Source organism: Lysobacter sp. ISL-50 (assembly GCF_018612875.1).
Classification (GTDB): domain Bacteria; phylum Pseudomonadota; class Gammaproteobacteria; order Xanthomonadales; family Xanthomonadaceae; genus Lysobacter.
The window spans coordinates 113,779-154,814 of record NZ_JAGGRI010000001.1 but is presented as its reverse complement, the minus strand read 5'-3'; the positions used below and the strand labels follow the sequence as shown (position 1 = coordinate 154,814).

The 41,036-nt window shown below is 66.3% G+C and carries 36 protein-coding genes and 1 tRNA gene (1 of these 37 running past the window's edge); 28 read left to right on the top strand and 9 right to left on the bottom strand.

The window, feature by feature from the left end; genetic code table 11:
* Positions 1-267 precede the first annotated feature (267 nt).
* The 4 genes from J7J50_RS00620 to J7J50_RS00605 all read right to left on the bottom strand — a co-directional run bounded on the left by J7J50_RS00620 (position 268) and on the right by J7J50_RS00605 (position 4,330).
* Positions 268-747, bottom strand: coding sequence for a hypothetical protein (locus tag J7J50_RS00620; protein ID WP_215058750.1), 480 nt, complete (start codon positions 745-747; stop codon positions 268-270).
* 22 nt (positions 748-769) lie between these two features.
* On the bottom strand, positions 770-1,966 hold the full coding sequence (locus J7J50_RS00615; RefSeq protein WP_215058752.1) for a LamG domain-containing protein: 1,197 nt from the start codon (positions 1,964-1,966) through the stop codon (positions 770-772).
* A gap of 202 nt (positions 1,967-2,168) precedes the next feature.
* Positions 2,169-2,495, bottom strand: coding sequence for a hypothetical protein (locus J7J50_RS00610; protein ID WP_215058754.1), 327 nt, complete (start codon positions 2,493-2,495; stop codon positions 2,169-2,171).
* Positions 2,496-2,845: 350 nt separating this feature from the next.
* Entirely contained in the window at positions 2,846-4,330 is a 1,485-nt protein-coding gene (locus tag J7J50_RS00605; RefSeq protein ID WP_215058756.1) for a DUF4832 domain-containing protein, read from the bottom strand.
* A gap of 473 nt (positions 4,331-4,803) precedes the next feature.
* On the opposite strand from J7J50_RS00605, the gene J7J50_RS00600 reads away from it, so the two are divergent.
* From J7J50_RS00600 to J7J50_RS00495, 22 genes are all read left to right on the top strand, one after another.
* Positions 4,804-5,430 (top strand): alpha/beta hydrolase, encoded by a 627-nt coding sequence (locus tag J7J50_RS00600; RefSeq protein ID WP_215058758.1) that lies wholly within the window; start codon positions 4,804-4,806, stop codon positions 5,428-5,430.
* 105 nt (positions 5,431-5,535) lie between these two features.
* Positions 5,536-6,267 (top strand): YebC/PmpR family DNA-binding transcriptional regulator, encoded by a 732-nt coding sequence (locus J7J50_RS00595; RefSeq protein WP_215058759.1) that lies wholly within the window; start codon positions 5,536-5,538, stop codon positions 6,265-6,267.
* Positions 6,268-6,363: 96 nt separating this feature from the next.
* Positions 6,364-6,945, top strand: coding sequence for a crossover junction endodeoxyribonuclease RuvC (gene ruvC, locus J7J50_RS00590; RefSeq protein WP_215058762.1), 582 nt, complete (start codon positions 6,364-6,366; stop codon positions 6,943-6,945).
* A gap of 165 nt (positions 6,946-7,110) precedes the next feature.
* Positions 7,111-7,704: a Holliday junction branch migration protein RuvA gene (ruvA, locus tag J7J50_RS00585; RefSeq protein WP_057944052.1), complete on the top strand. Its 594-nt coding sequence runs from the start codon at positions 7,111-7,113 to the stop codon at positions 7,702-7,704.
* A 34-nt stretch (positions 7,705-7,738) separates the two neighbouring features.
* A complete protein-coding gene (locus tag J7J50_RS00580; protein WP_215058764.1) occupies positions 7,739-9,688 on the top strand; it encodes a potassium transporter Kup in 1,950 nt (649 codons plus the stop codon).
* A 200-nt stretch (positions 9,689-9,888) separates the two neighbouring features.
* Positions 9,889-11,742, top strand: coding sequence for a potassium transporter Kup (locus tag J7J50_RS00575; protein ID WP_251044315.1), 1,854 nt, complete (start codon positions 9,889-9,891; stop codon positions 11,740-11,742).
* Between the two features lie 246 nt (positions 11,743-11,988).
* A complete protein-coding gene (ruvB, locus tag J7J50_RS00570) occupies positions 11,989-13,029 on the top strand; it encodes a Holliday junction branch migration DNA helicase RuvB (protein WP_215058768.1) in 1,041 nt (346 codons plus the stop codon).
* An 87-nt stretch (positions 13,030-13,116) separates the two neighbouring features.
* Positions 13,117-13,572: a tol-pal system-associated acyl-CoA thioesterase gene (ybgC, locus tag J7J50_RS00565; protein WP_215058770.1), complete on the top strand. Its 456-nt coding sequence runs from the start codon at positions 13,117-13,119 to the stop codon at positions 13,570-13,572.
* 168 nt (positions 13,573-13,740) lie between these two features.
* Positions 13,741-14,523 carry a protein TolQ gene (gene tolQ / locus J7J50_RS00560; RefSeq protein WP_215058773.1) on the top strand — a complete coding sequence of 261 codons (783 nt, stop codon included), beginning with the start codon at positions 13,741-13,743 and terminating at the stop codon, positions 14,521-14,523.
* A 93-nt stretch (positions 14,524-14,616) separates the two neighbouring features.
* The gene (gene tolR / locus J7J50_RS00555; protein WP_057944045.1) at positions 14,617-15,069 is read left to right on the top strand and encodes a protein TolR; all 453 of its coding nucleotides are present in this window, start codon (positions 14,617-14,619) and stop codon (positions 15,067-15,069) included.
* On the top strand, positions 15,066-16,019 hold the full coding sequence (locus J7J50_RS00550) for a TonB C-terminal domain-containing protein (protein ID WP_215058776.1): 954 nt from the start codon (positions 15,066-15,068) through the stop codon (positions 16,017-16,019). The genes tolR and J7J50_RS00550 overlap by 4 nt, the downstream gene beginning before the upstream one ends.
* On the top strand, positions 16,019-16,504 hold the full coding sequence (locus J7J50_RS00545) for a TonB C-terminal domain-containing protein (RefSeq protein ID WP_215058778.1): 486 nt from the start codon (positions 16,019-16,021) through the stop codon (positions 16,502-16,504). The genes J7J50_RS00550 and J7J50_RS00545 overlap by 1 nt, the downstream gene beginning before the upstream one ends.
* Before the next feature lie 214 nt (positions 16,505-16,718).
* Complete coding sequence (tolB, locus tag J7J50_RS00540; protein WP_215058780.1) at positions 16,719-18,038, top strand: Tol-Pal system beta propeller repeat protein TolB; 1,320 nt, start codon at positions 16,719-16,721, stop codon at positions 18,036-18,038.
* A 94-nt stretch (positions 18,039-18,132) separates the two neighbouring features.
* Positions 18,133-18,651 (top strand): peptidoglycan-associated lipoprotein Pal, encoded by a 519-nt coding sequence (gene pal / locus J7J50_RS00535; RefSeq protein WP_215058782.1) that lies wholly within the window; start codon positions 18,133-18,135, stop codon positions 18,649-18,651.
* A gap of 46 nt (positions 18,652-18,697) precedes the next feature.
* A complete protein-coding gene (gene ybgF / locus J7J50_RS00530; RefSeq protein ID WP_215058784.1) occupies positions 18,698-19,501 on the top strand; it encodes a tol-pal system protein YbgF in 804 nt (267 codons plus the stop codon).
* A gap of 8 nt (positions 19,502-19,509) precedes the next feature.
* Complete coding sequence (queE, locus tag J7J50_RS00525) at positions 19,510-20,187, top strand: 7-carboxy-7-deazaguanine synthase QueE (RefSeq protein ID WP_215058786.1); 678 nt, start codon at positions 19,510-19,512, stop codon at positions 20,185-20,187.
* Between the two features lie 340 nt (positions 20,188-20,527).
* The gene (queC, locus tag J7J50_RS00520; RefSeq protein WP_215058788.1) at positions 20,528-21,226 is read left to right on the top strand and encodes a 7-cyano-7-deazaguanine synthase QueC; all 699 of its coding nucleotides are present in this window, start codon (positions 20,528-20,530) and stop codon (positions 21,224-21,226) included.
* 113 nt (positions 21,227-21,339) lie between these two features.
* Positions 21,340-21,415 (top strand) — tRNA-Lys (locus J7J50_RS00515).
* A gap of 2,525 nt (positions 21,416-23,940) precedes the next feature.
* A complete protein-coding gene (locus J7J50_RS00510) occupies positions 23,941-24,657 on the top strand; it encodes a hypothetical protein (protein ID WP_215058790.1) in 717 nt (238 codons plus the stop codon).
* 481 nt (positions 24,658-25,138) lie between these two features.
* Positions 25,139-26,362 (top strand): chromate efflux transporter, encoded by a 1,224-nt coding sequence (gene chrA, locus J7J50_RS00505; RefSeq protein WP_215058792.1) that lies wholly within the window; start codon positions 25,139-25,141, stop codon positions 26,360-26,362.
* A 118-nt stretch (positions 26,363-26,480) separates the two neighbouring features.
* The gene (locus J7J50_RS00500) at positions 26,481-26,915 is read left to right on the top strand and encodes a GNAT family N-acetyltransferase (RefSeq protein ID WP_215058794.1); all 435 of its coding nucleotides are present in this window, start codon (positions 26,481-26,483) and stop codon (positions 26,913-26,915) included.
* A 214-nt stretch (positions 26,916-27,129) separates the two neighbouring features.
* Positions 27,130-27,552, top strand: a complete 423-nt coding sequence (locus J7J50_RS00495) for a hypothetical protein (protein ID WP_215058796.1) — start codon at positions 27,130-27,132, stop codon at positions 27,550-27,552.
* Between the two features lie 8 nt (positions 27,553-27,560).
* Here the strand turns inward: J7J50_RS00495 and J7J50_RS00490 are convergent, their stop codons facing one another.
* From J7J50_RS00490 to J7J50_RS00480, 3 genes are read right to left on the bottom strand one after another with little or no spacing between them, the layout of a single operon-like run.
* Positions 27,561-28,691 (bottom strand): ABC transporter substrate-binding protein, encoded by a 1,131-nt coding sequence (locus tag J7J50_RS00490; protein ID WP_215058798.1) that lies wholly within the window; start codon positions 28,689-28,691, stop codon positions 27,561-27,563.
* The gene (locus J7J50_RS00485) at positions 28,688-30,076 is read right to left on the bottom strand and encodes a sensor histidine kinase (protein WP_215058800.1); all 1,389 of its coding nucleotides are present in this window, start codon (positions 30,074-30,076) and stop codon (positions 28,688-28,690) included. The genes J7J50_RS00490 and J7J50_RS00485 overlap by 4 nt, the downstream gene beginning before the upstream one ends.
* A 6-nt stretch (positions 30,077-30,082) precedes the next feature.
* Positions 30,083-30,793, bottom strand: a complete 711-nt coding sequence (locus tag J7J50_RS00480) for a response regulator transcription factor (RefSeq protein WP_215058803.1) — start codon at positions 30,791-30,793, stop codon at positions 30,083-30,085.
* Between the two features lie 483 nt (positions 30,794-31,276).
* Between J7J50_RS00480 and J7J50_RS00475 the strand changes: the two genes are divergently transcribed.
* The 6 genes from J7J50_RS00475 (at position 31,277) to J7J50_RS00450 (ending at position 38,352) form a co-directional block, all read left to right on the top strand.
* On the top strand, positions 31,277-32,272 hold the full coding sequence (locus tag J7J50_RS00475) for a glycoside hydrolase family 6 protein (protein WP_215058805.1): 996 nt from the start codon (positions 31,277-31,279) through the stop codon (positions 32,270-32,272).
* Between the two features lie 213 nt (positions 32,273-32,485).
* Complete coding sequence (locus tag J7J50_RS00470; RefSeq protein WP_215058807.1) at positions 32,486-32,725, top strand: hypothetical protein; 240 nt, start codon at positions 32,486-32,488, stop codon at positions 32,723-32,725.
* A gap of 243 nt (positions 32,726-32,968) precedes the next feature.
* Complete coding sequence (locus tag J7J50_RS00465) at positions 32,969-33,487, top strand: M23 family metallopeptidase (RefSeq protein WP_215058809.1); 519 nt, start codon at positions 32,969-32,971, stop codon at positions 33,485-33,487.
* Positions 33,488-33,585: 98 nt separating this feature from the next.
* Entirely contained in the window at positions 33,586-34,452 is an 867-nt protein-coding gene (locus tag J7J50_RS00460; protein ID WP_215058811.1) for a PhzF family phenazine biosynthesis protein, read from the top strand.
* A 573-nt stretch (positions 34,453-35,025) separates the two neighbouring features.
* On the top strand, positions 35,026-36,474 hold the full coding sequence (locus J7J50_RS00455; protein WP_215058814.1) for a collagen-like triple helix repeat-containing protein: 1,449 nt from the start codon (positions 35,026-35,028) through the stop codon (positions 36,472-36,474).
* 156 nt (positions 36,475-36,630) lie between these two features.
* Entirely contained in the window at positions 36,631-38,352 is a 1,722-nt protein-coding gene (locus J7J50_RS00450) for a POTRA domain-containing protein (RefSeq protein ID WP_215058816.1), read from the top strand.
* A gap of 244 nt (positions 38,353-38,596) precedes the next feature.
* On the opposite strand, the gene recQ is transcribed toward J7J50_RS00450, so the two are convergent.
* Both recQ and J7J50_RS00440 read right to left on the bottom strand, forming a co-directional pair.
* Positions 38,597-40,414 carry a DNA helicase RecQ gene (gene recQ, locus J7J50_RS00445; RefSeq protein WP_215058818.1) on the bottom strand — a complete coding sequence of 606 codons (1,818 nt, stop codon included), beginning with the start codon at positions 40,412-40,414 and terminating at the stop codon, positions 38,597-38,599.
* A gap of 201 nt (positions 40,415-40,615) precedes the next feature.
* Positions 40,616-41,036, bottom strand: the 3' portion of a protein-coding gene (locus J7J50_RS00440; RefSeq protein WP_215058820.1) for a nuclear transport factor 2 family protein. Its footprint extends 20 nt past the window's final position; 421 of the gene's 441 nt are visible here — the last part of the coding sequence; its start codon lies beyond the right edge, outside the window; it ends in the stop codon at positions 40,616-40,618.

Here is a 41,036-nt window from a genome sequence, read left to right as displayed (position 1 = left end):
CCCTGGTCTCGCGAGTTACTAGCCGCGCCCAGCAACGGCAAAAGCGAAGCCAAAGCTAGAGCTGGAACGTAAGCAAGAAACAGAGCAAGTCAGAAGCAGAGCAAGGGCCAGAGCAAGTCAGAAACAGAGCCGGAGCCAGAGCCAAAGCCAAAGCAAATTCCCTCGCCGGCAACACTCACACCGCGCACTCGACCCCAAAACAAAACGGCTCCGCCTCGCCATCGCGAAGCAGGGCCGTTCGTCTGACGACGTCAGCCAATCAGATCATCAACGCCCGTCGAGTAACACGTTCAACGTCGTGGCATCCAACGCCCCGCGCTTCTGCCCAAGCTTGAGCAACATCGCCTCCAGATCCCCCGCCGCCGCCGACGTGCGCGTGGTCGCCGTCGCCGACTTGAGATCGCTGGCCGGCGCCGTGTCGATCCGCACCTGCCGTCCCTTGATCACCAGCGGTTGCGGCCTGCTCTTCGCCGACGAACCGCCGACATGCTCGATCAGGATGCCGTTGTAGCCCAGGATCGGCTCGGCCGCGGCGCCGGATTTGGCCGGAGCGGCCAGCGCATCGGTCAGACGGGTTTCGATCGCGCGCATCGACGCGGCATCGGTGACGGTGACCACCGGGTTCGGACGGCCCGAATACACCAGGTAGGTGATCTGCAATCCCGGCGCTTCGGCGGCCAGGGCCAGGGCCGGCGCGGCCAGCAACGCCAACGTGGCGATCAGAGTCTTGAGCGAACGCTTGTGCATGGTTCCTCCGTGAGCCGCTGGCTTAGTTGACTTGTTCATGACCGCTGCCCTCGATGCTGTCGGACCACACGCGGTAGAAACCGCAGAAGTCCGTGTACGCGCCGCGATTGGCGGTGCGCGGATCGGTGATTTCGTTGCCGGAGTTGTCGCGGTTGGTGGCCGCGGTGCGGCCGGGTTTGTGCGTCCATTTGCCGTTGGCGTCGCGACGGTACCAGTGGTAGTCGTAGTTGGGCCCGACCACCAGCGCGGAAATGTTCTTGTAGCTGCTGGCGTTGATCAGGGTGTCGGCGACCGGTTCCAGGCCGTCGCGTTCGGCCGCCGCGCGCACCGCCGCGCAGGTCAACGAGGTGTACATGCCGCCGGCCGCGCGCCCAGGCTGGGCGAAGGTGTTGGTGCTCTTGTTGTTGGCGTAGTTGTAGCAGTTGTTGTTGCGCTGGCGGGTGCTGCCGTCGTTCCAGTAGGTCGGCTGGAAGTTGGTGCGGCCGGCGAACATGATGTCGCCCAGGCCGCCGGTGGCGTCGGCCGGCAGCGCGCGGTTGTAGACCAGCACTTCGTCGACGCGATCGCTGAAGCGATACGACGGGATGCTCATGTGTCCGCCGATCTGGAACGGCAGGACGGTGTTGTCGATGTTGGCCAGCATCGGCGAGGGCTGCGCGGTGGTGCGGCGGCCGTCGATGTAGAACGAGATGGTGTACGGCGCGCTGCTGCGGTTGACCACCGCGGCGATGTGATGCCAGCGGTTGGGCGCCATGCTCAGGCTGCCGTCGGAGACGTAGTTGGCCCAGGTGGTGCCGTCGTTGAGTTGCAGCAGCACGTTGCGGCCTTGATCGACGCCGAACGCGTAGCCGCGGCCGCTGCCGCCGCCGCGATTCTCGATCAGGGTCTTCACCCCGGACGAGCCCGGCGCGGCCATGCGGATCCACGCGGCGAGGGTGAAGCTGCCGGTGCCGAAGTTGAGGTTCGAGGAATTGGGAACCTCGACGTACTTGCCGCCGCTCAGGTCGGCCGAAGTGTTCAGCCAGCCCCACGACGAGGCCGATCCGCCCAGCACGGTGCCGTTGCGGCCGTAGCCGCTGGTGTCGTAAGCGGTGGTGCCCGACAGATCCAGATGCCATTCGCCGACCAGGCCATTGGTGACCCGCGGCGGCGCTGCGTGTGCGGCGAGGCAGGGCGCGAGCGCGAGGCCCAACGCCAGAAACCACGACGATCGATTCATACCGACTCCCTGGTGATCGCCCTCGTTGGGCGTGGCCGGAATCTAGAAGCCGGCCGCGGCCGCAAACGTGACTGCGCACGCGGATCGCACCGGCGTCATCGCACGGTCTTATGGCGTTTTCGGCTTATGTGAGCGGCGGCGTCTTCGAAGCGGAACCCGGGCGTGAACGCCTGCGCGGCGGCAGGGGCGACGGTGGTTGGCCTCAGCCGAAACCGCGCATGAAACTGCGTAGTTGTTTGCGCATTTGCGACACACCGTGGGTCAGGCCCGGGTCGCTGGGAATCTGATCGCAGCGGCAATCGATGCGGCCCTGGCTGATCAGCTTGTCCGGCGCCCAGCGCAGCAGCAGCGGGTAGTCGTGTTGGAGCTGGGCTTCGACCCTGTCGAAATACAGATGGATCGGATTGATCAACGACACGTGCCGTCGCGGATGGCAGGAGGACGGGGCCGCGGAGTACATCGCCACCGCCGCCAGCAGGGCCGAGGCGAGGACGTTGACGATGGGCAGGGCAGGGTGGCTGTGGGCCATTACGCGTTGCCGTCGGCGGGGAGTGGCGCGCATCCTGAAGCGGGCGCAGCCCTCTAATATTTGCTCGCCGTCACACTAGCAAGGGTTTGCTGTTTCTGGCTTGTGCTTAGTTGACGGGCATCACTCTTTTGTTTGTCCGGTTTTTTCCAAAGGGCTTGACTGGTTTTATTTTCTACAGCGCTTCGTGACGGTGGTCATCCGCCGTCTCCCCGGGGTCGCTGCGTGCTGCCATCGAACTGTGATCGAACTTCGGCTTGGCTGACCGTTTGTAACCCGGCTCGCCTCGAATCCGCCGCGCGTCCGGGACGAAACCGCGCGCCGGCGCCCGCGCGAGGCGCCGGCGCGCAGTGTCAGCGGGCCGCCGCGACAGTCACCGTCCCCAGGGTCAGGCGGCCGCTGCTGTCGCGGCCGCTGTTCTGCGCGGCGATGCCGGGCCGGCCGGCGGCGGTGTCGGCGATCGCCAGACGCAGCGAGTAACTGCCCGGCGCGAGCGTGGCCGGCACCGTCGCGGTGCGATCGAGCAGGCTCGGCGCCACGCCCGGCAACAAGGTGTTCAAGGGATAGTCGAAAGCGGCCTTGGCGCGGGTGGCGCCGCCGGCATCGACCCAGTGCAGCTCGGTCTGATACAGGTGATACAGCGGCGCCGAGCCGGTGTTCTCCACGCTCAGCTTGAGCGGGATCGAGGCGCCGGCGCGCATGCTGTCGGGCCAGTTGACCTGGCGCACGGTGAACTCGTAGCCCAGCGCGCGCTTGATCGTGCGCATCTGGCTGGCGTAACCGGCGGTCTCGTGCTGACCGGCCGGGCCGAGCCAGGTGAAGTGGTAATCCTTGAGCATCTTGACGATGTTGGCGGTGCGCGAAGTCCAGGTCTTCTTCTGGTCGGCGTAGGGGCTTTCGCCGCCGATCGGGTTGGATTTCCAGTTATTGCGCGCGGCCGGGACTTCGTTGCGGAAACCCCATTCCAGATTCCACCAGCCGGTGTCGTCGCAACGCGGCATCTTCGGGCTGTAGGCGCTGCACATGGCGGTGAAGGACGGGAAGAAATCCTCGCTGATGCCGAAGGTCGTGCCGCCCAGGTCGCTGGCGCGCGCGTAGCGCGTGTGCACCGGCGTCTGCACGAACGCGGCCGCGTAAGCGTCGCGCACGATCTGGCGGGTGGTCGCGTCCGGTTCCCAGGCTTCGCAGCCGGAGGTGTGCCATTCGCCCCAGAAACCGAGCAGGCCGACATGGATCGCGGTGATGCGCGGATCGCCGTCGTAGCGTTGGCCGAAGGCGGTCACGAACTGGCGCAACTGCTCGCGCATCTGCGGCGTGTTGTATTCCGGCGCGCGGCCCGGGCCGTCGCCGCCGCAACTGGTGTAGTCGTGGCCGACGACGTTGAGCGGCGACAGTTCGAGGAACTTCGGATAGTCGCGTTCGAGCTGGCCTTCGGTCTTGTTGAAATAGAAGCTGATGTTGTTGCTCACGCCGTCGGGATAGTCCGCGACCGGGCGCAGGATGAAAGTCGCGTTCGGGTTCTCGGCCAGGATCGGCGCGAGGTGGCGCTGTTCGAAGCCGGCCCAGTCGAACTGCTGGTCGGCGCTCTCGATCTCGCGCCACGGCACGTAGATCTGGTACATCGACGCGCCGTAGAGATTGTCCGGCAGGCCGCCGTCGGCGCCGACGGTGGTTCCCCACAGCAGGAAGCCGCGATGCGGGTTGGGCAGGTCGTCGCTGCTCTGCGCCGGGCGCAGTTCGCCGGCGTGGGCGAGCGGCGCGGACACTATCGCGAGCGCGGCCACGGCGGCCGAAGCCAGAACGGTCAGGACGGGTGAGGCGGGGTGTCGGAGGCTCATGCGCAGGACTCAGGCCAGGGGTGGCGCGAATCCTGGCGCTTGTATGCGCGGGCAAACGGACCTGAGTCACGCTATGCAGGGTTTATCGTTCTTTATCTTTCGTTTTGCAGGTATTCGTCACTATTTCAATCGAAATGTGCCGAACTTGCCTCAATATTTGTTTCGTTTTATAGCGAGGTCGGCCGGCCGAGTGCGCCGGCCGGGGTGAAGTCTAGGGGCGATCTGGCGCTTCGAGTGCGGTGAAACTGTGCGATTTCTGACGGCCGCAGTCACGCCGGCGGCCGGGCCGGGCCGCGCGCCGCCGTGTCCGCGCTCGACCCATGCATCGATCTCGCCGCACCGAGCGGCCGCGGCGATTCGCGAACCCAGCCCGGCGTTCGACCCTGCGCGGCTCCCGCCCGCCCCGGCGCCGCTTGGATACCAAGCCCGGCGGCCCGATATTGCTCGGACCGCAGCCGCAGCGAGGAACGCATATGGCGAAACCCCCCAGCCTTCGCAGGGTCGTGATGCTGCACGGCATCTGGATGCCGGGCGTGTCGATGGCCTGGCTCGGCGCGCGGCTGTCGGCGGCCGGGTTCGAGCCGGAGGTGTTCGCCTACGCCGGCGCCGGCGGCGGCCCGCAGGCGACGCTTCCGCGTCTGATCGACAGCCTGCGGCGCGCCCCCGGCCATGTGCTGGCGCACAGCCTGGGCGGACTGATGACCCTGAGCGCCTTGAGCGATCACCCCGACTTGCCGGTGCGGCGCGTGGTCTGCCTGGGTTCGCCACTGCTCGGCAGCGCCGCCGCCCACGGCCTGGCGAGCCATGCCTGGAGCGCGCCGGCGCTGGGCCGCGCCGCGGATCTGCTCAAGACCGGCTGCCCGCCGTGGCGGGGCGAGGCCCAGGTCGGGTTGATCGCCGGCAGCAGCCCGCACGGCCTGGGCCGCTATTTCGGCCGCTTCGACGGCGACAGCGACGGCACCGTGGCGGTTTCCGAGACGCGCCTGCCCGGTTTGGCCGCGCACGCGGTGATCCCGGCCAGCCACAGCGGCCTGCTGTTTTCGGCGCAGGCCGCGCGCATGGCCGAGGCGTTCTTCCGTCGCGGCCGTTTCGGCGACTGAGGCCGGGCCGGCGGCGCGGGCGGCATTAATCCTCGTTTTCGAGTCCGCGCCTTGACCCGATCGGGTAAAATCGCCGGCTTGTTCATACAACACGCCGGTAACGCCATGGGTAGAGGTCCGTCGATCGAAGCACGCAAGAACGCCGAGGATTCGCGGCGCGGCAAGATCTTCACCAAGATCATCCGCGAAATCAGCGTGGCCGCCCGTCGCGGCGGCGGCGATCCCAACGGCAATCCGAGCCTGCGCACCGCGGTCGATAAAGGCCTGTCGGCGAACATGTCCAAGGACGTGATCGAGCGCGCCATCAAGAAAGCCACCGGCGCGCTGGAAGGCGTGGAATACGAGGAAATGCGCTACGAGGGCTACGCCCCGGGCGGCGTGGCGGTGATCGTGGACTGCCTGACCGACAACAAGGTCCGCACCGTCGCCGACGTGCGCCATGCCTTCGGCAAGTTCGGCGGCAACCTGGGCACCGACGGCTCGGTGTCCTTCATGTTCGCCAAGCGCGGCGTGCTGTGGTTCGAGGCCGGCGCGGACGAGGAAAAGATCACCGAGGTGGCGATCGACGCCGGCGCGGACGATGTCGTGGTCTACGCCGAGGACGGCTCGATCGACGTGCTGACCTCGCCGGACGCCTTCGCCGCGGTCAAGGCGGCGATGGACGCCGCCGGCCTGGTCGCCGGGCAGGCGGAAGTCACCTATCGCGCCGACAACAACATCGCCGTCGGCGGCGAGACTGCGCAGCAAGTGGTCAAGCTGCTGAACTGGCTGGAAGACATGGACGACGTGCAGAGCGTCTACTCCAACGCGGATTTGGGTGAAGACGCATATGCGTAGTTCCCGGGACTTGGGACCCGGAACCCGGGACTCGGTCGAAGCGGTGCTTCGCTCGATCGGCGCACGTGCGCGGGTTCGGGCGTAACCTCGCCCCTCATGTCCATCACTCCACGCATTTCGAGTCCCGAGTCCCGAGTCCCGAGTCCCGCTTCGGTCCGAATCCTAGGGATCGACCCAGGCTCGCAGCGCACCGGCCTGGGCGTCATCGACGTCGCCGGCGACGGGCGTTGCACGTTCGTCCACGCCTGCGCGCTGAAGTTGCTGGACGCGGAGGATTTCCCTTCGCGCCTGGGCCTGCTGTGCGAAGGGCTGGAAGCGATCCTGGACGAGTTCCAGCCGGCCCAGGTCGCCATCGAAACCGTCTTCATGGACAAGTCCGCGACCTCCGCGCTCAAGCTCGGCCACGCCCGCGGCGCGGCGCTGGCCACGGTGGTGCGGCGGCGGATCAAGATCGCCGAATACCCGCCGCGGGTGATCAAGCAGTCGCTGGTGGGGCGCGGCGCGGCCGACAAGCAGCAGGTCCAGCACATGGTGCGGCTGTTGCTGAATATTCCCGAAGTGAAGCTGCAGGCCGACGCCGCCGACGCGCTTGCGGTCGCGCTGACCCATGCCCACATGAGTGCTACGGCCCAGCGCACCGGTATTTCCACCCAGCAGTTGCGCAGGCGCGGGGCCTGAAATGATCGCCGACACGGGGATCGCCGCGAAGTACGCGGCGTGCGGGGTAGGGCCCCGCGCGCGCGGCCGCGTTGTCGTAATCGCCCACCGGCGGCATTGTCCGAATCCTGAATCCTCGCGGCGCGCCGATCCCGGCGTGCCGCATACCGCGTTTGGAGTCTCACCGTGATCGGTCGTCTCAAAGGCATCCTGGTGCACAAGCAGCCGCCATGGCTGGTCATCGACGTGCACGGCGTGGGCTACGAGCTCGAAGCGCCGATGAGCACGTTCTACGACCTGCCCGATATCGGCCGCGAAGTCGCCCTGTTCACCCACTACGCGCAAAAGGAAGACAGCGTGTCGCTGTACGGTTTCCTGCGCGAGGGCGAGCGTCGCCTGTTCCGCGACGTGCAGAAAGTCAGCGGCATCGGCGCCAAGATTGCGCTGGCGGTGCTGTCGGGCGTGCCGGTGGAAGAATTCGCGCGCCTGGTGCAGGTCGGCGACGTCACCGCGCTGACGCGCATTCCCGGGATCGGCAAGAAAACCGCCGAACGCATGGTGGTCGAACTGCGCGACCGCGCGGCCGATCTGGCCGGCATCGGCGCGACGCTCGGCGGCAACGGCGGCGTGCCCGCCGACGCGCAGAGCGAGGCGACGATCGCGCTGCAGCAACTGGGTTACAAGCCGGCCGAAGCCGCGCGCATGGCGCGCGACGCCGTCGCCGCCGGCGACGATGCCGCCGCCATCATCCGCAAAGCGCTAAAGTCCGCGCTTCGTTGAGCCAAGGCGGGCTTCCGCCACGGAACTACGCGAAATGTCTTCCACTGTTCCTTCTACTCCGAAGAAAGCTGCTCACGGCCAAAAGGTCGCGAATGGACACGACTCCGGCCATCACGGGTCCAGGCGCGGGCTTCCGGGGTTGGTTGTCGGCGCGATCGGCGTGGTCTTCGGCGACATCGGCACCAGCCCGCTGTACACGCTGAAAGAAGCGTTCTCGCCGCATTTCGGCCTGACCGGCAACCACGACACCGTGCTCGGCATCCTGTCGCTGGTGTTCTGGGCGCTGATGATCGTGGTCACGATGAAGTACGTGACCATCATCATGCGCGCCGACAACGACGGCGAAGGCGGGATCATGGCGCTGATGACCCTGGCCCAGCGCACGCTGGCCAAGGGCGGGCGCTCGGCCTACGTGGTCGGCATTCTCGGCATTTTCGGCGCGTCGCTGTTCTTCGGCGACAGCGTCATCACCCCGGCGATCTCGGTGCTCGGCGCGGTCGAGGGCCTGGAAGTCGCCGCGCCCGGGCTGCACCGTTTCATCGTGCCGATCACCGTGTTGATCCTGGTGATGGTGTTCATGGCGCAGCGCTTCGGCACGGAGAAAGTCGGCAAGGTGTTCGGGCCGATCACCATGCTGTGGTTCATCGCGCTGGCCGCGATCGGCATCCACAACATCATCCAGGGCCCGGAAGTATTCAAGGCGCTGAACCCGATGTGGGCCGTGCGCTTCTTCATGGAACACGGCTCGCACTCGGTGCTGATCCTCGGCGCGGTGGTGCTGGCGGTGACCGGCGGCGAAGCGCTGTACGCCGACATGGGCCACTTCGGCGCCAAGCCGATCCGCTACGCCTGGTACACGATGGTGCTGCCGTGCCTGATGCTCAACTACCTGGGCCAGGGCGCGTTCGTGCTGCACCATCCCGAAGCGGTCAAGAATCCGTTCTTCGAAGCGGTGCCGTCGTGGGCCCTGTACCCGATGATCGTGCTGGCGACGATGGCGGCGGTGATCGCCTCGCAGGCGGTGATCACCGGCGCGTATTCGGTCGCGCGCCAGGCCATGCAGCTGGGCTATATCCCGCGCATGCAGATCAAGCACACCTCCAGCGACACCATCGGCCAGATCTACGTGCCGTACATCAACTGGGTGCTGGCGATCACGGTGATCGGCGTGGTGCTGGCGTTCCGCAGCTCGACCGCGCTGGCGACCGCGTACGGCATTTCGGTCGCGACCACGATGCTGATCGACACCCTGCTGCTGGCCCTGGTCGCGCGCGCGCTGTGGCCGCGCTGGCGCAAGTGGGTGCTGCCGCTGTGCGTGGTGTTCTTCATCGTCGATGTCGGCTTCGTCGTCGCCAACGGCGCCAAGTTCTTCCAGGGCGCATGGTTCCCGGTGGTGCTCGGCCTGGTCGTGTTCACCCTGCTGCGCACCTGGCGCCGCGGCCGCGAGCTGCTGCACGAGGAAGTGCGCAAGGAAGGCATCCAGCTCGATAGCTTCCTGCCCGGCCTGATGCTGGCGCCGCCGGCGCGCGTGCCGGGCACGGCGATCTTCATGACCGCCGACAAGGGCGTGGTGCCGCACGCGCTGCTGCACAACCTCAAGCACAACAAGGTGCTGCACGAGCGCAATGTGTTCCTGACCGTGGAAACCCTCGGCATTCCGTATGCGCCGAAGGAAAAGCGGCTCAAGATCGAGGCGATCGGCAACGACTTCTACCGCGTGCTGATCCGCTTCGGCTTCATGGAAGTGCCCGACGTGCCGCTGGCGCTGATGCGCTCGTGCGATGCCGGCGGCATCTATTTCGATCCGATGGACACCACCTACTTCGCCAGCCGCGAAACCGTGGTAGCCAGCCGCCATCGCGGCATGCCGATCTGGCGCGACCGCCTGTTCGCCTTCATGCATCGCAACGCCGCGCCGGCCACGGGCTTCTTCCGCATTCCGGGCAACCGGCTGGTCGAGCTGGGCGCCCAGGTCGAAATCTGAGCGCCGGTCCAGGCCGGGGCTGTGACGCGGTTCGCGCCGCGCCGGCCCGGCTTGCCGCATCGGCGTCATCCATAAAGCGCTAGAGTTCGCGCAGCGCAGCGCCCGTTCGCCGGGCCGCGTCCATCCCGGGAAACCCCATGTCCGTCAGCAAGCCATCCCATGCTCACGCCGACGGCGCCGGCGGCCACGCCAAGACCGGCATGGCCGGCCTGGTGGCCGGCGCGATCGGCGTCGTCTTCGGCGACATCGGCACCAGCCCGCTGTACACCTTGAAGGAAGCGTTCTCGCCGCATTACGGGCTGGTGCCGAACGAGCACACCGTGCTCGGCATCCTGTCGCTGGTGTTCTGGTCGCTGATGATCGTGGTGACCTTGAAGTACGTGGCGGTGATCATGCGCGCCGACAACGACGGCGAGGGCGGCATCATGGCCTTGACCGCGCTGACCCAGCGCACGGTCAGGCACAACCCCCGCGCGGTCTACATCATCGGCATTCTCGGCATCTTCGGCGCCTCGCTGTTCTTCGGCGACGGCGTGATCACCCCGGCGATCTCGGTGCTGTCGGCGGTGGAAGGCCTGGAAGTGGCGGCGCCGCACCTGGATCGCTTCGTCGTGCCGATCACCGTGGTGGTGCTGGTGATCTTGTTCATCGCGCAACGCTTCGGCACCGAAGTCGTCGGCAAGGCCTTCGGCCCGGTGATGATCGTGTGGTTCTTCGCGCTCGGCGCGATCGGCGTGTACAACATCGTCGAGGCGCCGCAGGTGATCAAGGCGCTGAACCCGGTGTGGGGCATGCGCTTTTTCGCCGAACACAATTGGCATGCGGTGTTCGTGCTCGGCGCGGTGGTGCTGGCGGTGACCGGCGGCGAAGCGCTGTACGCCGACATGGGTCACTTCGGCAAATGGCCGATCCGCCTGGCCTGGACCTATTTCGCCTTGCCGGCGCTGACCTTGAACTACCTCGGCCAGGGCGCGCTGATGCTCAACAGGCCCGCGGCGGTCGCCAATCCCTTCTTCGAGGCGGTGCCGCAATGGGCGCTGTTCCCGATGATCGGCCTGGCCACCGCGGCCACGGTGATCGCCTCGCAGGCGGTCATCACCGGCGCCTATTCGGTCGCGCGCCAGGCCATGCAGCTGGGCTACATCCCGCGCATGGCGATCAAGCACACCTCGCGCGACACCATCGGCCAGATCTACATTCCGACGGTCAACTGGATGCTGCTGGCGCTGGTGATCGTGTCGGTGGTCGGCTTCGGCAGTTCCACCGCGCTGGCGACCGCCTACGGCGTGTCGGTGACCGGCACCATGCTGATCACCAGCGTGCTGATGATCATCTACCTGCGCGCCAACAGCCGCGTGCCGGCGCCGTTGTTCTGGCTGCTCGCGGCGGTGTTCGTGCTGGTGGACGTGGCGTTCTTCTACGCCAACATCATCAAGTTCATGGACGGCGCCTGGTTCCCGCTGCTGCTCGGCCTGATCCTGTTCACGATGATGCGCACCTGGCGCCGCGGCCGCGAATTGCTGCACGAGGAAGTGCGCAAGGAAGGCATCCAGCTCGACAGCTTCCTGCCCGGGCTGATGCTGGCGCCGCCGGTGCGCGTGCCGGGCACGGCGATCTTCATGACCGCCGACAAGGACGTGGTCCCGCACGGGCTGATGCACAACCTCAAGCACAACAAGGTGCTGCACCAGCGCAACGTGTTCCTGACCGTGGAAACCCTCGGCATGCCGCACGCGCCGCTGGAGAAGCGGCTCAAGATCGAATCGATCGGCAACGATTTCTATCGCGTGCTGATCCGCTTCGGTTTCATGGAAGTGCCCGACGTGCCGTTGGCGCTGATGCGCTCTTGCGACGCCGGCGGCATCTATTTCGATCCGATGGAGACCACGTACTTCGCCAGCCGCGAAACCGTGGTCGCCAGCCGCCACCGCGGCATGCCGATCTGGCGCGACCGCCTGTTCGCCTTCATGCATCGCAATGCCGCGCCGGCCACGGGGTTCTTCCGGATTCCGGGCAATCGGCTGGTGGAGTTGGGCGCCCAGGTCGAGATCTGACCCCGCCCACCCGCATCCCCGAAGCCGATTCCCCCCTTTGAAAAAGGGGGGCAGGGGGATTCGCTTTTCACGAAGCGCCGCAACAGCAAATCCTCCGGCGCCCCAAAGGCATCGCATCGCCGCAAGCACGACGGGCGCCCGCCCCCTTTTTCAAAAGGGGGCTTATTTACGCGGCTTCGTCGATCGGCAGCGCCGAACCTTCATCCAGTCCTGCCCGCGCCCCCCGTCCCATGCGAACATATCCGCATGAACGATCCACGCATCCTCGCTCCCGGCGCCACCCGCGAAGACGACGCCATCGAGGCCTCGATCCGGCCCAAGCGCCTGGACGAGTACCTGGGCCAGCAGCCGGTGCGCGAGCAGCTCAAGATCTACATCGAGGCCGCCAAGCAACGCGGCGAGGCGCTCGATCACGTGCTGATCTTCGGGCCGCCCGGGCTGGGCAAGACCACGCTGAGCCACGTCATCGCCAACGAACTGGGCGTCAATCTGCGCCAGACCTCCGGCCCGGTGATCGAGAAAGCCGGCGACCTGGCCGCGCTGCTGACCAATCTGCAGCCGCACGATGTGCTGTTCGTGGACGAAATCCATCGCCTCTCGCCCGTGGTCGAGGAAGTGCTGTATCCGGCGATGGAGGACTATCAGATCGACATCATGATCGGCGAAGGCCCCGCGGCCCGTTCGATCAAGCTCGACCTGCCGCCGTTCACGCTGATCGGCGCGACCACCCGCGCCGGCCTGCTGACCGCGCCGCTGCGCGACCGCTTCGGCATCACCCAGCGCCTGGAGTTCTACAACGCCGAGGAACTGACCCGGATCGTGCGCCGCTCGGCGCAGATCCTCGGGATTTCCTGCGTGCCCGAGGGCGCGGCCGAGATCGCCCGGCGCTCGCGCGGCACCCCGCGCATCGCCAACCGCCTGCTGCGGCGCGTGCGCGACTACGCCCAGGTCCGCGCCGGCGGGGTCATCGACCATGCCACCGCCGATGCGGCCATGCTCATGCTCAAGATCGATCCGGAAGGCTTCGACGATCTCGACCGGCGCCTGCTGCGCACCATCATCGAGTCCTTCGACGGCGGCCCGGTCGGGGTGGAATCGCTGGCCGCGGCGCTGAGCGAGGAGCGCGGCACGCTCGAAGACGTGATCGAGCCGTTCCTGATCCAGCAGGGCTACCTGATCCGCACCGCGCGCGGCCGCATGGCCACGCCCAAGGCCTACCGCCTGATGGGCCTGAAGCCGCCACGGGAATCGGGAATCGAGAATGGGGAATCGGGAGAACTGTTCTGATGCCCTTGCCGATGGCCCAGGAGCCTGACTCTTGATCCGCGATCCCTCATCCCCGATTTCCGACTCCCGCCTCAACAGGAGCGGCTCTTGACTTCCGATTCCCCATTGCCGATTCCCAATTCCCGGCTATTCAGTTGGCCGACACGCGTGTATTGGGAAGATACCGATGCTGGCGGCGTGGTGTATCACGCCCAATATCTGGCGTTTCTGGAGCGCGCGCGCAGCGAATGGGTGCGTGCGCTGGGTTACGGCCAGGACGGTTTGCGCCGCGACCACGGGCTGTTGTTCGTGGTCGCCGGCATGCAGATCGGCTTCCTCAAGCCGGCGCGGCTGGACGATGCGCTGGAGGTCACGGTGGAACTGCGGCGCTGCCGCCGCGCCAGCCTGATCTTCGCGCAGACCGTGCGGCGCGGCGCGGAGATGCTGATCAGCGCCGAGGTACGGGTCGCCGCGGTGGACGCCGAGCATTGGCGTCCGTGCGCGATCCCGCCCGCGTTGCTGGCGCAACTGCAGGCGCAGGAAGCGCCCGGCGACGGCGGCTGAGCGCATCCGCGGCCCGCCCGGCGCCTTGCACCGCGCTTCACGAACTTCGCTGTAAAAACTTCCGCACCAAATTACCGTTCGACCCCTCCACACCCCGCGGCTCGTTGACTCCCCACGGACCGCGCTGCCCCATCACAGGCCCGCGTATCGGGCTACGGAGAACCAAGCATGACGTCATCGCTGATCGCGCTTCTGGCCACGACTGTGCAAGCCCTGCCGGAGGAAGCCGCCCAGGCCGTGACGCAAGGCGCCGCGGCGGCCGCCACGGCCACCGCCGGCTTCAATCTGTGGGATCTGGTGATCAAGGCCAGCCTGCCGGTCCAGCTCATCATGGCCCTGCTGGTGGTCGCCTCGATCACTTCGTGGTTCATCATCTTCCGCAAGTGGAAGGTGATCCGCCGCGCCAGGTCCGAGGCCGACCATTTCGAAGAACGCTTCTGGTCGGGCGCGGAGCTGTCCAAGCTGTATGCCGGCACCACCGAGCGCGCGCGCTCGATCGGCGGCCTGGAGGCCATCTTCGAAGCCGGCTTCCGCGAGTTCAACCGCATCCGCCAGCGTCGCGGCGTCGATGCCCGCGCCCAGCTCGAAGGCGCCCAGCGGGCGATGCGCGCGACCGGTTCGCGCGAGCTCGACGGGCTCGAACACAACCTGGAACTGCTGGCCAACATCGGCTCGACCTCGCCCTACATCGGCCTGGTCGGCACCGTGTTCGGCATCATGGTGACGATGCATTCGCTGGTGTCCACCACCAAGCAGGTCGGCATCGCCGACGTCGCCCCGGGCATCTCCGAGGCGCTGCTGGCCACCGCGATGGGCCTGTTCGTGGCGATCCCGGCGGTGTGGGCCTACAACCGTTTCGCCACCGGCGTGGAGCGTCTGGCGGTGCGGTACGACGCGTTCTCGGAAGAGTTCTCCTCGATCCTGCAGCGGCAGTCGCACCTGGACGAGTGATGCGGCCCGCGCCGATCGCCACTCCGCCCAGCCCGCGCTCAGCGCGACCGCTGCGCTCGCCGTAAATCGAGCGCAACCGACGAGGAATCCGCCATGTCCGGCACCGCTATCCGCCGCCCGCGCAAACGCAAGCTCAAGGCCGAGATCAACGTCGTGCCTTACATCGACGTGATGTTGGTGCTGCTGATCATCTTCATGGTCACCGCGCCCTTGCTCAGCCTGGGCGTAGACGTCGAGCTGCCCAAGTCCAACGTCAAGTCCATCGACGCCAAGAACGATCCGATCGTGGTCAGCGTCGATAAGGACGGCCACTACTTCCTGGCGCTGAAGGCCGGCAACAACGAAGCCGTCAGCCGCGACACCCTGGCGACCAAGATCGGCGCCCTGGTCAAGCAGAACGGCAAGGACAAGCTGCAGGTGTTCATCGCCGCCGAAGGCACGGCCAATTACCAGAAAGTCTTCGACGCGATGAAGGTGCTGCAGGACGCCGGCGTGGAAAAAGTCGGCCTGATGAGCCAGCCCGAGCAGCGGAGCCGGGCGCAATGAGGGAAACCCGCGCCGACACCGCGCAAGCCGCGATCGTGGCCGTGCTGCTGCACGGCCTGCTGATCGTGGCCATTTTCCTGAGCATGCTCTGGAATTGGCAAAGCGAGCAGGTGGCCGCCGCGGGCTCGCCGATTTCCTCCGAACTCACCGACATCAGCGACCTGTCGGCGGCGATGCAGCGCACCTTGCGCAATCGTCCCAAGCCGGTGGAAACGCTGCCCACGCCCGAGCCGGAAGACGCGGCGCCCTTGCCGCAACCGATCCCGGAGCCCAAGCCGCAGGACGCGCCCGCGCCGCAGCAGCAGGCGCCGCAGGATTTCATCCCGGTGCCCGACGACACCAGCCAGGAGCAGGTGGTGGACACGCCCACGCCCAACCGCGCCGAAGAGCAGAAGGTGCAGGAAGCCAAGGCGCGCCAGGAACAGGTCGATCTGACCGAGCAAAAACGCCAGGAAGAAGCGCAGCAACAGCAGCGCCTGGCCGCCGAGCAGCAGGAAAAACTCAAGGAACTCGAAAAGATCCGCGCCGAACGCGCCAAGCTGCAGAAGCAGACCAGTCTGGCCGAGCAGAAGCTGCAGCAGCTCGCCGACGCGCGCGCCGCGAACGCCAGCCAGAACGCGGCGACGCCGTCGCCGTCGCAGCCGGCCGGCAACGAAGGCGTGGACGCCGGCCTGGCCGCGCGCTACGCCGCCGCGCTGCAATCGGCGATCGTGCAGAAGTGGACGCGTCCGGACACCGTGCCGATCGGCGCCGGCTGCCGGCTCAACATCCGCCAATTGCCCGGCGGCAACGTGATCTCGGTGGAAGTGGTCGAGCCTTGCGGCTACGACGAACAAGGCCGGCGTTCGATCGAGGCCGCCGTGCTCAAGGCCCAGCCGCTGCCGTACGCCGGCTTCGAGAAAGTGTTCTCGCGCAACCTCAACCTCAACTTCAAGGCCGAGGACCGCTGATGGCCGCCTTCGCCGCCGCGCGGAATTCGCGCCTGGCCTGGCTCGCCGCCGTGGCGGCGATGGCCGTCGCCGCGTTCGCGCCGCCGGCCGCCGCGCGCCGTCCCGAGCCGATGGGCGCGGACTGCTCGCAGCCCGAGCGCTGCCTGCCGCAAAACCAGCTGCGCTATTACGAGCTGCTGCGCGAAAACATCCTGCAGCACTGGCATCCGCCGTCCAGCGTCGCCGCCGACAGCACCTGCACCCTCGACCTGCGCCAGTTGCCGGGCGGGCAGGTGGTGGCGGTGAAGGCGGTCGATCCCTGCGATCTCGACGAGGCCGGCCGCAGCTCGCTGCTGGCGGCGGTGCGGGCGGCCCAGCCGCTGCCGTACGAGGGCTACGAACAGGTGTTCCAGCGCCAGCTGCGGCTGAATCTGCGCGCGCAGGAGCCCGACGAGGCGGAAGACAGCCGGGTCAAACGCTGGTGGAGGCGTCTGCGGGAGCGCTGAGACGCTCTGGCCGCCGAACGGCGTTGTGCCGAAGCGGTCCGGATGATCGCGAATTTTCGCCTCCAATCCGCGCCGATCCGTGCCGTTGACGACCGTTGGGGCGACCGAGCCTGCCGGAAATGCAAATTGACCCCAGGTTTTGAGCCCACGTTCACTCAACAGCGTTAACAATGCCGAACCTGAACAAACCCCCGTTGAACCCCACGGAGTGCCGATGAAACGATCCCTGCGCTGGCTGGCCTCACTGCTGGCTCTCCTGCTTCCCCTCGCCGCCGCGGCCCAGCAGCAAGGGTTGGAGATCGACATCGTCGGCGGCAACGCCTCGGCCACGCCGATCGCGGTCGTGCCGATGCCCTACCAGGGCGGCGGCGCCGCGCCGCCGACCGACATCGCCGAAGTGGTGCGCAACGACCTCAACCGTTCCGGCCAGTTCCGCGGCCTGCCGGTCGAGCAGATGACCGCCAAGCCGACCAAGGGCAGCGAAATCAGCTATCCGGATTGGCGCGCGCTCAACCAGGACTACATCGTCGTCGGCCGCGTCGCCGACGCCGGCGCCGGCAGCTACCGGGTCGAGTACGAGCTGTTCGACGTGGCCAAGCAGCAGCGCCTGCTGGGCTTCGCCCTGACCGCGCGCTCCAACGCGATGCGCGATGTCGCCCACCAGATCGCCGACGCGGTGTACGAGAAGATCACCGGCGTGCGCGGCGCGTTCTTCACCCGCATCGCCTACGTGACCGCCACCGGCCTGGGCCGCGGCAGCAACTTCGCGCTGATGGTCGCCGACTCCGACGGCTACAACCCGCAGACCGTGGTGCGCTCGCCCGAGCCGCTGGTGTCCCCGTCGTGGAGCCCGGACGGCAACAAGCTGGCCTATGTGAGCTTCGAGGGCGGCAATTCCTCGATCTACATCCAGAACATCGGCACCGGCAGCCGCGAGCTGATCGCCAAGTTCCGCGGCATCAACGGCGCCCCGGCGTTCTCGCCCGACGGCCGCCGCCTGGCCCTGACCCTGTCGCGCAGCGGCAACCCGGAGATCTACGTGATGGACCTGGGCAGCAAGGCGCTGACCCAGCTGACCAACCACTTCGCCATCGACACCGAGCCGACCTGGTCGGCCGACGGCGGCAAGATCTATTTCACCTCCGACCGGGGCGGCAAGCCGCAGATCTACGTGGTCGCCGCCAGCGGCGGCGGCGCCACCCGGGTGACCTTCCAGGGCAGCTACAACGCCAGCGCCGACGTGTCCTACGACGGCAAGAAGATCGTCACCGCGCAGGGCGCCGGCAGCACCTACCGCATCGCGATGATGGATTCCAGCCTCGGCTCGCCGCGCTGGAGCACGTTGTCGCCCGGCTCGCTCGACGAGTCGCCGAGCTTTGCCCCGAATGCCTCCATGATCATTTATGCTGCGCGCGAAGGACGCCGTGGCGTGCTGTATGCCGTTTCCGCCGATGCCCGGGTGCGCCAGCGCCTGGTGCTCGCGGACGGCGACGTGCGCGAACCGGCCTGGGGACCTTACCGGCTGCCGCGCTGAAGCGCCGGCCGACCCCATGCGCAGATCGCGCCAGCTCGCCCGCTGACCCCCGAACGACTCCTGCCCCACGCTATAAACTGACGAGGAATACCCCATGAACAACGCTGCCCGCATTTTGCTCGCCGCCGTGCTCTGCACCGCGGCCGTCGCCTGCTCGAAGAAGGTCAAGGAAGTTCCGCCGACCGAAACCACCGGCCCGTCCACCAGCCAGCCCTCCGATAACGGTCCGGTCGCCTCCGGCGCTTACGGCCCGAACGACCTCGACACCGACGCCTGCCTGCGTCAGCGCGTGGTCTACTTCGACCTCGACCAGGATTCGCTGAAGCCGGAATTCCAGGCCATCGTCGGCTGCCACGCCAAGTACCTGCGCGACCGTCCGTCCTCGCGCATGACCCTGGAAGGCAACGCCGACGAGCGCGGCAGCCGCGAGTACAACTTCGGCCTCGGCGAGCGCCGCGGCAAGGCGGTGTCCTCGGCGATCCAGGCCAACAACGCCTCGGGCAGCCAGATCACCGTGACCTCCTACGGCGAAGAGCGCCCGGTGTGCACCGAGTCCAACGAAGACTGCTGGGCCAAGAACCGTCGCGTCGAGATCGTCTACACCGCCAAGTAAGCCGCGGTCGTAAACATCCACGCTATACAACGAAGGCTTATCAGCGATGCGTAAATTCGCACTAGCCTTGGCGATCGTGGCGGCCTCGACGGCCGCCACGCCCGCTTTTGCCCAGCGCGCCAGCCTGGCCGACCGCGTCGCGGTGCTCGAGCAGCGCGCTTCGGACAATCAGGCCAATCTCGACCTGCTCAACCAGGTCACCCAACTGCGGACCGAAATGCAGGCCTTGCGCTCGCAGATCGAAGAACTGCAGCAGCAAAACAAGCAGTTGCAGGACAGCAGCAAAGCCCAGTACCTGGACACCGACAACCGCCTCAACCGTCTCGAAGGCGGTGCCGGCGCGCCCGCGGCGCCCGCCGCCGGTCCGCCGCAGGCGTCCGCTCCGACACCGCCGCCCGCGGCGGTGAGGGACACCCCGCCGAGCGTGCACGGCGATCCGGGCCTGATCGCCCAGAGCGGCGACGAACGCGCCGCCTACGACACCGCCTTCGGCGCGCTCAAGGCCGGGCAGTACGTCGAATCGGCGCGGCTGTTCCAGGAATTCCTGGCCGCGCACCCGGGCGGCACGTATGCGCCGAACGCGTTGTACTGGCTCGGCGAAAGCTATTACGTCACGCAGAATTACCAGCTCGCGCAGGAGCAGTTTCAGGCTCTGCTCGATCGCTATCCGACCCACGACAAGGCCGCCGGCGCCCTGCTCAAGGTCGGTCTGGCCCAGTTCGGCCTGAAACAGGTCGATGCCGCCGAGCGCACGCTCGCCGACGTCGCGACCCGCTATCCCGGCACCGACGCGGCCCGCACAGCCTCCGATCGCCTCAACGCGATCCAGCTGAGCCGGCTGCGCAACTAAGGTTTCCCATGAACGCCGTTGTCACCCAGACGGCCGAGGCGCCGTCCGAGCGCCTGCGGCTGACCGAAATCTTCCTGTCGCTGCAGGGCGAATCCAACAGCATCGGCTGGCCGACCGTATTCGTGCGCCTGACCGGCTGCCCGCTGCGCTGCCAGTACTGCGACACCGCCTACGCCTTCCACGGCGGCGAATGGTGGGATTTCGAAGCCATCCTGGCCGAGGTCGCCCAACACGGCGCCCGCCACGTCTGCGTGACCGGCGGCGAGCCGCTGGCGCAGAAGCGCTGCATCCAGTTGCTGCAGAAGCTGTGCGACGCCGGCTACGAGGTCTCGCTGGAGACTTCCGGCGCGATCGACATCGGCCCGGTCGATGCGCGCGTCTCGCGGGTGCTGGACATCAAGACCCCCGATTCCAAGGAAGCCCACCGCAACCTGTGGAGCAACCTGCCGCTGCTGACCGCGCACGACCAGATCAAGTTCGTGATCTGCAGCCGCGAAGACTACGAGTGGTCGAAGGCTATCGTCGCCGAGCACGGCCTGACCGCGATCTGCGACGTCCTGTTCTCGCCGAGCTTCACCCAGATCAAGCCCAGCGACCTGGCCGACTGGATCGTCGCCGATCGCCTGCCGGTGCGCTTCCAGCTGCAGTTGCACAAGATTCTTTGGAACGACGAGCCGGGAAGGTAGGTTTTAGCCGGGATTGGAGATTCGGGATTCGGGATTCGGGATGCGTTGAAGCGAGGCCGTCCCGTTCCGAAGCGCTGCATTGCAACGCGCTGCTACGTTCCAGATCGCCGGCTTTTTTCGCTCGTCATTCCCGCGAAAGCGGGAATCCAGTGACTTCAGCGCCATGTCGCGACGCAGCCCTGGATGCTCGGCTCCGCCGAAGTAAAGCGAAGCCGCGTTCGCAGAAATAACGAGCAAACCACCAACAAGCCGGTTTAGCCTTTCCCGATTCCCGATTCCCGATTCCCGATTCCCGATTCCCGATTCCCGATTCCCGATTCCCGCCCCAGAGCCCGCCCCCATGAAAAACGCCGTCGTTCTAGTCTCCGGAGGCATGGACTCCGCCGTCGTCATCGCCATCGCGCGCGAACAGGGCTTCGCCGTGCACGCCTTGAGCGTGCGCTACGGCCAGCGCCACACCTCCGAACTCGACGCCGCCGCGCGCGTCGCCGTGTCCCTGGGCGCGGTCGCGCACAAGACCGTCAGCGTGGACCTGCGCAGCATCGGCGGCTCGGCGCTGACCGACGAGACCATCTCGGTCCCGCTGGACAACGACGGCCACGCCATCGGCATCGCCGCGGCCAAGGACGACATCCCCGTCACCTACGTCCCGGCGCGCAACACCATCATGCTGTCGATCGCCCTGGGCTGGGCCGAAGTGCTCGGCGCCAACGACATCTTCTGCGGCGTCAACGCCGTGGACTACTCCGGCTACCCCGACTGCCGCCCCGAGTTCGTGGAAGCCTTCGAGCGCCTGGCCAACCTGGCGACCAAGGCCGGCGTGGAAGGCGCCGGACTGCGCGTCCAGGCCCCGCTGCAGTTCATGAGCAAGGCCGACATCGTCCGCGAAGGCCTGCGCCTGGGCGTGGATTTCAGCCAGACCGTCTCGTGCTACCAGGCCGACGACGCCGGCCGCGCCTGCGGCCACTGCGACGCCTGCCGCCTGCGCGCCGAAGGCTTCAACGCCGCCGGCGTGCCCGATCCCACGCACTACGTCTGACCCCGCCCGCGCCGCGCCACTGAACGCGAATCGCCGGGGGGCCTGACCGGCGGCGCAAGCTTTGTTAGAATGCCCGGCCCGGCGCAGCGCCAGGGACCGAATCGCACCACTTCGGGTCGTTAGCTCAGTCGGTAGAGCAGAAGACTTTTAATCTTTTGGTCGAAGGTTCGAATCCTTCACGACCCACCAAATAAAAGAGGCACTTAGGGCGAACCCTAAGTGCCTTTTTTCTTGTCCCGGGAAAATTCGCGCTCGGCAGCAGGTTTCACGATAGTTACTTCATATCGCTGTTGCATCTGCGCGTCGCGACGCACGGAGCCGTAAGCCGTTGGCGCTGAAACACGCGCTCGGGAAATTCGTTCGGCGCGGCCTGGGCGATGGCAAATACTTCTTCATCCGGAGCTGAGCGAATGAACATGGGTACGCGACCGACAGCGTTTTCCACGTCATGGAACCGGACATCAATCAAGAGCACGGGGTGCCGTGGTGCGCGAGCGTGCTGCAATCGGCTCTGCTCAACGAATCGGCGACGTTGTTCCGGCGCAAGTATTACCTCAATGGCAGTCACGCCGGTTTCATCATGTACGTCAACGATGCTGCGCAGGATCAGGCCGATATCGACGCGCTGCTAAGGGTGTCGATAACTTCCGCAATTTGCTCCTGTACTTGCCCAACGGCAAGAAAGACGGCGCGCAGGTCTGGCTCATGGAGTACACCTATCAAGGTCGCAAGCTCATACACGCTCGCGTCACGAACTGTGACGGGGAAGTGCACGAGATCGATCTATAAGTTTTCCGGACAATGGGTTGAAGGACCCTTGTCCACCTCAGCGACACGTTTCGTTCGATGAAAATCAACCTGGAACCATTTCTAGTCTATTAAAAGGGAAAAGGTAAGGGCGATTCATCGCCCTTACCATCTTCTTTGTCCATCAGCGGACGACTCTGACTGAAATGATCCGGGGCTTTCCGGAGGGGCAATCCCCTGGCACCCCGCTGATCAGTAACTCAACCCTACGCCCATAAACCCAAGCTTCTCTCAGGATATCGTGGTAGAGCCCACGTCCTGGGTCTTGGACGTCCGAGACATAGCCGGAAAGCCAGATAGGGCATCCAGCCGGATTGATGATGGGAGAGGTAAGTTCGATCGACACCGAGTCGGCACCCCACCCAGCCTCCATAACGTTGATGTAACCCGGTGCAGTACGAGCTGGGTCGTTAGCAGCCCAAGCAGGCAGGCCGATCAAGGCCGAAGCGGCCAATAGCACGACGGCGAACGACTTCCGAAACTGATTATGCTTTGCGAGCATGAGATATCTCCTTGTGATCGAACTAAAGAATGGTGGCGTTGGGCGGTTTCCCGCAGCCCTAATAGCTAGAGCCGGACGCCGACGTCGAATCGTTCTGACAGGAGTGAAGGCGGTTGCTGATTCTGTTTGGAGAACGCCCTCAGCTTCACGCTAGTAGCAGAGCAAGTGCCGCACCATCGCATCACGATGCGATGGTGCGGCATCGCAGTGGGATTTGCTTTCGCTGCGTACACCTGATTCGGCCGGTGAGCATTAGCCGATGTACACCAACCCCGATCTGAGCGAATGACCCGCAAAGAGTTGATCTGTCGTCTGAGGGGCGGTGTGCTGGGTCTATCGATCCATACAACGAGCCCATCGTGCGATGGCGGTGGAGTATTTTCTCAACAGCCTGTTAGAACAGGTGGAAGAGGGGAATGCGTGGTTTATCGTTTCGTGCGAGTGGCTGTGACAATGATCTGCGTGCGGACTTTGTAGCCAATCAAACGCGACGCCAGCGGGTATCGGAAACCCGAAGGCCCATTCCTAACGGTGTGCGGGCCCGATCAGGGCTTGCGTTAGGGTCGGGAAAATTAGGCTGTCTGATAACGCCTTATCTGCGGGTCTTCGGTAAAAATGAAGGGTCTAAGCTATTGATTCAAAAGCTAAGTCAATCAGACTTTTAATCTTTTGGTCGAAGGTTCGAATCCTTCACGACCCACCAATTAAAACAGGCGCTTAGGGCTAACCCTAAGCGCCTTTTTTCTTGTCCCGGAAAAATTCCTGGGAAAATTCGCGCTCTGCGGCAGGTTCCACGATAGGTACTTCATGGCCGTACCGCTATCGCATCTGCGGCGACTTGTGTCCGCCCGAACGCCTTGTCGTTTCGCGATAGGCGCTTTCCTGTAAATGAATCATCGACGGATCGGATTCGGTGAGCGCGGCGAACTCGGAGAACAGTTCGCGAAACTCGCGATGCGCTTGGCCAGGATGGGACTCGAAGTCGAGCGATCTACCAGCGCGGGCGCCGGCAGGCACTACAGATAGATGGTGTAAAGGCGGGCGCGGCGGGCCTGTTGGAAGCTCGAACCAAGTTTGCGCGCACGTGTCGGACGGCTTGCGAATCGCCGTTGCGCATCCCGGTTTTACTGTCTCATCAGATGCCTGAGACTTGTGTTGGCGCTACTCGCTGCAGGGTGAATAGGCGGAAGACGTCTATGTTCAGTACAAATGCGTACTTGTTCGGCAAGCGGCTCTGAGTCTGAACCCGTATTGCAGGACGTGGGACGTGCTGGCCGTCACGCGGCGCTTCGAAAAGGGGTGTAAGGTCGAATCAGCTGATCGTGCAAGTAGCCGACCTCCGGCTTTCCGCACCCGCCCTAGTTCATGGCGCCTGCGTTCCGCCTCATTCCCGATGAGGGATGCCATGAACCGACATGTCGTGACCCTGCAGCGCGGGGTCAATTCAACCCTTGCCTATATCTCGCTTCGCGATCTGGCTCTGGCGGCATTCGAGCTGCTGCCCTTGGCCAAGAACGTAAGGGTCATGGAGGAGAGCGATACAAGCATCCGTATTCGATATTCGTGGCTGGTGGGGAGGCGACCCAAGTTGCTCACGGCCGAGGAATTCGATCGCTTCGGTCTTGTTTACCTGGAAGTAGCGGAGCGATCGCGTTCGCCGATAGCCGACACGTCTTCGACGATGCGCTCATCAAAATCAAGTCGCAATCCATCGATCCATCAGACTCCGCCTGTCCCGTCGGCGGACTACCGAGAGCGCGCCATCGATGTAGAAGCGGTTCGAGCATTCTGGCTGGCGAACGCGCAGCAGCTACCGTGCGCCCATCTTTTTAGCGGCAGGGAGCTTCTGGCATCCATCGCGGTGGGCATCGAAGCCACATTGCGGAACAAGCCCCCGATACAGATCCAATCCGAATTACGAAACTGCTATGGCCGGCTGGCGGGTGAATCAATTGCCTCATGGGAGCGGGTACTGGCTGTGGCGGAGTTTGTTTTCCAACATGCCGATCTGGACGCGCCCGGATCGGAGGATATGTCCCACAAGCGCTCAGTTGGCGAAGTGGCTACGAAGGTAAGGAAGTCGGTCGAGCCAAGCTCGGCGGTGGAGCACGGATATGGCTAGGTCTGGGTGCACATAAAGCACGGTGAACCTTGGGCTCCTCAACGCGGGTGCTCTCCAGTGCCGCGCAGGTGGGAGAAAAAAATGCGTGAGAAGTGATCGGCGGATTGTGTCGCGATCTGCTTCGGTTGAGTCTGGTAGCCGCCGGCGGGCATATCGAAGAAGGCGATCCTGCGCCAAGCGCCATGGCTCGGATTGGTGGGTGACGGGCGCTGATAGGTGAGCCGACGTCTAGTCCGGCTAGTGGGTCGTGATCCTCCCGGAATCTGCGCAAAGGCGATAGCGGGGCTCTATATCGCAAGCCACTCAATCATCTGATGGGCCACTGGGGTCACCGGCATGATCAAGTCCAGGCAATGCATTTGTCGATGGTTCCGGGCGATGGGGGTGTTCGAAGCTACAAATCTCCGCGGGCAGCCGGCGCTAACAGGCACATGCGTGTTGGTAGCATGGCGTCTGTCTTCGCTTTCGAAGTGAGCCGCTGTTGTCCGATTTAGCCCCCAACGACTCGCCAAGTCCGGGCTCGGCGAGCGAAGTATTCCGGGTGTTCTTGCGACTGGGCCTGACCTCGTTCGGCGGCCCGATCGCTCATCTGGCTTACTTCCGCGAGGAGTTCGTGACGCGGCGAGGGTGGCTGGACGATGCTCGCTTCGCGCAGTTGTTGTCCGTGTGTCAGTTTCTGCCGGGGCCGGCCAGTAGCCAGATGGGGTTTGCGATCGGGCTGTTCCGCGGCGGCTGGCTCGGAGCGCTTGCGGCCTTCATCGCGTTCACGCTGCCATCGGCGCTGTTGATGGTCGGCTTCGCCGCGCTGGCGCCGCAGCTCGGGCACGGCTTGGGCGCGGTGGCGGTGCATGGCCTGAAGTTGGTTGCCGTGGTCGTGGTCGCACACGGTCTGTTGGGCATGGTGCGGCAACTGGCGCCGGATGCGACGCGTGCCCTGATCGCCGCCGGCGCGGCGGCGCTGATCGTATCTACCGGCAGCGCCTGGATGCAGCTCATCGCGATCGCGCTCGGGGGGATGCTCGGGACGTTGGTCTGCAGGCGTGCGGCCGCGGGCGTCGTCGCGGCCTTTCCCATTCGTTACGGCAGCCGCGGCGCGATAGTGTTCCTGAGCGTTTTCCTGCTCGGCTTATGCGGTGCGTTGATGTGGCCGTCTGCGGGTGAGCCCACGATCGCGGGGCTCGCCGCCGCGTTCTACCGGGCTGGGGCGTTGGTGTTCGGAGGCGGTCACGTCGTGTTGCCGCTGCTGCAGGAATCGGTAGTGAAGAGCGGTTGGATGGAGGCGGACAAGTTCCTGGCCGGTTATGGCGCCGCGCAAGCGATGCCCGGGCCGATGTTCTCACTGGGTGCGTTTCTCGGTGCCGAGGTGCCGTTGGATTCGTCGCCTTGGGTAGGTGCGACCATTGCGTTGCTGGCGGTGTTCGTCCCTGGCTTCGTGCTGTTGCTGGCGGTGCTGCCGGTGTGGGGGCGTTTGGCGCAGCGGCCCTGGGCCGCCAACGCGATGGCCGGCGTCAACGCCGCTGTCGTCGGATTGCTGGTTGCGGCGTTCTACGATCCAGTCCTGACCGAAGGCGTGCGCGGCTTTACCGACGTCGCCATCGCGGCGATCGGATTTGCGCTGTTGGCGGTCGTTAGAGTCTCCGCGCTGTGGATCGTGCTGTGGTGCGTGTCCGCGTCCATGGCGATGAATCTGGCCGGATGGACATAGCTGAGCAGCGCCGCCTTTATGCTATCGGCCGTGCATATCGTCAGCCGCTCGAAAAGTGGGTGCGAGGCGGGCGCGTCATCGGCTCGCTGAAAATCGATCAAGCAACAGGGGCGTCACTATGAGTCTGATTTCACCGATTCCCATCGAACAAGAGGCGCTGGCTTTTCTGGCGGGCAGCGGGCTGCCGGTGGCGGACCTTGGCGCAAACTCGACCGTCAGGCTCTTTGCGGCGCGCCGGGGTCAAGCCATCGACGCGATGGTTGGGTTGGAACTCGACGGTCCCCACGTCTTGCTGCGCTCCCTCGCGGTTTCTCCCGCGTTGCGCGGCAGCGGCCTCGGCGTCGCCCTGGTGGGCTTCGCCGAGCGCGCGGCGGCCGAAGGCGGGGCCGTGGGCCTGTATCTTCTGACTACGACCGCGGCCGGTTTCTTCCGGCGACTGGACTTCGTCGATCTCGACCGGACGCACGCCCCGCCGGCCATCGCGGCGACGCAAGAGTTCGCTTCGCTGTGTCCGGCGTCGTCGGCCTTTCTCTACAAGCGGCTTGGGCCATAGCGGCCGGGAAAACAGTCTCCCGCAAGCCGTCATGGCCCTGGAGGTCATGCGAGGCCGCGTATCGACAGCGCGAGCCGTTGATCGGGCGCCGACCAACATCAGCGGCAAATAGCGCGCGCGGCATGGCTGCTATGATGCCGCCCCGCTGGTCGCCGCCGGAATACGCCGCGAGCACGCGCCGGATCATCGCAAACACTTACAAGGAGCGGGTTTGATGGGAATCGTCGGTTTGGCGCTGTTCGGCGCTTTGTGCGGGTTGGCTTTTCTCAACGTCATGGCGTTGATCGCCAAGAACGGCAGCAATCAGCGCGATCATGTGGAATTCGATTCGCAGCAGGACGTGTACGCCATCGTCGATGCCTGGGCCGCGAGCAACGGCTACGCGCTCAAGCACAACCAGGGCGATAAGCGCACCTACCAGAAAGGCAGCGGTTTCCTGACCGCGCCGATGTTCCTGGAACTGGACCGCTCGGGGACGAGGTATTCGATCACCAGCTACGTGCGCATCAACGGCTTCATCATCCAGGGCGATGTCGCGCTGGGCGGCGGCGGGTTCATGGTGAAGGTGCCGCGTTCGCTCGCCAAGAAGGCGCAGAACCAGTTGTTCGAACAGTTGCAGCTCGCGCCGTTGGCGTAAGCGGCGACTCAGCGGGCCGCCGCCGTGGCGGCGCTGTCGGGTGCCAGGTAATTGCGCCATTGCTGCAGAAAGCGCCGCCGCTTCACTTCGTCCAGATAGACCAGGAAGCCCAGGCCCAGCGGCGTGCGCCGCAGGGTCGTGCTGTTCGGGTCCAGGCCCGGGTAGATGCGCGCCGGCGCGGGCAGGTCGGTGCGCGCCGGAATCAGCTTGGCTTCGCGCGCCAGGATGGCCTGTCCGCGCGCCGACAGCAGGTGATCGAGAAAGCGCTGCGCTTCGGCCGGATTGGGCGCGTCGCGCAGGATCAGCGCGGTGCGCGCGACCAACAGCAGATGATCGCGCGGCAGCACGATCCGCAGCGGCGCGCCGCGCTCGATACGCTGCAACGCGTACGAACCGAAGACGCCGTAGGCGACCACCATTTCGCCGGACGAGAGTTGATCGAGCAGCGTGTCCATGCGCTTGAACAAGCGCGCCTGATTTTCGCCGAGCGCGGTCAGCATGGGGCCGGCGTCGTTGCCGAGCAGTTTCTCTTCCTGCGTGGCGATGAAGTACGCCACCGCGCTGTCGCGCGGGTCCTGCAAGGCGATGCGGCCGCGTAACGCATGCTCGGATTCGCGCAACAGCTTCTGCAACTGGCTGCGGGTCTGCGGTACGCGCTGCGCGTCCAGGCCTTGCGTGTTGTAGACCATCACCACCGGTTCGTAACCGTAGGCGAAGACCTCGTCGCGCCAGCGCGCGGCCGCGGGCAGCGTCTGGTTCTGCGGTGAGCGATACGGCTGGCTGTAGCCGTCGTTGACCAGTTTGATCTGCAGGTCGGTGCTGGCGCTCAGCAGCAGGTCGGGGCGTTCCTGCGCCGCCGCCGAACGCACGCTGCGTTGGTAGATATCCTGCGTGTCCAGATGCGAGTAGCGCACCTCGACGCCGGGATGGATGCGTTGATAGTCGAGGATCAACGCGCGCATCAGGCCGACGTTGGCCGATCCGTGCAAGACCAGCCGGCCTTGCCGGGCGATGGACGATTCGAACACGCTGATGCGTTCGTTCTGCTTCGGCCGCGCCTGCGCCGGTGCCAGATACACCACGCCGACCGAAGCGATCAGGAACAGCGCCGTCGTTGCGATCAGTCGCAGCAGTTTCATGCCGCGTCCTTGGGCAGGTGCAGGCGCACGCTCAGGCCGCCGAGCCGCGACGGTGCCAGCACGACGCGGCCGCCGTGGCTTTCGACCACGCGCTTGACGATCGCCAGTCCCAATCCCGCGCCCTGCGCCGAAGCGTTTTCGCCGCGGCCGAAGCGTTCGAACGCGCGCTCGCAATCCTCCGCGCTCATGCCGGGGCCGGCGTCGCTGACGCTGAGCGCGAGCCCGGAGTCGTCCTGCTCCAGCAGCACCTGCACCGGCGAATCGGCGCCGTCGCCGTGCTTGATCGCGTTGTCGATCAGGTTCTTGATCGCCTCGCGCAGCATCAGCGCGTCGCCGTGCAGCGCGGTGTCGCCGGCCTCGCATTCGAAACTCACCCGCGGCCGCGGTTCGGCCAGCGGCACCGATTCGTGCAGGGCCTGGCGGGCGATGGTTTCCAGGTTCAAGGGCTTGAAGTTGTGCAGCTCGGCGCGATGGGTCACGTTGGCGTGACTGAGCAACTGGTTGAGCAGGCGGCTGAGCTTGCCGGAGTGGCGCTCGATCGCGTACAGGCCCTGCCGCCATTGCTGCGGATTGTTCTGGTGCAGCGACAGCTGCGCCTGCGCGCGCAGCGAGGCCAGCGGATTGCGCATCTGGTGCGCGGCTTCGGCGATGTAGGTGCGCAGCACGTCGATGTTGGTGGAAAGCCGCGACATGAAGTGGTTCTGCGCCGCCACCACATGCGACAGCTCGGTCGGCACCGCGCGGGTGATCGGGCGCAGGTCGAACGGTGTGCGCACGCTGAAATCCTGTTCGATCCGCACCAGCGGCTGCAACGCGCGATCGATCGCGAACCACGCCAGCAGCAGAATCGCCACGGTGAACAACGCGATCCAGCCGGTCACATGCCAGACGATGTCCTTGGCGACTTCATCGCGCGCGCGCCGGGTCTGGCCGATCTGCACCAACGCCGCTTCCGGGCCGTCGGCGCTGCTGGCGGCGCGGCGCAGCACGGCGAAGCGCACGGCTTCGCCGCGGTACTGCGCATCGAAGAAACTCGCGTGATCGCTCGCCACCGACGGCGGCCGCGGCAAGTCGTCGTAACCGGTGAGCGTGCGTCCGCCGGCGAGGTAGACCCGGTAGAACGCGCGGTCGTCCGGCGCCGCCGACAGCAGTTCCAGCGCGGCGCAGGGAATGTTCGCCTCCCACTGTCCATCGACCAGGGTGATGCTGTCGGCGATGGTCAGCGCCGAGGCGTTGAGCAAGCGGTCGTAGGACAAATCCGCGGCGCGCCGGCCGTACTGGCTGGCGCCGAAGAACAGCAGCAGCATGCCGACCAGCGACAACAGGCCGATCGACAGCAGCAGGGTGCGCCGGATCGATGGACGCGTGTGTTCGGGTTCGATCATGCGCGCTCAGTCGTGGGCGACGCCGGCCGACGCGGCCAGGACCGGTTCGCCGCGAATGGTCTCGGCCAGATAGCCCGAGCCGCGCACGGTGACGATGCGCAGGAACTGCTGCGGCAGTTTCTTGCGCAGCCGCGCGATGTACAGCTCGACCGTGTTCGAGCCGGCTTCTTCGCTCAGCGCGAACAATCGATTGGTGATCTCGCTCTTGCTGACCACCTGGCCGAGCCGGCCGACCAGGATTTCCAGCAGGCTGTATTCGCGATTGGGCAGGTCGATGGTGCGGTCCTCGAACTTCACCCGGCGCGCGGCGTTGTCCATCACCAGCGGGCCGATGCGCACCAGGCTCGAAGTCTGCGCCTGGCGGCGGCGGGTGAGGGCGCGGCAGCGCGCGCTGAGTTCGCGGAAGTCGAAGGGCTTGCCGATGTAGTCGTCGGCGCCGACATCGAGCGCGCTGATCCGGTCTTCGATGTCGGAGCGCTCGGTCAGCATCAGCACCGGCGTGGCGTCGCCGCGGCGGCGCAGTTCGGCGAGCAGGCTCAGGCCGTCCATGCGCGGCAGGCCGATGTCGAGCAGGATCAGGTCGTAGCGTTCGTGTTCGAGAAAGCGGCAGGCGTTGAGGCCGTCGGATTCGTGGTCGACGGCGTTGCCGGTGCGGCGCAGATGCTGCACCACGGCCTGGGCCAGGTCGAGATTGTCTTCGATCAAGAAAATACGCATTGAAACTCCTGGATGACCTGGATAGCCGTACGCCTTGCGCGCACGGCGCATGCGAAATGAGAGAGGGATTCGACAGGCCGGTCTCGCGCCTGATGCGCCGCGGCCTGAGTCGTTGCCGCAGCTGCGACAGGTCGGCGACAGCCTATCTACTTAGACTGAACGCGTGCTCTGGAGGGAGTGTTCGGTTGCGCTTGATCGTTGTGGTTCGAGCCGGCCGATAGTTGGTGGACGCATGCTCCGGGGAAGGGAGCATGCGTCCACGACTAACACGGCGAATTTTCGGTGTCGATGATTGCCGCGACCAATATTGCAAAGTGTGAGGAATTTAGAAGTGCGGCGCCGGCCTTGCGGTCATTTTGCCAGGCATGGGCGCTTGCGAACGAAGTACAGCTGATGGCTGTAGCAACAAAAACTAGGTATCGCGCGAAACGAACGCGCCGCCGCCAACCATTACCCGTCAATACGTCACTTGCAGGAGGAGACATGCGTCAAACAAACAAGGCCGTGGCATCGAAGGCCCGGAATCATTCCCGCGATCGCGTCGCCCCGGCGGCCTTGCTGCTGGCCGTGGCCGCCGTGTTCGGCAGCGGCAGTGCGATGGCGGCGAACCAGAACAGCGGTTTCTACGTCGATCCCGATTCCAATCCGGCGGTGTGGGTGCGCGATCACGCCTCCGACTCGCGTGCCGGCAAGATCAAGACCTCAATCGCGACCAAGCCGATGGCGCGCTGGTTCGGCAACTGGAGCGGCAGCATCGGCAACGCGGTGTCGCGCTTCGTCGAAGCCGCGCGCGCTGCCGACAAGCTGCCGATCCTGGTCGCGTACAACATCACCAGCCGCGATTGCGGCAGCCATTCCGGCGGCGGCGCGGGCAGCGCCGAGGCCTACCGCACCTGGATTTCCAGCTTCGCCTCCGGCATCGGCAATCGCCGCGCGGTGGTGGTGATCGAGCCCGATGCGCTGGCGCAACTCGATTGCCTTGCCAGCGATCAGCGCGCGGTGCGCATCGGCCTGCTGCAGTACGCCGCGCGCGAGTTCAAGCTGCGCGCGCCCAATGCGCAGGTCTATCACGACGGCGGCAACGCCGGCTGGATCGCCGCGGACGAAATGGCGAGGCGTCTGAATTCGGCCGGCGTCGGCGAGATCCGCGGCTTCGCCCTGAACGTATCGAACTACAAGACCACCGCCGATTCCAACGCCTACGGCGCATCGGTCAAGGCGCAGTTGAAGAGCCAGTTCGGCTACGAGAAACCGTTCGTGGTCGATACCAGCCGCAACGGCAACGGTTCCAACGGCGAGTGGTGCAACCCGGCCGGACGCAAGCTCGGCGTGGTCTCGCAGAACGCCGCCAGCGGCGCGGAGATGTTGTTGTGGGTGAAGGTGCCGGGCGATTCCGACGGCCCCTGCGGCATCGCGCCGAACACGCCGGCCGGCACGTTCTCGCCGGATATCGCCACGCGCCTGATCGACGGGCGTTGATGCGGCCGGCGCTGTGCTGATCGCATAGCGCCCGGGCCGGGCCGCGGACGACTCGCGGCCCGGCACTGTCGCGGCGCGCGCTGTCGCGCGGCCGCGTTGCGTTTCGATTCGATCCGCCGCGTCCGTCGCGGCGGCCGGGGACGCTTGTGCCCGGATTCGGGCGGCCGTGTCGCCGGTTCGGCCGTTGTCGTTGTCTTGTTCTGGAGTGGTCGTATGTCTTCGTTCCCGCATCGCCGCGCCGCGCGGCGCCGGCTGCGCTTTGTCTGGATGCTGGCGCTGTACGCGGCGTTCGTCACCAGCGTGGGCTTGTCGGCCGATCGCGCGGCGTTTCTGGCGCAGGTGCAGGCGCTGTCGGATGGCGACCGGCCGGCGGCCGCGCCGTCGTCGAGCGGACGCGTAATCACGCAAGCCGCGATTGCCGGTTCGCTGACTCGCAACGCCGACGTGCGTTGATGTTCTCGCGCGACGGAGGAGGCTTGCGAGCTTCACGCCGGCGCGCTGTGGTTTCTCCGCCACGTACTCACGGGCCCTACGCCCCCTCGGGCCCGACCGACCGCGCTCTCTTCGGCGGACGTGCGGTTGGCGGAGCGTTGCGGTGCGGTCTCCACTCGTGGATGGAGACCGCTCCGCAGCGGTTTATTCGCGGCGGCGCGCTGGCGCCGTTGTCCATCCCATGATTCTTTCGAGGAAGTTCGCATGCCGGGTTTTTCCGTTCGTCTCGCCGTCGCATTGAGCGCCGCGCTCGCGTTGCCGTCCGCGTTCGCCGCCGCGCCGAAATTCCAGATGCCGTTTCCGTGCAAGCAGGTCTGGCATGGCAATACCCGCGATAACCACAGCCCCAAGCTGGCGGTGGACTTGAGCCGCAGCAACGGCGCGGGCGACAAGGTCGTGGCCGCGGCCAAGGGCCGGGTCAGCAAGGTGCGCAATCTGGGCAACACCAGTTACGGCAAGTACGTGGTGATCGATCACGGCGGCGGCTGGAGCACGCTGTACGCGCATCTGAATTCGTATTCGGTCAAGGTCGGCGACAACGTCGCTCTGGGCCAGGGCATCGGCGCGGTCGGCAACACCGGCACCTCGTTCGGCGCGCATCTGCACCATGAGCAGTTGCTCAACGGCGCCTTGCAGAAGATCAAGTTCAACGGCGCGCAGATCCATTACTTCGACGGCCGCGACAAGTACACCGACTACAAGAGCGCCAACTCCTGTCCATGACCGCCGCGTTGGCAGCGGCCGGATCGAGCCGCCCGGGCCCGAGTCAACAGGCCTAAAGCCACATCGCCGCCGCCGCCCGCGGCCGTTACGATCGGGGCATGAGCCTGCGACGTTATTTGCAACTGGATGTGTTCGCCCATCGCATCGGCGCCGGCAATCCGCTGGCGGTGGTGTTCGACGCGCAAGGCATGGACGATGCGGCGATGCAGTCCTTCGCCGCGTGGATGCATCTGCCGGAAACCATCTTCCTGCTGCCGCCGCAGGCGGGCGCGGATTACCGCGTGCGCATCTTCACGCCGCGCCAGGAATTGGCGTTCGCCGGGCATCCGAGCATCGGCGCAGCGTGGGCGGTGCTGGATGCGCGGCGGGTCGCGGCCGACCGCGTCGAGTTGATCCAGCAATGCGCGGCGGGTTTGCTGCCGGTGAAGGTCGCGCACGATGTCGGCGAGGTTCGCATCAGCATCCGCACGCCGCGCGCTCGTGCTGGCGCGGTCGATGCCGCGCACGGCGCGCTCATCGATGCCGCGCTGGCCGGCGTGGCGCGCGGCGCGTTGGCGCCGGCGTTGTGGGACAACGGCCCGCGCTGGTGGCTGGCCGAACTGGCCGACGCGGCCGCCGTGCGCGGTCTGCGCCCGGATCTGGCCGCCATCGCCGCGCTCAGCGGCGAGGAGTCGCTCGGCCTGGCCGTGTTCGCGCGCAGCGACGAGGCCGGCCATGCCTGGGTGGTGCGGGCGTTCTGTCCGGGCGACGGCATCGCCGAGGACCCGGTCACCGGCAGCGCCAACGCGGCGATCGCATCGGCCTTGCTCGCCGCCGGCCGGGTCGCGCGCGGCGATGCGTACAGCGTCAGCCAGGGACGCGAGGTCGGCCGCGATGGCTATATCGAGTTGCGCATCGACGAGGACGGCGAGGTCTGGATCGGCGGCCGGGTGCAGGCGGTGATCCGCGGCACGGTGGAGTGGTGAGCGTGCCGATTGCGCACGTCTAAATTGCGTAGTCGCTTGACGTAGATGCGCATAATTTACGTAGTTCATCACACTTTCCAGCACCGGCGATCCGCGCAGCCGATCCGGTTTCCGATGGCGCGAGCATCTGTATTGAAGGCGCCATCCGAGTGCCGGTCGGGGCCGCATTAATCCCGAAAGTTGGATCTGCGGCCGCCGACATGGTCGAGTCGATCACACTTTGCAGTGGTAGTTTGCGTGAGTGAAGCGAGGCCGCCCGGGCCTGTCCGTACTTCGCCGCAGGGCGGTTGTCCGCTTTGGTCGGCGGCCTGCGTTCCCGCATGCCGTCGTGAATGAAAATCACGCTTTCTCACGGAAAATGCCGGCTATCGGAAATTTTCGCCGGTCCAATCGGATCGAGCCGTTTCATCACGTGGCCTTAACACTAATCAGGAGCAGCCTGTTCACGGTGCACACGAAATAACACCTCGAATGTGTGTTACCGGCGCACGGCCGGTGTCGCCCCCGCGAACGCAGGCGTAGCGATTAACCCCTAGGGCACGAGGCAGCCCAGAGCTGCATTCGGAGGACGTGATGGACACTCACAGCATTCGTAAGGCCCTTTCCTACAGCCTGCTCGCGGCGTGCATCTTGACGATCACGGTATCCACGACGGGCTGCTCGGGTTCGGGCGGGGTCAAATCCAACTTCAATCCCAATCCGGGCGGTCCCGGCGGCCCGGGCGATCCGGGCGGTCCCGGTGGCCCCGGCGGTCCGGGCAATCCCGGCGGTCCGGGCGGACCCGGCAATCCCGGTGGTCCGGGCGGACCCGGCAATCCGGGCGGTCCCGGCGGTCCTGGTGGTCCGGGCAATCCCGGCGGCCCCGGCGGCCCCGGCGGCCCCGGCGGCACCAGCCTCCCCGGCAATCCGGTCGGTTCGATCGTCACCGTCGCCGGCAATCTGTTGACCGGCATCGGCACCGGCGTGAGTACGCTCGGCGCGCAGATTCCCAATCAGGCGCTGCTCGGCGGCAGCAATCCGACCACGCAGGGACTGGCCAAGGTCGTCGACGACCTGGGCAAGACCGTCAGCGGGCTCGGCATCTCCACCAGCAGCGGTCTGGGCCAGATCGGCAATATCAGCAACCCCGTCGGCACCACCGTCGGCGGCGTCGACAACCTCGTGGTCAACGTAGGCACCACGGTCGATGACCTGGGCAAGACCGTCGCCACGGTCGGCGCCTTCCAGGGCTCGCCGATCCAGCCGCTCACCAGCGCGGCTGGCGGACTGGTGTCCGGCGTCGGCACCGGCGTGAAGTCGGTCGGGACCAAGCTCGGCGGCGTGCTCGAAGGTACCCAGGGCCAGCAGTTGACCGGCGCGTTGAGCCAGGTGCTCACGCCGATCGCGGGCCTGGGTCAGGTCAACGGCGGCACTACCGGCGGCAGCGGCGGCGGCAATCTGGTCGCCAACGTGTCGCGCGGCGCGGGCGGCGTGGTCGGCGGCGTGGCTTCGGCCGGCAATACGCTCGGCGCGGCCATCGGCGGCGCACCGGTACCGGGCGGCGCGACCAATCTGGTCGGCGGCGCGGTGCAGGGCGTCAGCGGCAATCTCGGCACGGTCGGCGCGGGCATCACCGCGGGCCTGGGCAATGCCGGTTCGATCGCCAACCCGGTCGGCGTGACCGCGGCGGGCGTGACCACGGGCGTGGCCGGACTCGGCGGCACCGTCGGCGCCGTCGGCACCGGTCTGGCCAGCACCGGCGGCAATACGCCGCTGGCGCCGGTCACCAGCCTGGTCGGCAGTGTCGTTTCGGGTGTGGGCGGGGGCGTAAGTCAGGTCGGCAATACAGCCACGGCGGCCGTGAACGGTCCGCTGCAGCCGGTTACCCAGGGGCTGAGCACGGTCGTCAACGGCGTAGCCGGGGCGACCGGGCTCAACAACGCCAACGGTGGCCTGCTCGGCGGCGTGATCGGCGGCACGGACAGCGGCAAGGGGGGCTTGCTCGGTACCGGCCTGCTCGGCAAGAAGGGCAACAAGCCGTAAGCGGTGTGTGACCCAGCGCGCGGGAACGGTACGGTGCCGTTCCCGTCGCGCCATGACGACATAGAGTGAATGCAGGACTTGCGGATGCGCGTTCGGCCCAGGGCGGGCGCGCGTCCTCATTGGCAGTCGTTGCAGCCATCGCTAAAGGGGTACCGCATGGGTACAGGGCTTTGGGGGAAGCGCTATCCACTCGCGCTGGCGGTCACCGCGCTGTTGCAGGCGAGCGTGCCGGCGTATTCCCAGACCGCCCCGCCGCGATTGCCGAGCACCGGCAATCCGCTGCAGACCCTGCCGCAAGCGCCGTTGCCGAAGGCCGAACCCAAGGTCAGCACGACCGTCGCGCCGCAACAGAATCCGGAAATGGCCGCGTTGCTGGCGTTGCAGCTCACGCCAGCGAAGTTCGAGGTGTCCGGGGTCAAGTCGGTGCCGTTCAATCAGGTCACCGCCTTGTTCGCGCCGCTGGCCGGCAAACAGATCACCGTCGGCGATCTGCTCACCACCGCCGCGGCCTGCACCAAGTTGTATCGCGACCGTGGTTACGCCTTGTCGTTCTGCTATGTCCCCACGCAGGATTTCGCCGACGGCACGGTGCGCGTGGTGGCGGTGGAAGGCTATGTCGCGCGGGTGAACATCAGCGGCAAGGCCGGCAAGCTGGAACGCAAGTTGCGCGCGATCGCGCAGCACATCGTCGATGACCGGCCGCTGCGCCAGAGCACCTTCGAACGCTATTCGCAGATCCTGGGCTTCCTGCCCGGGGCCAAGCTCAACATCAACGTGCCCGCGCCGACCACCACCGACGGCGCGACCTCGCTCGATCTGAACGTGGACGGCAAGCGTTACGACGCGACCTGGGCGCTGGAATTCAATCATCCCGGCACCCAGGGCCTGGCGACGTTGAATCTCAACGCGCTGACGTCGCTGGCCGAGCAATGGAGCCTGGCGGCGCTGTATCCGGACGGACGCGGCAACGAGCGCTTCTACAGCGCCGGGTATTCGCAGTTGTTCGGCAGCGACGGCTGGATCGGCCGCGCCGAAGGTTCGCGCTATCGCGGCGTGCCGGTGACCAATACCCCGCTGCCGGAGTTTCTCGATCACCGCGTCGAGCAGGACCGCGTGGCGATCAGCGCGCGCTATCCGCTGCGGTTGAGCAACGAGCGCTCGCTGTTCGTGTCGGCCGGCATCTACGCGGCCGATCAGTCCGACCGCTACTTCAACACCATCAACGGCGCCAGCCTGGAGCAGCGCTCCAAGACCCGGGTGGTGCAGGGCTCGCTGGACTACACCCACGCCAAGAAGGATCGCGCGCGTCAGGTCAGCTTCGCGATCGCGCGCGGCCTGGATGCCTGGGGCGCGTCGGCGGACACTTTGACCAATCTGAGCGGCGTGAATCTGGCCGCGGCCAGCGATGTGTCGTTCACCAAGTACAGCCTGGGTTACGCGCAGACGCGGACCTGGAAAGAGCAGCGCTACGCCGCGGTGTTGCGCGCGAGCGGCCAGTACACCCGCCAGCGCCTGCCGTCGTCGGAGCAGATCAGTTTCGGCGGCGCGCGTTTCGGTCTGGCCTACGATCCCGGCGAGACCTCGGGCGACAAGGGCTGGGGCGTGGGTCTGGAACTCAGCCGCAATTTCCGTCCGAACAAGCGTTGGCTCAAGGCGGTGTCGCCGTACGTGGTGGCGCAGCACGCGCAGGTGTCGCTGACCGACGGCCGCCGTCCGCAGCCCGACAAGCTGGGCACGCTCGGCGTCGGTGTGCGGCTGTCGGACAACAAGCACTACAGTCTCGATTTCGCCTACGCCAAACCGACAGCGGACCTGCCGCTGGAAAGGGACAGTCGCAAGCCGCGCTGGAATCTGAATTTTTCGTACCAGTTGCCGTGAGGAGCGGCGTCGGCGGAAGAGACTTCAAACGTGCTCGCACGAAAGGCGCTGGATGTCCGGCTGCGCCGCAGTAAAGCGGAGCCCGCGTTCGCCGGAATGACGAGCAACGCAGCATAAGCCTGCGGAACACCGCTTTGGGGGCAGGAGCGGCGCACGCCGCGCTCGTGAAACCGCGCGTGCATCAAAGCCGCGATGTCGCGGCCGCGACTTGCGCCGCTCCTGCATATTCACGCCGATCGCGGCCTCAGGCCTGATCGAGCAAGTGCTGCAGCACCGCCTCGCCGTAGCGGTCGAGCTTGCTCGCGCCGATGCCGGGGATGCGCGAGAGTTCGTCCAGATCGTCCGGCGCGTGTTCGGCGATCGCGCGCAGGGTGCTGTCGTGGAAGATCACGTAGGCCGGGACGTTCTGCTCGCGCGCGGTGATCGAGCGCCATTCGCGCAGGGCGTTGAAGCGGATCAGCGATTCGGGATCGAGGTCGATCATCGGCGCCGCGCTGGCGCCGCTGCGCGCCTTGCGCGTGCTGGCGCGCGCGGCCTTCGGCGCTTCGGTGCGAAAACGCAGGGCGCGCTCGCCACGTAGCACCGGCGCGCTGTCGGCGGTCAGGCGCAAGGCGCCGTGGCGTTCGATGTCGGCTTCCAGCAGGCCGGCGGCGACCAGCTGGCGGAACACGCTGCTCCACTGCTTGGCGTCGAGGTCGCTGCCGATGCCGAAGGTGCTCAGTTCCTCGTGACCGAAGCGGGTGACCTTTTCGGTCGTCGCGCCGCGCAGCACGTCGATGACGTGGCCGGCGCCGAAGCGCTGGCCGGTGCGGTACACGCACGACAGCGCCTTGCGCGCGGCGGTGGTGCCGTCCCAGCTTTGCGGCGGCTCCATGCAGTTGTCGCAGTTGCCGCAATCGCCCGGATGCGGTTCGCCGAACCACCCGAGCAGGCTCTTGCGCCGGCATTCGGTGGACTCGCAGAAGCCCAACAAGGAATCCAGCTTGCGCAGCTCCAGCCGCTTGCGCTCTTCGCCGGCTTCGCCCTGCTGGATCAACTGGCGCAGATTGACGACATCGCCCAGGCCGTAGCACAGCCAGGCTTCGGCCGGTTCGCCATCGCGGCCGGCGCGGCCGGTCTCCTGGTAATAGCCTTCGATCGACTTGGGCAGGTCGATATGGGCGACGAAGCGCACATCGGGTTTGTCGATGCCCATGCCGAAGGCGATGGTCGCGACCATGACCACGCCGTCTTCCTGCAGGAACCGGCGCTGGTTGCCGGCGCGCACGCTAGCCTCGATGCCGGCGTGATACGGCAGCGCCTTGATCCCGGCGGCGACCAGTTGCTCGGCCACCGATTCCACCCGCTTGCGCGAGAACGCATAGACGATGCCGCTCTCGTCGCGATGCGCGGCGAGGAAATCCAGCAGCTGGCGGGTGCCGTTGTCCTTGTGCACGACCCGGTAGCGCACGTTGGGCCGGTCGAACGAGCTGACGAAGCGGTGCGCGTCTTCCAGGGTCAGCCGTTCGGCGATCTCGCGCTGGGTCGGCGCGTCGGCGGTGGCGGTCAGGGCGATGCGCGGGATGTCGGGCCAGCGCTCGTGGAGGATGGTGAGTTCGCGGTATTCGGGACGGAAGTCGTGGCCCCATTGCGAGACGCAATGGGCTTCGTCGATGGCGAACAGGGCGATCTTGGCGCGGTCGAGCAGGTTCAGGCAGCGCCCGGTGAGCAGGCGTTCGGGCGCGACGTAAAGCAGGTCGAGCTCGCCGGCGAGCAGTTGGCGCTCGACTTCGGCGGCGGCGTCCGCGCTCAGGGTGGAGTTCAGATACGCGGCGCGCACGCCGAGCTGGCGCATCGCTTCGACCTGGTCCTGCATCAGCGCGATCAGCGGCGAGACCACCAGGCCGCAGCCTTCGCGCACCAGCGAGGGAATCTGGTAGCACAGCGATTTGCCGCCGCCGGTCGGCATCAGCACCAGGGCGTCGCCGCCGTCGATCACGTGCTGGACGATCTGCGCCTGTTCGCCGCGGAACGCGGTATGGCCGAAGACGCGGTGAAGGATTTCTAGAGCGGGGGAGGGCATGGGCCTAGTTTACCCGCGCCGGTCCTTCGGTCGGTCGGGAATGGCCGCGGCTTTGGGTAGGGGCTTGGGGATCTGAGGGTCGGATCGGAAGGCGTCGGGGCTGAAAGCCCCTCCCACAAAAGCTTGTGTCGCCGCGAGGTCTTTTGTGGGAGGGGCTTTCAGCCCCGATGCTTTTCACTCAGCTCGCCGCGCCCCATCCCCTCAGCGCGAGCGCCGCTTCACATGCCACACATTGCAAATCTTGCGATCGCGCACCTGATACACCGTCAGCTCATCGGCGATCTTGCCGTCGGCGCCGCCGCTGACGCGCTCGCGGCTCATGACGATGTCGTCCACCGCCTGCATCTGCACGATGTCCACCCGCACATGCGGCCGCTTGGCGAACGCGCCGCGATAGAAGCGGGCGCGCTCGCCGGCATCGGCGCCGGCGATGGAGGCGCCGGCCAGCCCGTCGTCGTCGCGATCGCGCCGATAGGTGCGCGCGTCATGGCTGGCCAGGGCCAGGAACGTGTCGACATCGTCGTCGTTCCAGGCCTGCACGTAGCGGCGCACCACCGCTTCCTGCGCGCTCTCGGCCTGCGCCAGCGCCAGCCACGACACCGCCAGCAGGGCGGCGATCAAC

Coding starts and splice junctions, on each gene's coding strand:
- J7J50_RS00620 (WP_215058750.1), bottom strand. CDS start 747: ATGCACAAGCGTTCGCTCAAGACTCTGATCGCCACGTTGGCGTTGCTG.
- J7J50_RS00615 (WP_215058752.1), bottom strand. CDS start 1,966: ATGAATCGATCGTCGTGGTTTCTGGCGTTGGGCCTCGCGCTCGCGCCC.
- J7J50_RS00610 (WP_215058754.1), bottom strand. CDS start 2,495: ATGGCCCACAGCCACCCTGCCCTGCCCATCGTCAACGTCCTCGCCTCG.
- J7J50_RS00605 (WP_215058756.1), bottom strand. CDS start 4,330: ATGAGCCTCCGACACCCCGCCTCACCCGTCCTGACCGTTCTGGCTTCG.
- J7J50_RS00600 (WP_215058758.1), top strand. CDS start 4,804: ATGGCGAAACCCCCCAGCCTTCGCAGGGTCGTGATGCTGCACGGCATC.
- J7J50_RS00595 (WP_215058759.1), top strand. CDS start 5,536: ATGGGTAGAGGTCCGTCGATCGAAGCACGCAAGAACGCCGAGGATTCG.
- ruvC (WP_215058762.1), top strand. CDS start 6,364: ATGTCCATCACTCCACGCATTTCGAGTCCCGAGTCCCGAGTCCCGAGT.
- J7J50_RS00580 (WP_215058764.1), top strand. CDS start 7,739: ATGTCTTCCACTGTTCCTTCTACTCCGAAGAAAGCTGCTCACGGCCAA.
- J7J50_RS00575 (WP_251044315.1), top strand. CDS start 9,889: ATGGCCGGCCTGGTGGCCGGCGCGATCGGCGTCGTCTTCGGCGACATC.
- ruvB (WP_215058768.1), top strand. CDS start 11,989: ATGAACGATCCACGCATCCTCGCTCCCGGCGCCACCCGCGAAGACGAC.
- tolQ (WP_215058773.1), top strand. CDS start 13,741: ATGACGTCATCGCTGATCGCGCTTCTGGCCACGACTGTGCAAGCCCTG.
- tolR (WP_057944045.1), top strand. CDS start 14,617: ATGTCCGGCACCGCTATCCGCCGCCCGCGCAAACGCAAGCTCAAGGCC.
- J7J50_RS00550 (WP_215058776.1), top strand. CDS start 15,066: ATGAGGGAAACCCGCGCCGACACCGCGCAAGCCGCGATCGTGGCCGTG.
- J7J50_RS00545 (WP_215058778.1), top strand. CDS start 16,019: ATGGCCGCCTTCGCCGCCGCGCGGAATTCGCGCCTGGCCTGGCTCGCC.
- tolB (WP_215058780.1), top strand. CDS start 16,719: ATGAAACGATCCCTGCGCTGGCTGGCCTCACTGCTGGCTCTCCTGCTT.
- pal (WP_215058782.1), top strand. CDS start 18,133: ATGAACAACGCTGCCCGCATTTTGCTCGCCGCCGTGCTCTGCACCGCG.
- ybgF (WP_215058784.1), top strand. CDS start 18,698: ATGCGTAAATTCGCACTAGCCTTGGCGATCGTGGCGGCCTCGACGGCC.
- queE (WP_215058786.1), top strand. CDS start 19,510: ATGAACGCCGTTGTCACCCAGACGGCCGAGGCGCCGTCCGAGCGCCTG.
- queC (WP_215058788.1), top strand. CDS start 20,528: ATGAAAAACGCCGTCGTTCTAGTCTCCGGAGGCATGGACTCCGCCGTC.
- J7J50_RS00510 (WP_215058790.1), top strand. CDS start 23,941: ATGAACCGACATGTCGTGACCCTGCAGCGCGGGGTCAATTCAACCCTT.
- J7J50_RS00500 (WP_215058794.1), top strand. CDS start 26,481: ATGAGTCTGATTTCACCGATTCCCATCGAACAAGAGGCGCTGGCTTTT.
- J7J50_RS00495 (WP_215058796.1), top strand. CDS start 27,130: ATGGGAATCGTCGGTTTGGCGCTGTTCGGCGCTTTGTGCGGGTTGGCT.
- J7J50_RS00490 (WP_215058798.1), bottom strand. CDS start 28,691: ATGAAACTGCTGCGACTGATCGCAACGACGGCGCTGTTCCTGATCGCT.
- J7J50_RS00485 (WP_215058800.1), bottom strand. CDS start 30,076: ATGATCGAACCCGAACACACGCGTCCATCGATCCGGCGCACCCTGCTG.
- J7J50_RS00480 (WP_215058803.1), bottom strand. CDS start 30,793: ATGCGTATTTTCTTGATCGAAGACAATCTCGACCTGGCCCAGGCCGTG.
- J7J50_RS00475 (WP_215058805.1), top strand. CDS start 31,277: ATGCGTCAAACAAACAAGGCCGTGGCATCGAAGGCCCGGAATCATTCC.
- J7J50_RS00470 (WP_215058807.1), top strand. CDS start 32,486: ATGTCTTCGTTCCCGCATCGCCGCGCCGCGCGGCGCCGGCTGCGCTTT.
- J7J50_RS00465 (WP_215058809.1), top strand. CDS start 32,969: ATGCCGGGTTTTTCCGTTCGTCTCGCCGTCGCATTGAGCGCCGCGCTC.
- J7J50_RS00460 (WP_215058811.1), top strand. CDS start 33,586: ATGAGCCTGCGACGTTATTTGCAACTGGATGTGTTCGCCCATCGCATC.
- J7J50_RS00455 (WP_215058814.1), top strand. CDS start 35,026: ATGGACACTCACAGCATTCGTAAGGCCCTTTCCTACAGCCTGCTCGCG.
- J7J50_RS00450 (WP_215058816.1), top strand. CDS start 36,631: ATGGGTACAGGGCTTTGGGGGAAGCGCTATCCACTCGCGCTGGCGGTC.
- recQ (WP_215058818.1), bottom strand. CDS start 40,414: ATGCCCTCCCCCGCTCTAGAAATCCTTCACCGCGTCTTCGGCCATACC.